Raw genomic sequence first — 57,671 nt, 5'->3', positions numbered from 1 at the left:
TGCTGGCAGATTGCAGTTTATGCTTTACGCCGCCGCTGCTTAATACATAACAGCCAGGTGATGTACCGCTGGCAGTGGTGTCGAAATTTAAAACAAAACTAATACTGCTGTAAGTTTTTCCGGTAAGATTAAAAGTACCCAGGTTGCTGGTATTACCGTTTTGTAAAGTAGCAAGGTTTACAGTGGTTTTGGTAAAACCTGCAACACTCTGGCTATCTAATTTAATATCTGTTATAGTTACAAATACCCCACTCACTGCAGTGTCGTCTATAGGAGCATCCGTAATTTTAATAGTGGTAGCGGCTGCAGTGTCAGCATCGTTGTTGTCTTTAGAACAAGATGATTGTATTGCCAGTAATAGTAACAATATACCCGTGTACATCATTGCGAGGGTATAGTTGATTTTTTTTGTTTTCATAATGTTTGATATTTAAGTGTGGAATATTACTTTGTAAGTTTTCAAAGCATGTGCCAACACTTAGTATTGTGGACAAAGCATGAGTACGGATGACATTATCTTAGGTAAAGGCCCCGTTAATAATTTACATAGTTGCGCTTTTAAAAATCATACAATTAAAATATTGCCTGCAGTAACTGAATGAAAAAATAGTACCGATTCATAGACATAAGGCTGTATACTAACTCTATATCCCGTTAGTAATATTATAGCGTTACGCCAACGGTTACCAGTGGTTGATTTTATTTACTCTCCTGGCGTATTAAAAAACGATGAAAATTATTGCGTACAAATTTTAACAGCAATACCAATCAAAGGAGTTCCCGTATCAAGGAAAAATTTCCCCGTTATGTGTATATACAGTTACGTGTTAATATTTTTTTGATGATATAAACGCTGCAATAAATAAAACAACTGTTTTACAGATCGCCTCAAATTACGTGTGTGCAGATAAAAACTAAACCGCAGCAATTGTTTTGTGCCGCAACACTATTAGTATTTATAAAATACGGCTAGTACAGGGCTTCCTTTGGTATGCCCGTGCAAATACATGATTGTACAAATTGCCATGCAAGTTGGTAAAATGCTGCCAGGTGCTTTAAAATTAATACCTGGAATATGAAATATAAAAATAATGAGGCACCTGGTGAGGAGAGGCCGCAACCGGCCACCTGGTAAAATTTTAAAGGCATGATATTGGCATACTTAGGTGAGGAACTGGCATTAAAAATATCGACCGATGAAAAGATTTGGAAAAAAAAAGGATACAGCTATTCTGGAATTGTTACCGCAGGCTGTGGCCACGCTTAAAAAAAACATGCTTGATTCCATCTTTGGGGAAAGCCGGAACGATAAATACAGTAACGAAAGGCCTCCACTGAGGTCGGAGTTATTTACCGAAGAACAACTGAAACAACACGCAGGTGTAATTTCTAAAAAGCATGTATTACTTGCCGGGCAACCTTCTGAACAATTATTGAAACGGCTTGCAGAGAATGAAAAAATATTACTGGAAGTACATACCGTATTAACCACTGCAGCTGGTAAAAATGAAAGGATAATGCCGGCTGCAGAATGGTTACTGGATAATTTTTACCTGATTGAAGAACAGATCTACCTCGGAAAAAAACATCTGCCTAGAGGATACAGCAAGGGACTGCCGCAATTGTTAAAAGGAGAATCGGCAGGTTTGCCCCGCATTTATGATATAGCTGTGGAAATTATTTCCCATAGCGACGGGCATATCGATATCAATAACCTCACCGGTTTTGTTACTGCCTACCAGGTAAATACTTTTTTAAAGATCGGGGAGTTATGGGCATTCCCTATCATGTTGCGCCTTGCATTAATTGAAAACATCCGCCGCCTGTCGATACAGATCTCTGTAGATATCAGTAATAAAAACCTTGCTGATGACTGGGCAGACCAATTGATCAATGCAGCAGAGCATGAACCTAAAAACCTGGTGCTTATCATTGCTGATATGGCAAGATCAGATCCGCCAATGGTAAGTTCATTTATTGCAGAACTCGCCAGGAGGTTAAGAGAAAAGGGCAGTAGTCTCTCACTGGCAATGAACTGGATTGAGCAACAATTATCTGATCATGGATTAACCAGTGAAGAGCTGATTCAGCAGGAAAACCAAAAGCAGGCTGCGGACCAGGTTTCTATCAGTAACAGCATCAGCAGCCTTCGTTTTTTGGGCAATACAGACTGGCGTGAATTTGTAGAAAATACCTGCATTGTAGAAAAGATACTCCGGCAGGATATTAACGGTACATACAGCCAAATGGATTTTTTTACACGGGACCAATACCGCCATGCAGTGGAAAGGATAGCGAAATTCAGCAGTTGTACAGAACAGCAGGTGGCAACAATGGCTATTGAGGCCGCAGCAAATGCAGCTGATACTTCAAATGACAGCAGGCTGTTGCATGTGGGATATTACCTGGCAGGTAAAGGATTGTTGCAGCTTGAACGGCTGGCAAAAATGAAAGGGTCCGCAATGGATACCTGCCGTAAAATCAGCCGCCGGTTTCCCTTATCTGCCTACCTGGGAGGGATTGCTTTACTAACAGCACTGGTGGCCTGGCCATTATTCAGACTGGCAAGCAACGAAAACGTAGTGTATTCGATACTGGTAGTTATTGTGCTTGCGATATTGTTCACTGCCAGTCAGCTGGCAGTAAACTGTATCAACTGGCTCATCACAATTTCAGCAAGGCCCCGGTTATTGCCTAAAATGGATTTTTCAAAAGGTATTCCGGAAAATTTTCGCACCATGGTAGTAGTCCCCTCATTGCTCACTTCTGTAAAGGGTATTGATGAGTTGATTGAAAAACTGGAGATACGTTTCCTTTCTAACCGCGATGTTAATCTTTGTTTTGCCCTGCTTACAGACTTTAAAGATGCCCCACACCAGTTTGCACCCGATGATAAAATGCTGTTGCAGGCAGCACAGCATAAGATTATTGAACTGAACAAAAAATATGAACGCCCCACCAACGACACTTTTTTTCTTTTTCACAGGGCACGCAAATGGAACGAAAAAGAAAAGGTATGGATGGGGCATGAACGTAAACGTGGAAAGCTTGCAGAGCTCAATAAATTAATACTGGATAAAGAAGGCCACGATTTTTTTTCTATTATCGGAGAAAAAAATATATATACCGATGTGAAATTTGTTATAACCCTTGACGCTGATACCTCACTGCCCAGAGAAACTGCATGGAAAATGACAGGCACGCTTGCGCACCCGTTGAACCAGGCTGTATTTTCAGAAAAGAAAAAAATTATAACAGGCGGTTACAGCATATTGCAGCCAAGGGTATCTAATAGTTTGCCGGGCGAAAGCAGCTCGTTATATGCAAAAATACATGGCAACGAACCGGGCACCGATCCTTATACACGTGCTGTTTCAGATGTTTACCAGGATCTTTTTGCTGAAGGGTCTTTTATCGGAAAAGGTATTTACGATGTGGCCATGTTTGAAAAAGTATTGAGTGATGCATTCCCCGAAAACCGGATACTGAGTCATGATCTTTTAGAAGGCTGTTATTCCAGGTCGGCACTTATAACAGATGTACAACTGTACGAAGATTATCCACAGCAATATATTGCAGACATGAAACGCCGCCACCGGTGGGTGAGGGGAGACTGGCAAATTGCAGGATGGATTTTACCGTTTGTAAAAGGTGCAGATAATAAATGGCACCGCAATCATCTTTCCATGCTGTCTCGCTGGAAAATAATGGATAACCTCAGGCGGAGCCTGGTACCAGGTTCGTTGTTGTTGCTTTTTATTTACGGATGGGTGGTATCTTCTGTGCCCTGGCTATGGACGATGTCCCTGCTTTTAATTTCGGGCTTTCCTGTACTGCTAGGTGTAATGTGGGAATTATTGGTAAGGCAACCCGACGTTAATTTTTCGCAGCACGTAATATTTACGGCAAGAACTGCCAAAGACCGCTTTTTAAGATTGTTTATTGATATTGCGGCCCTGCCTTATGAAGCCTGTGTGAATGCCCATGCTATTATGATCACGCTCTGGCGGATATTGATCTCAGGAAAAAGACTATTAAAATGGGATCCGTATAACCAGGGGCAAAAACAAAAAAGCATTGGTCAGGTTTACCTGCAAATGTGGATGGCGCCTTTTTTTGCTGCGGCCGTTTTCGTGTATCTCAGTGTTTATTTTCCGGTGGTACTTGTTTTCGCATACCCCTTACTGGCAGTTTGGGCACTGGCCCCGGCAATTGTGTGGGTCATAAGCAGGCCCGAAGGACACAAAGGGGCAGCTATAACCATCGGTCAGTCGTTTTACCTGCGTAAACTGGCAAGAAAAATATGGTCCTTTTTTGAAACCTTTGTTACAGGAGAAGACCATTGGCTGCCACCCGATAATTACCAGGAGCATCCCATTGAAAGGGTTGCACACCGTACATCACCCACCAACATCGGGATGGCTTTGTTGGCTAACCTTGCGGCTCATGATTTTGGTTATATCACCACAACACAGCTGATTGAACGTACCGGCAATACTATCAATACGCTGCAGCAGTTGGAAAAATACCGCGGTCATTTATATAATTGGTATGATACCATTACGTTACTGCCATTGCAGCCTAAATATATCTCTACTGTTGACAGCGGCAACTTTGCCGGGCACTTAATTACTTTAAAACAGGGCTTGCATGAGCTGGCAAATAAAAAGATTGCCGGCAGGTTCTTCTTTGATGGTTTTCTGGATTCCGTATATATCATCATTGAAAAAATAAACAACCCCACACATATCAAACACCTGAAAAAATACGTGCATGAGCTAAATGAAGAATATGACCACGTGGTAAAGGATATTGCAGGTACCAAAAAATTGGCTGATAAAATGCTGGCTGCTTTTGAGCAGGAGCTATCGGCAATACAGCTTACCGCAGGCAGCGAGGAAGAATGGTGGGCAACAAAGGCAAAAGCACAACTTACTGCAGTTAGTAACCAACTGGCAATGTTATGCCCCTGGATCGATATGCCTGCACCACCTGAAAAATTTAACGTACTTATCAGCGCACTGCCTGCCTGGCCCACCCTGAGGCAACTGGCAGCCATTGAAGCAACTGTATTGCACAAGATAATAGCATTTGATGCTGAAGATAATAATGCAGCAGAGGATGACTGGCTGAACCAGTTCCGGGAAATAATTACGGTATCGGGTACACGTGCAAAAGAAATGCTGATCATAGCGGAGCAATTGGTTGTAAAATGCCATACACTCAGCATTTTCGACTATGATTTTTTATACAACCGGCCACAGCATTTACTTACCATCGGGTATAATGTGGATGATCACCGCAGGGATAACGGGTATTACGACCTGCTTGCATCCGAAGCAAGGCTTACCACATTTATTGCAATAGCCCAGGGTAAGTTACCGCAGGAAAGCTGGTTTGCCTTAGGCAGGCAGCTCACCAGTATGAACAATAGCCCGTTGCTGTTATCCTGGAGCGGATCAATGTTCGAATACCTGATGCCGTTACTGGTAATGCCAACATACGAAAACACATTACTGCATCAAACTTATAAAACTATAGTTAACAAGCAGGTTGAATATGGTAAAAAAAGAGGCGTTCCGTGGGGCGTTTCCGAATCGGGATATAATATGGTAGATGCCAGCCTTAATTATCAATACAAGGCATTTGGCGTTCCGGGTACGGGGTTTAAACGTGGGCTTGGTGATGAATTGGTGATATCTCCTTATTCCACAATCATGGCTTTAATGGTAAGTCCTGATGAAGCCTATAATAATCTGCAGCTGATGAAACAATCGGGCTTTGAAGGCAGGTATGGATTTTATGAAGCCATCGACTATACCGGTTCACGTGTGCAACGAAAACAACCTTTTACAGTGATACGTTCCTTTATGGCGCATCACCAGGGTATGGGATTATTATCGCTGGCATACCTGCTTTTAAATAAACCTATGCAGGAAAGATTTGCAGCTGATATTCAGATGAAATCTGCGTTGCTTTTATTGCAGGAAAGGGTACCAAGGCTTACAGGTTCTTACACGCCCGATTTATTTAGTGCAGGCATACCGGCAGGAACAGGTACTGATTTATCGATGAGGGTGATCAACACTCCGCATACAGCTATTCCCGAAGTACACCTGTTATCAAACGGGCATTATCATGTAATGGTTACAAATTCCGGCGGCGGCTACAGCAGGTGGAAGAATATTGCGGTTACCCGTTGGCGTGAAGATGCTACCTGCGATAACCGGGGCAATTTCTGTTATATAAGAGATGAGGAAAATGACACTTTCTGGTCGGTAGCCTACCAGCCTTCATTACAACAGGGCGATAATTACGAAGCTGTTTTCTCCCAGGGAAAAGCAGAATTCCGGCGTACCGATCTGATGATGGAAACACATACAGAAATTGCAGTTTCGCCGGAGGATGATATTGAGCTGAGGAGGGTTCGTATCACCAACCGGTCCAGGAGAAGGAGATCTATAGAGATCACGAGTTATTTGGAAGTGGTAATAGCACCACCGGTTGCTGAAGAAATGCACCCTGCTTTTAATAATCTTTTTGTAGAAACGCAGGTAATACCCGAAAGCCACGCTATCACCTGCACACGCCGGCCAAGGTCGGCAGATGAACCGGTACCCTGGATGTTTCACCTTATGAAAGTAAATGATGCTACGGTAAAAACATGGTCTTACGAAACAGACAGAAACAGTTTTATCGGCAGGGGCAATACTGTACATAAACCCAATGCAATGGATAGTGTAAACCAACTGGCGGGTGGCATTGGTGCCGTACTGGATCCTATTGCGTCTATACGGTACAGTATTGTAATAGAACCGCATGCCTCCGCCACTGTCGATATTATTACCGGTATTGCAGAAACTAAGGAACAGTGTAATATGCTGATCAAGAAATACCAGGATCAGCACCTTACCAGCCGTGTGCTGGAACTGGCGTGGACACACAGCCAGGTAATTCTGCGGCAGATCAATGCATCAGAATCAGAAGCACAGTTATATACCCGTCTTGCAGCTTCTGTGGTATTTGCCAATGATTCTTTGCGTGCAGACCCTGCAGTGATAATCAGGAATCAACGTGGGCAGTCGGGTTTATGGGGATATTCTATTTCAGGGGATCTTCCCATTGTATTACTGCAGATTGAAGATGCCAATAATATAGAGCTGGTAAAACAAATGATCCAGGCACATACTTACTGGCGTATGAAAGGTATTATTGCAGACCTGGTGATCTGGAATGAGGATCATGGTGGTTACCGGCAGGTACTGCAAAACCAGATATTAAGCTTGCTTACCCCCGGCGTGGCTGCAGATATGAAAGACAAACCGGGAGGTATCTTTATACGTTCATCCGACCAGATATCGAATGAAGACAGGATACTCTTTCAAACCGTAGCCAGGGTGGTAATTGCAGACAAGTGGGGAAGCCTTGAAGAACAGGTACAGCGGCGAGTTAAGTTAAAGCCTGTAATGCCCTATTTCAGGCCCGTAAAATTTCATGCCTCAGTACTCACCAGCATACCCCAGCCTGGGGAGCTGCAGTTTTTTAATGGCACCGGAGGGTTTGCTGCAGATGGTAAAGAATATGTGATCAGCACATCGGCATCACAAATCACACCGGCACCCTGGAGCAATATATTGGCCAATCCTGATTTTGGCAGCATTATAACCGAAAGCGGACAGTCATACACCTGGGTGGACAATGCCCACGAGTGCCGTCTTACACCATGGAATAATGACCCTGTTACCGATCTTAAGGGTGAGGCATTTTATATTAAAGATGAGGAAAGCGGAAAATTCTGGTCTCCGGCACCGTTACCTTGCAGGGGTATATCCAGGTATGTTACCCGCCATGGTTTTGGATATTCTGTTTTTAGTCATAGTGAAGATGGGATAGAAACTACCATGACAGTATATACAGATATCAAGGCACCGGTTAAATTCATCTGCATACGGCTGCTTAATAATTCCGGCAGGCCAAGGCGGCTGTCTGTTACCGGTTATGCCGAATGGGTTTTAGGAGACCTGAAGGGCCGGACACAAATGCACATAGTAACTGAAACAGATATACGAAGTGGCGCTATCCTTGCAAAAAATGCCTACAGTGCAGAATTTAATAACAGGGTAGCTTTTTTTGATGCGGATGATGTAAAAAGAACGATCACCGGCGACCGTACAGAATTCATTGGCCGAAACGGAACAATAAGTAACCCGGATGCCATGTACAGAACCAGGCTGTCGGGCAGAACAGGGGCCGGGCTTGACCCCTGCGCTGCAATACAGGTACCGGTGGATATTGGAGAAGAAGATGTTAAGCAGGTGGTTTTCCGGTTAGGGGTTGCAAAAAATACGCAGGAGGTGCTTTCTGTTATAAAAGAATTTGAAGGTACAGCCGCAGCAGAAAATGCCTTGCAAAAAGTAAAGGACTACTGGCAACAAACTTTAAGTGCTGTACAGGTAACAACACCGGATGCTGCCGTAAATATTTTAACCAACGGATGGCTTAATTATCAAACCCTGGCCTCACGTATATGGGGAAGAAGCGGTTTTTACCAGTCAGGCGGTGCTTTTGGTTTCAGGGACCAGTTGCAGGATGTATTATCATTGATCCATACCAGGCCGGCAATTACAAGAGAACAGATACTGCTATGCGCTTCCCGGCAATTTAAAGAAGGGGATGTGCAGCATTGGTGGCACCCTCCATCAGGAAGGGGTGTACGAACCACCTGCTCAGATGATTTTCTATGGCTGCCCTTTGTAACAGAAAAGTATATTACAGCAACAGGTGATAAAGGGTTGCTGGATGAAACAGTTACGTTCCTGGAAGGAAGGTTACTGAATGCCGGAGAAGAATCGTATTACGATCTTCCTGTTATTGGTGAACAGCAGGCAACACTGTATGAGCATTGCAACAGGGCTATTGAACATGGCTTGGCTTTCGGGGCTCATGGCCTCCCATTGATAGGGTCAGGAGACTGGAATGATGGCATGGATAAAGTGGGGCACCATGGTAAAGGCGAAAGTGTGTGGCTGGGCTTTTTTTTGTATGATATACTCATAAAATTTATTGCCATTGCAACGTTTAAGAATGATAAGGAGCTTGCCGCTAAATGGCAGACCGCTGCACTGCAGCTGCAGGATAACATTCACCGGCATGCCTGGGACGGACAATGGTTCATCCGTGCTTTTTTTGATAATGGAAGTCCACTGGGCGCATCACAAAATGCTGAATGTAAAATTGATTCATTGGCCCAAAGCTGGTCGGTACTGTCCGGTGCAGCCGATCCTGAAAGAGCAAAAATGGCAATGAATGCAGCCGGTAACTATCTTGTAAAAAGAGACGACGGCATTATAAAATTATTTGATCCGCCGTTTGATACATCTGCCATGAACCCGGGTTATATAAAAGGATATGTGCCGGGCGTAAGAGAGAACGGCGGACAGTATACCCATGCAGCAATATGGCTGATAATGGCATTTGCTGCCATGGGCAACAGGGAAAGCACCTGGGAACTGTTACAATTGGTAAACCCGTTGATACGGGCCAAGGATGCCGATGCCATGGAAAAGTATGCAACAGAACCTTACATAATGGCTGCTGACGTTTATGCCGAACCGTTACATAAGGGCAGGGGCGGCTGGACCTGGTATACCGGTGCAGCAGGCTGGATGTACCAGCTTTTAACAGAATCGTTTGCAGGGCTTAAGAGAAGAGGGGACAGGCTTTATATACAGCCCTGTTTACCGTCACATTGGGAAAACATACACATACAATACCGCTTTATTTCCACTATTTATAATATAGAAGTGAAGTGGGGTGCAACTGCAACTGACACAAAAATTATAGTGAACGGCCAGGAAGAAAGTAATGATTTTGTTACATTGATAGATGACGGCTTTGTACATGAAGTTGTAATAACTACAGGCTACAAAGATAAACAGCCATTTGAAAAAAATAATCTGCCAGCCGCTTTAAAGGTATGAATTGCAAAAAAAGAGAACAGGTTTGAAACATCAGCCTGTTCTCTTCGGGGATCAGGACAAAGTATTAATAGAAGAATTATTCCAGTAAGCTCTGATTTTATTGAACAATGTTTTTCTGTCAATATGTAATAACTCAGCCGCTTTCGATTTATTAAAATTTACAGTTTCCAATACCGCTAAAATGGCATCGTACTCCGCCTTGGCAGTGATATGCCTGAGCCTCGTTTCTTTTATAGTGACCGCCGGATTTTCATTTTCTATTATTTTCAGGCGGTCGTCATCAGCATCATATAAGGTATTATCCATTAAACCGGTAATTTCAAACGGAAGTTCTTTTATACCAACAGTGCCTTTACCGGTTAATAATACAGCCCTGCGTATTACATTGCGCATTTCACGTAAATTACCAGGCCATGCATAAGCTGTAAATAGTTCCATTACTTTATTATCAAACCCGGTAATTGGTTTGTTCAATTCAGTTTTTGTTTTTTGAAGAAAAAATTCGGCAAACAATGGAATGTCTTCTTTACGTGAGCTGAGTGCAGGGATAGTTATGGCAAATTCATTGAAGCGGTAATAAAGATCTTCCCTGAATTTTCCGTTTTTATAGGCTTCCTGTAAATTTTCGTTGGATGCAACAATGATCCTGATATCCAAAACCATTTCCTTGTTATCGCCTACTCTTTTAAACCTTCTTTCCTGTATCACACGTAACAGAGAGGCCTGTATATTGTATGAAAGGTTTGCCACTTCATCCAAAAATAAAGTGCCGCCATTGGCCATTTCAAAATGGCCTGCTTTATCACTTACCGCACCTGTAAAGGAACCTTTAACATGGCCAAATAATTCGCTGCCCGCCAGTTCCCTGGATAATGTACCACAGTCTATGGCAATAAACGGCATGTGCTTCCTGTTACTTAAAGCGTGAATTGATTTTGCTATTACTTCTTTGCCGGTTCCGCTTTGTCCATACAGTATCACACTATAGTCAGTATTAGCAATCATCTCCACCTGGTGGTGCAATTTTACTGCAGCAGCAGATTGGCCTTTCAAAAACTGATCCGCTGCAAATTGACCGGCAGATGATGTAGGGGCTGCAACATTATTTTTTCCTGCTGCCAATTCTTTGCTGATATTGTTTAATACATTCAACAGCTCATCAGGCACCAGGGGTTTTGTAATATAATCAATTGCACCCGACCTGATAACATCTACTGCAGTTTTGATATCAGAATATCCGGTTATTATGATCACTATTGCATCAGGGTCAATCTTTTTTATTTTCTCCAATACTTCTTTACCTTCCATATCGCCAAGCCTGTAATCACAGATCACCATATCAAACTTTGCATGCCTGAATTTTTCTACACCCGCTTTGCCGCTATTGGCTTCTTCAGTTTCATAACCGTTCCTGGTAAGGTAACGGCTTAGCAGCAGGCTCATATCCAGGTCGTCATCAATAACTAAAATTTTTTTCTTCATACTCTTTTTTTGTAGGTACATAATGCATTATAAAAAGGGCAGCAGGTAACAAAGCAGTTTAAAACAACGGGATATACATAATACAAAAAACATGCCTTTTTGCAATAGAAAAAGATAGCGTAACAATAACATAACTGCCAGCCCGCAGATTTTTGAATTGCAATTGCTGCCATTATGCAGTAGTGGAAAAACATCCCCGTTTGCACGGCTTTCAGCTGTTGCAATAGTGGCATAATTAATGTTTGATGAGTTTATACAAGACCTGATTTTTTAATTAAAAATCATTACCATGAAAAAGAAAGTAAAAGGAAATCCGGAAATCAAAATAGCCCCTGGTAACGGGGATTTTCACGAACCTCCTTCAAAACTTTTAACCTTCTTTACAGATGAACTAAAAGATATTTATTGGGGAGAGATACAGCATGTAAAAGTGCTTACCCAAATGCTGGGTGCTGCAACTAATGAAGAACTTGAAAATGTTTTTTCATATCACCTGGAACAAACCGGGGAACAGGTTACAAGGCTGGAACAAATATTTAAAATTATGGGAGAAGAAATACAGGCAGGTAAGTGCGAGGCTATAGAAGGCCTTACCAGGGAGGTGGACACCATAATTGACGATACAGAAAACGGCACTGCAACAAGGGATGTTGGATTGATAGTGGCTGCACAAAAAATTGAGCATTATGAAATAGCCACATACGGAAGCCTGTTGCAACTTGCAGGAATATTGCAGATGGATGACGAATTAATAGAGCTACTTAAAATAACACTTGATGAAGAGAAAGAGGCAGATAAAGCATTGACACGGCTTGCAGAAAATAAAGTAAATCAGATGTCGCTGGAAGAAACGGAAGTTTAAAATATGTTGCATCAGGCAATGATACCAACAACCGGGTGATGATACCCGGTTGTTTTGTTAATTGATTGCCCCTGGTTTACGGAGTTTATTTTTTCTTATCCATTCTATCTTTATACATCATCACCATATCAAGATGATGCCGGAGTGCCGGCAACGCATTTTGAAACAGCGATTTTATTTCGGGGTCTTCGCATTCCTGTGAGCACCTTTCAAATTTACTTATAGCTTCTTTGTGGTCATTGATCAATCCGTCAACATAATCTTTGGTAAGGTCGGCCTGTTTTTTTTCTTTTAATCCTGCAAGCTTTTCCTCCTGAGTGGAATTAAGTTTGGCAGGCAGGGAGATTACTTTTTTACCAGCAAGGTCCTGTATCTGGGCATTCAATGCCTTGTGCCCGGCTATCATTGAATCGGCAATTGCTTTTATTTCTTTATTGGAAGATAGTTTTTCCACACTGTCCGATAAAGTTTTCTCGAATAAGCTATTGCTGAAAGCATCAGCCAAAGCTGTTGCATCTCTTACCGATGGACCGGTAAATTTTGCATCATTTTTTTCTTCAGCAACCTTATCAGGTTCTTTGTTGCTATTACTATTGCACGATAAAATACCTGCAGCAACAATGGCGAAAAAGCCATAGCGTGTTCTGCTAAAAAAATGAATTTTCATATTGTTGTTTTTAAATGATCAATCAGGTTACAGATTGCAAATGGAAAGAATCATGCCAGCCGGCGAATAGTATGCTTTAATTTAATCCGGGGTTCGTTGCAACTGTTTGCGGGCTTATTATTCCACAAGCGTGGAAATGTATACACAAGTATGTTAAGTGCAAAAAAAATTCAGTACGCAATTAGCTGAATAAAAAAGATGATTACCAGCTTTTAAATATTGGCAGCATTTTAGTTATCCTAACTAACAGAACAACTATTTTATCACCATAAAAAAATATCACATGACAACAGGAAAGTTAATGACAGGAATATTGGCGGCCGCTGCAGCCGGCGCAATTTTAGGTGTTTTGTTTGCACCAGATAAGGGATCAGAAACCAGGAAGAAGATCGGAAAGAAAGGTACTGATTTAAAAGACGTCGTAAAAAATGGCTTTGGCAAAATGTCTGACGCTATTGCTAATAAGTATGAAAGCATTAAAGAAGATACCGCAGACATGTTGCAAAAGGGAAGCGAAAGATTGAAAAATGCCTGAATAAAATAAATATAATTTGATACAGGACTATGGGGGCTATTAAAAACGGTTTGCAAAAGTGAAGGGAGAATTTCTCTCCCTTCACTAATAAGTTATCTTGTATTATACCAGGTGTTTTTTGCAGGCAAAGCTTTATCGGGTAGCCACTATAAGCGTTCCCTTCATACCGGGATGTATAGCGCAATGATAAGGATAAAGTCCTGGCTGACCGGCAGTAAAAGTAAAAGACCCCTGTGAGCTTATATTGCCGCTGTTAAAGCTGGTATTGTCATCTGACATTACAGAGTGCATATCCGCATCCATATTGGTCCAGGTGATCTTGCTTCCCGGCAAAACAGTTACAGACGCCGGTTGAAACTGCATTGATTGTATCGTTACCCTCGTAATATTGGAAGAATCTTCAGCTTCCGGTATACTGCTATTATTTTTTTTGCATGATGCTGTAGTGAGGATAAGTAGCCCTGCACAACAAATGGTACCAAGGGGTTTAAACGCTTTCATAAATTTTCTAATTACAGGTATAGAATTGAGTGTATGAATGCAATACCCATTAGCGTACCAAAATCCATACAAACACAATTATTAACAGTTTTTTCTTACTGCAGGTAATTAGTACTTCATGTGGCAATAAGTAAAAATGAGGCTTAGGAAAATGGTTGTAGTGCTAAATATTCATCGGTACAAGATAAAAAATTATAAGCCCTTCAGAAATGAAGGGCTTATTGTATCACTTTTTGTTAGTGATGGTTTTGTGCTTGCTTGTCCTGTCTCCCAATAATATTTTTATTTCATGGCTATTCCCTGGTACATTGTACAGGTTCAAACCACATGCCATTATTTTTTATACTGGCTGTTGACCAGGATGTGCTGTTACCGGGGTATCTTTTCCACAGTCCGGGGTGTGCCGGGATTTTAATTTCCCTTCTTCTGGTAACCTTCCAGGATTTTTATCATGCACTGTTCTTCCTTACTCAGTTGGGGGCCAACAGTTTTTTCTGCATCACAGGCGGGTAGTTTAAAATACTTCTCCAGTAACCCGCTTTGGTACATGTCAATAATTGCCGGATGCACATAATATTTCTTACACACGTTCCTGGTATTACCTAGCTGTTCAGCCACGGTATCCAGCACCGCAATAATATTTTTTTTACGGGCAGCAGCAGTTTCAGGAATTCCCAATTCTTTAAAACAAATGAAAGTATCAATAGTGCCTGCCCATGTTCTGAAATCCTTTGCCGTAAAATCAGCTTCTGTTAACTGTTTAATATACTCATTTACCATACCTGAATCAACAGGCTTTTTAATGCCGTTATCATCAAAATATTGAAACAGTTCCTTACCGGGAATTTCCCTGCATTGTTTAACCAGTGAGGCAAGTCTTTTGCTGCGAAGCCGGATACTGTGTTCAATGCCTTTTTTCCCTTTAAAAAAGAACCGTAGTTCGTTACCTGTTATGGACACATGCCTGGTTTTGAGTGTGGTTAAGCCAAATGAGCCATATACCTGCTCATAAAAATTATTGCCGATTCGGATATGTGTTTTCTCCATCAGCTTTACAATAAGTGCCATTACCTTTTCATGAGGTAATCCGGGTAATGCCAGGTCCTGTTCTACTTTCGATCGTATAGCAGGCAGGACTTTAGCAAATTGTATCATGTGGTGAAATTTTGTTTGGTTGCGTAAGACGTTCCAGGCAGGGTGGTATCTGTATTGCTTCCGCTTTTTGGCATCCAGGCCGGTTACTTGTAAATGGCCGTCGGGTGAAGCACATATCCATACTCCCTGCCAGGCCGGAGGTATTACCAGTGAAAGAATTCTGTTCAGGGTACTCTTATCCGTTATTTTTTTGCCTCTATGAAAATAGCTAAATCCTTTACCGGTTTTGCAGCGTGTAATGCCTGGTTGCGAATCATGCACGTAAAGCAGTTTAGCCGCAGCGGCTGTTTTTTCTCCATTCCCGATGATGGCGCTCAGCTTCTTTTCCGAAATAGCAATATGGGGTATTGCAGCTATTGACATTGGCCTAAATTGTATTGATAATGCAGCATTGCTGATTTTTTTTCCGGGCAGGTATTCAGGGAACTTTTTACTCAGCTCTTCTTTAATACTGATAACTGAATACTACCCACCCAAAAATATACTGCCCATAAATCATTCCGTTTTTAATAGGTATATTTTTATTTTAGAAAAGAAAAGTTGAGGGCAATAATGGGTACAAAATTCCGCAACACCTTACTGCAGGGCAATACAAAGGTTTTTTATATGCGTTTTATGCCTGCACATCATTTAAAAATGGCTGCATATTTTTTGGCATGATTCTTATTTTATACAAAGCAATGGATAGTCACTATTTTAAAAAAAGCAAAACGGCTGTATGATCATCAATATAAAAAATATGGTTTGTAAACGTTGTGAAATGATAGTCAATGACATTTTACGCCAGTTAAATATCGAAGGAAAATTTATATCAATGGGGCAGCTAATGTTAAAAAAGAATATTACGCATTATCAGATACGACAGTTGAACCTGGCGCTGAAAGAAACCGGGCTTGAAATTATTTTTGATAAGAAAAGCCTGCTGGTACAAAAAGTAAAGGATATTATCTATGAGATCATTTACTGCTGCGAAGAGCCGCTTCCTGTAAAGTTTTCCTATTACCTCAGCAGTCGCCTTCATTACAATTACACTTACCTTGCCAGTATCTTTTCGCAGGAAACCGGCTTAAGCATTGAACATTATATCATATTGCAAAAGATTGAAAAGGTTAAATCAATGCTGGTGATAGAAGATTTTATACTGAGTGAAATTGCTGCAAAAATGAACTATAGCAGTGTGGGCCATCTTTCTGCACAATTTAAAAAAGTAACCGGTTTAACTGCCAGCGATTATAAATCGCTGCAACTGCAAACGGCAATGTTGCAAACAGCTTAAAAGTAAATTGGCTTATTTATAAACCTGCCTTGTTAAACGGCGGATTTTTCTTCCTGCTTTTTTTATTGGTCTTATAATCCAGATGGTATCATTTCTGGCTTGTATCCGGAATTTAATTAAATAGGAGTGTTAACCTGAAAATTAGATTATGATGACAACGTTAACAGGGGTATTGGAAAAATTACGCCTTAGAAAGCAAGACAATGAATTTGAGGTTTCGGAAGAAGGTTTTAAAAGCCCGGCCGGAAAAATGTATCAACCTGATGATCTTACGATTATTGAAACATATCATTTTGAAGGTGAGTCTGATCCTTCAGACAATGCTATCTTATACCTTATAGAAACTAATGATGGATTGATCGGGTACAGCATTGATGCATACGGAGCGTATGCCAACGGTATGGAAAACTGGTATAGCGAATTTATTAAAAAGATACCGGCGGGAGAACGGGCGAAAGAAGAATAATTTTAATAAAAGAAAAATGCGGAAGATATTTTTACAGACAGTATTGTGACCATAATGGCAGTGTGATACAATAAAGCCTGGGATATAAATTAGTACTAAAGCTGTTTCAGATACAGGCAGAAAGGCCTGATAAAAATAATGGCTTGCCAATATTAATTCAACTGAAATACTATGAAGACGAATAAAACCATCCGGATCTTTTACGGATGGTTTTTTACTTAGGATAGCTGTATCAATACATTAAACGTTCCGGTAAAATAGAATTATCGCCGCAATTAATGGTGCTTGAAATATTGAACTTCCCTTTCGTGTTTTCTTGCAGCCTCAAGAGAATCGAAGGTGCCCAGGTTTCTCCTTTTACCTTCTTTACCCGTTTTCTTTTTTGAATATAACCGGTATTTACCGGATCTTAATTTACGTATCATCGGCAATTACATTTTAATATTTTCTGATCAGCCTGGCATTGCACATTAATAAATCTGCCAAGGCTCACTTTACATAAAAGCTACACTAAACCGGCTGATAAGCTTTCTCTAAAATATACTTGAGTTTATCCAGTACCGTTTTCCAGTTATCTTCAGCATGTGCTTTCATTTCATCATCGGGGATATTTTCCTGTGTAACCGTCAGCAAGGCTTTATTATCATTTTCAAATAAGCTGTAAGTAATAACTACATAATTTTCTGTTTTGTCGGGTATTCCTGACATCGAACTCCAGTAATTATACCTGAATAACCTTAATGGAATGATGTTTAAAATAGCCCCTTTATCCTGGTATTGTTGTCCATTCCATTCTCCGCTAAAAGTTATCGCATCGCCTACCTTCCATCCCGAAACGACATCAGTGCCAAAAAAATATTGTTTTATTAGTTGTGGCGTTGTTAACGCTTCCCAAACTTTTGCTATAGATGCATCGATCTCAATCACTGCCCTGGCTGTTCTGATATTTTTCATGGTACAATAGAGTTATAATGTAAGTAAATATGGTGTTTATTATTTTAAAATGAAGGCCTCGGGTTCCATGAAACACTTTCTATCCAGGCTTTTACCTGTTCCGTATCTCGTCCCATTTTTTTTGCAAGCCGTTCCAGCATCAGGTATTCTTTGCCTTCTTCATAAAAAAGGTCTTCATCAGTAATATCGCCATTCACTTCTTTCAGTAATTCTTTTACCTGCGGCCATGGAACTGCTAAATGTAATGTTGTATTGCCCATATTTAACCAAAACAATTTTTAAGCCAAGGTGGGACTGTAGTTACTGCATACGCTGTGATTGGCCGTGGCCAGGCGGCATTGTTTTTTTAGTTTGGGCATAAAATTGCAATAACATTGAAATGATAACACCGGTCTGGACAATACAAATTCAATGGTTGGTAACGCTGGCAATACCGGTGGCATGTATTTCATGGACAATAACGCATGAAGAAGTATTAAGGGAACCCAGGGAATATTGTATCAGGTTAAGTAAGGAAGGGAAGACGATGCTGACAAGAAAGTTTTTTTACCTTTTTACCTGCGAATATTGCTTTAGTCATTATGTAACCATTGCCCTGCTTTGGCTAAGTAATTTTAAACTATTGTTCAACGACTGGCGTGGATATATACTTGCAGGATTTTCTTTGGTATGGGTGGCAAATATTTATATGGCTATCTTCTCACTAATGAGGTTTGGAATTAAGAGAGAAAAAATTGACATTACCACAAAGGAAGAGCAGTTAAAAAACAGCCAGCAGTAAAATGAAATAAAGGTGTTGCATTTAATTCGTGCTGCGGTATATCATTTGCTCACTTTGTGGAATAAGCTCCGCATCGTGGTTTGAAAACGGATAAGAAATAAGCAAAATGCTATTGGCATACCCTTTGGATTTTTATTACTAAACCACTAACCATGCAACATCACCACGACTACAATTTCAATTTTCTGAAGCAAAAAATTAATGAAATTAAAATTGCACTTTTCAAAACAGAGGACATTACTAATGAACTTAACCTGCCCAATAACATCATTAATACGCTTAAAACAGATGACGATGGGGCAGTTTGGTTTTTTACTGCCTTTAAAGGGTATTATGAAATTACTAAGATGATGGACAAGCCGTTTTTTGCATATCTTGATTATTATAAGAAAGGATGTGATGGCCATTTACACCTTAGTGGAAAAGCTACTATAGTAAGTAAAGACTTTGGTTTTTTCAATATCAGTTATCCCGGCAGTAATTATGGTGTTGCCTTAATTAAAATGAAAATAGTGCATGCAGAATTTTATGAGAACAAAATACCAGCAAACGTTTCATGGTCACAAAAAGTAAAGTATGCCATCAATAACCTGTTTATTTCCCACCCAAGGGTATACAATTTTTCATAAAAATAAAACCAGTTATAAAGCGGTAACAGTAAATTAATAGCTATAAAAAACCCTTCGGTAACGAAGGGTTTTTACAGTGATCACCATTTTGTTTTTATCAAACCATTATGCTTCCATTTCTTCCAGCGACATTTGATTTACTTTATTCTCGGCAAGATCAGTCAGGTTCCTGTCGGCCTGTTTTTCTTCATCCAATGTTGTTCGCAGTAAATCAACAACGTCGGCCATGTCAAGCGTATTGGCAAGCTGCACAAGGCTACCATAAGTAGCTATTTCATAATGCTCAATTTTTTGTGCTGCCATTATCAGCCCTACATCCCTGGTAGAAGTGCCGTCCTCTGTATCGGCAATAATGGTTTCTCCTTCTTTAGTTAATCCTTCTATTGCTTCGCACTTTTGAGATACGGGCTTTTTTCCAATAAGATCAAACACCTGTTCCAGCCTGGTAACATGCTCTTTAGTTTGTTCGCAGTGATCGGCAAAAGCATTCTGAAGTTCTTCATTGGTAGCTGCTTTTTGCATTTTAGGTAAACTTTTTACCAGGTGCTTTTCTGCCCAGTAGATGTCCTTTAATTCTTCAATAAAAAAAGACTGTAGCCTTGATTGTGTTTCATCCGGCATTCCTGCTTTTTTAACGGTTGTTTTTTTCTGATTTTTGTCCATGATGATAGTTTTTAAAAATGTATTGTAATTGTTTGCTTAAAATAAAATGTGTTCATTTATTATGCCAGCATTACCGTACTTGAAATAGAATACAAAACGGGGATTTTATTTTTAATTGTAGAAAATTTACCGCTCAATAAGGCTAATTGTTTTCACGTATCATAATTAGGAGAATATAATTTGTGTTGGCACAATGTTTGTTTTTTATAATTCAGTTTCTAAATTACAGGGAGCCGTAATAAATAATAACAGGCATACCCTGCCCGGAACGGCCTGTGCTATCCGGGCAAAATTTAAAGAAACATGGAGGGGTTGGTAAACACTAACCTCTCTTTTATTTTTAATGAACAACCAGTTTGTAATATGCTGCCATTACAGATCAAATCAGCACGGTAGTAGCGACATCATAGTGTGAGCAAATAAAACTTTAGCCAAACGGGTAATTATAAAATGGGGAACAGATAAATTTTTTCATCACATTGGGAAAGTTAATACACGCCTTTCCTAATATAATCGCATTTTAAAAGCAATAAACCTGTTGGCGCAATATTTGAAATTAGTTTATTGGTTTTAAATAGGATATTGGATTTACGGGGCTGGATTTTTATCCGTGGCCCTTTTTTTATGACTTTTTAGATAGTTAACGGCAGAAACACAGGCATACTGAAAAATTTGATTGCCGCAAAGATCATGTAGCCTTTGCTCAGCAATGATCAATTACAAGCCTCATTTTTAGTGATTAAACATTAATTGGCAGCATAATTGTTATTGTAATAGTATCTTAAATAAAAAATAATCAAAGTGAATAACTTAACAACTGCCTCACCACATGATGCATTCATTATTGATGACGAGATGGATATTTGTTTTTTATTGAGCAGCGTACTCAGGCAAATGGAAATATCAGCAGAATGCGCCACAACATTACACGATGCTGCAATTGCACTTAAAGGAAAAGAACCCGGGATCATTTTCCTGGACAATTATTTACCCGATGGACTGGGCATTAATTTCATAAAACAAATTAAAACAGAACATCCCTTAAGTAAAATTGTAATGGTTACAGCACACGATACCCAGGCAGATAAAGAAAAAGCTATTAATGAAGGTGCTGATTATTTTATGGGCAAACCGTTTTCCCGTGATATGGTTAATAAAGTAATTGAAGCATGCTCTTAACGTATTTACGTAACCCGTGTGGAAATTTTTCCCCGTTTTTTTAGATCTGTCCCCGATTTTATTATCAGCGAGGCTACATTTCCCCTTACTATCTGCCACAAACACAAGCTTGTAGGAGCAATAGGGCTATAAAACAGCATTTCGGGTTGTTTTTTTATATAGGAATAATTATTGTGGTAAAAATACCGCACCCGGCTATAGGCAATAATGGCAGTCCGGGCTTAATCATCCTGTAGTTTGTAGTATTGTTTTACTTGAAGCACAGGATATGCCGTTTGTTTAATAGCCGTTTATCGCTGTAATAAAACCATTCTTAATTATGAGAAATCCTAAATTAAAGACCAGTAATGCTGCCAATGGAATTAAAGTAAGTAAAGCAGCAGGCTTCAGCATTCCAACGCTTAATGAAGTGCCCAAACCCAAAAGTAATGGCACTCACAAAAAAAAATCCATAACAAACAACGATTCCGGTACAACGGAAAATTTCAACAGCAGGCAATTACTGAAAGTATTGATGGAAGTGAAGAATGGCAACTTCTCCGTTCGCATGCCCATTGATGAAGTGGGGTTAAATGGCAAGATCTGCGATACCATGAATGAGATCATTACATTGAATGAACGGATGATGGTGGAATTTACCAAAGCCGGTAACATTATTGGTAAGCAGGGAAAACTTACCCAGCGTATTGAAGTGCCCAATGCCAAAGGATCATGGGGTACCGGTGTGGATTCCTTGAATACATTGATATCCGACCTGGTGCATCCCACTATTGAAATTGCACACGTGATCAGTTCTGTGGCCAAAGGAAATTTGTCGCAGGAAATGCCATTGGAAATTGGTGGCCATGCTCTTAAAGGCGAATTCTCACGCATTGCCAAAGAAGTAAATGACATGGTGAAACAGCTCAACCTTTTTTCCATGGAAGTAACCCGTGTGGCCCGTGAAGTAGGTAGCGAAGGAAAACTGGGCGGACAGGCGAAAGTAAAAGGTGTGGGTGGTGTATGGAAAGACCTTACCGATTCGGTAAATGGTATGGCCAGTAATTTAACTGACCAGGTAAGAAATATTGCAGAGGTTACCACGGCCGTTGCAAAAGGTGACCTTTCCAAAAAAATTACCGTGGATGTAAAAGGAGAGATCCTTGAATTAAAGAATACGATCAACACTATGGTGGACCAGTTGAACTCTTTCTCCTCAGAGGTAACCCGTGTGGCATTGGAAGTAGGTACCGAAGGTAAACTGGGTGGACAGGCACAGGTAAAAGGTGTTGCCGGAACATGGAAAGATCTAACGGACTCGGTTAACCAAATGGCGAGTAACCTTACGGGTCAGGTACGTAATATTGCAGAAGTAACCACTGCGGTGGCAAAAGGTGATTTATCAAGACAAATTACGGTGGACGTAAAAGGAGAGATATTGGAATTGAAAGATACGATCAATACCATGGTGGACCAGTTGAACTCCTTTTCTGCTGAAGTAACCCGTGTGGCCCGTGAAGTAGGTAGTGAAGGAAAACTGGGGGGGCAGGCAAAAGTAAAAGGTGTGGGTGGTGTATGGAAAGATCTGACAGACTCTGTAAACCAAATGGCGAGTAACCTTACGGGTCAGGTTCGTAATATTGCGGAGGTAACAACAGCAGTGGCAAAAGGTGATTTATCAAGAAAAATTACGGTGGATGTAAGAGGAGAAATTCTCGAATTAAAAAATACGATCAACACCATGGTGGATCAGTTAAACTCGTTTTCATCAGAGGTAACCCGTGTGGCACTGGAAGTAGGTACCGAAGGAAAACTGGGCGGGCAGGCGCAGGTAAAAGGTGTTGCCGGAACATGGAAAGATCTGACCGACTCTGTAAATGGTATGGCGAGTAACCTTACGGGCCAGGTAAGAAATATTGCGGAAGTAACCACAGCGGTGGCAAAAGGTGACTTATCAAGAAAAATTACGGTGGACGTAAAAGGAGAGATCCTCGAATTAAAAAATACGATCAACACCATGGTGGATCAGTTGAATTCATTCGGCTCGGAAGTAACCCGTGTGGCACGTGAAGTAGGTAGCGAAGGAAAACTGGGCGGACAAGCGCAGGTGCCCGGTGTTGCCGGTACATGGAAAGACCTGACAGACTCGGTAAATATTATGGCGGGTAACCTTACCAGTCAGGTACGTAATATTGCCGAGGTAACAACGGCGGTGGCAACTGGCGACTTGTCAAGAAAAATTGATGTGGATGTAAAAGGAGAGATCCTGGAATTAAAAAATACCATTAATACCATGGTGGAACAGTTGAGAAGTTTTGCATCGGAAGTAACCCGTGTGGCACGTGAGGTAGGTAGCGAAGGAAAACTGGGTGGACAGGCTGCGGTAAAAGATGTGGGTGGTGTATGGAAAGATCTTACCGATTCTGTAAACGGTATGGCGAGTAACTTAACTGACCAGGTGCGTAATATTGCTGAGGTAACAACTGCCGTGGCAAAAGGCGATCTGTCAAGAAAAATTACCGTGGATGTAAAGGGAGAGATACTGGAGTTGAAAGATACCATCAATACGATGGTGGATCAGTTGAACTCATTTGGATCTGAAGTAACCCGTGTGGCACGTGAAGTAGGTAGTGAAGGAAAACTGGGCGGGCAGGCCGAAGTAACAGGTGTTGCGGGCACATGGAAAGACCTTACCGACTCTGTAAATAAAATGGCGAGTAACCTTACCAGTCAGGTACGTAATATTGCCGAGGTAACAACGGCTGTTGCTAATGGTGATTTATCAAGAAAAATTGGCGTGGATGTAAAAGGTGAGATATTGGAATTGAAAAACACCATCAACACCATGGTGGACCAGTTACGTGGTTTTGCATCGGAAGTAACCCGTGTGGCGAGAGAGGTAGGTACAGAAGGTAAATTAGGCGGACAGGCAAACGTACCCGGTGTAGCGGGCACATGGAAAGATCTTACCGACTCTGTAAACCAGATGGCCGGTAACCTAACCGCACAGGTAAGAAATATTGCCGAGGTGGCCATTGCGGTGGCAAATGGTGATATGAGTAAAAAAATTACCGTGGATGTACGTGGAGAAATTTTGCAGTTGAAAGAAACACTCAACACCATGGTGGACCAGCTACGTGCCTTTGCATCTGAAGTAACCCGTGTGGCACGTGAAGTAGGTACCGATGGTAAACTCGGGGGACAGGCGTTTGTACCCGGTGTTGCAGGCACATGGAAAGATCTTACCGACTCAGTAAACCAGATGACGGGTAACCTTACCGCACAGGTGCGTAACATTGCCGAAGTAACAAAAGCGGTAGCATCAGGCGACCTTTCTAAAACAGTGGCCATTGATGTTAAAGGAGAAATTCTTGATCTGAAAAATACCATCAATACCATGGTGGAACAGTTAAACTCATTTGCGTTTGAGGTAACCCGTGTGGCACGGGAAGTAGGTACCGAAGGTAAACTGGGCGGACAGGCAGAAGTAAAAGGTGTTGCAGGCACTTGGAAAGATCTGACAGACTCTGTGAACATGATGGCATCCAACCTTACCAACCAGGTACGTGGTATTGCAAAAGTGGTAACGGCAGTGGCTACCGGAAATTTAAAACAAAAATTAGCCATTGTTTCCCGGGGCGAAGTGGCGCAATTGATTGATACCATTAATGAAATGATAGATACGCTGGCCTTATTTGCCGACCAGGTAACTACTGTTGCCCGGGAAGTGGGTGTGGACGGGCAGTTGGGCGGACAGGCAAGTGTACCCGGTGCATCAGGTATATGGAAGAACCTTACAGAAAACGTAAACCAGCTGGCACAAAACCTTACCACACAGGTGCGTTCAATTTCTGAAGTGGCATCGGCGGTAACAAAGGGCGACCTTACGAGAACGATAAGGGTAGAAGCAAAAGGTGAGGTAGAGGCATTGAAAGATACTATCAACCAGATGATCGCTAACCTTAAAGAAACCACTTTGCTCAACCAGGAACAGGACTGGTTAAAATCTAACCTTGCAAAATTTACACAGATGTTGCAGGGGCAAAGGGATCTTAAAACAGTTACGCAACGTATTCTTTCGGAGCTGGCGCAAGTGGTTACGGCACACTGGGGCGCATTCTATGTATTAAAACAAGGCGAAGAAACACAGGATGTAAAGCTTAGCCTGTTCTCAGCATACGGGTATAAATCAGAAAAGAATATTCCTACAGAATTCGCTATAGGCGAAGGTTTGGTAGGGCAGGTGGCTTTTGAAAAAGAAAGGATCATACTTTCCAAAGTGCCTGCCAATTATATCAAGATCAATTCAGGATTAGGAAAAGCACATCCATCCAATCTTATCATCCTGCCCGTATTGTTTGAAAATAAAGTGAAAGCAGTTATTGAATTAGCCTCATTAGATATTTTCAGCCAGACGCATCTAGACTTTTTAAGCCAGTTAACAGAAAGTATCGGTATTGTGCTTAACACGATAGAAGCCAACTCACGTACAGAAGAATTACTGGAACAATCACAATCACTGGCCGGCGAATTGAAATTGCAACAGGAAGAATTGAGCCGTACCAATGATGAATTGCAGGATAAAGCATTGCTGCTGGTAAAGCAAAAAAATGAAGTGGAAGAAAAGAACCGTGAAGTGGAAGAGGCCAGGCGTTCACTGGAAGAAAAAGCAGAACAGCTTACACTTACTTCCAAATACAAATCAGAATTTCTTGCCAATATGTCGCACGAGTTAAGAACGCCGCTGAACAGCTTACTTATTCTTGCACAGCAGTTGTACGAAAATGCAGAAGGTAACCTTAATGAAAAACAGATACGGTATGCAAAAACCATTCACTCCTGCGGGGATGATCTTATACAACTGATCAACGACATTCTTGATCTTTCAAAGATCGAATCCGGTTTCATATCTGCAAACATATCACCGGTTCGTTTTACAGAAATCGCCTCATTTGTGGAAACTACATTCAAACCACTATCAGAAGCCAAACACTTGCGCTTTACCATTGAAACAGATACCCAGCTGCCGCTTACAATGGAAACTGACCTGCAGCGTTTAAACCAGATTTTGAAAAACCTGTTGTCAAACTCATTTAAGTTTACCGAAAAGGGAGAAGTGAAATTAAAAATATACGAAGCAAAAAAGAACTGGAAACAGGGTAATATTAACCTGGACGAGGCAAAAAGAGTGGTAGCATTTGCTATAAGTGATACCGGTATTGGTATCCCACAGGAAAAGCAAAACATCATTTTTGAAGCCTTTCAACAGGCAGAAGGGTCTACCAGCCGTAAGTACGGCGGTACCGGCTTAGGATTATCCATCAGCCGTGGTCTGGCAGAGTTGTTAGGCGGTAGTATCGAACTGGAAAGTAACTTATCGCAGGGCAGCACCTTTACCTTATTCCTGCCCGTGGAAAGCATATCAGGTATTGTGTCAAAAGAAGCATCAGATAGTTTAAATGCATTGCACCAATTCAGCCTGGGCGAAAATAAAGGAGAAATAGATTCGTTGTTACATTCTATTCGTGCAACCAGTGGCGTTAGTGATTCTAAAAATCTTAACATCGTTAACGAAATGATCAATGATACAGGCGATGACAGAACCAATATTGTGCCCGGCGATGATGTGTTGCTTATTGTGGAAGATGACCTGCGTTTTGCAAAGATCATGATAGAAAAGGCTCACCTGAATAATATGAAGGCCATTGTGGCTATCAGTTATATTGAAGTGTTCGATTTTATCAACCGGTTTATGCCACAGGCGATAACGCTTGATGTAAAACTGCCTGATACCAGTGGCTGGAAAGTGTTGGATATGCTTAAGAACGATCTTAATTACAGGCATATCCCGATTTACCTGGTATCGGGAGAAGAGAACAGGGCATTGGCCATGAAACGGGGGGCAAGAGATTTTTTATTAAAGCCACTGGATAATGAATCGTTAAATGAACTTTTTGAGGATATCTCTTATGTAAGTAAAAAAGGGGCGAAAAATATACTGCTGGTAGAAGATAATGAAATTGATTCTTCGCAAATGGCAAAGATGATCAGTTTCAGCAATGTAAATATCGTAATTGCCCCCACCGGTAAAAAAGCCATTGAACAATTAAGTAATAAGGATTTTGACAGTGTGATACTGGATTACACATTACCCGATATTTCGGGAGCCGACCTCATCAATAAGGTGGAAGAATTAAAGAAAAGGTTAACGCCGGTCATTATCTACTCTGCAAAGGATTTTAATAAGGCGGAACTGAGCCATATCAACCGAACTTCCAACACCATTTTGCTTAAAGGCGTAAACTCATTGGAAAATCTTCTTGAAGAAATAATTGTGCACCTGCACATGAACCATAAGGAATTACCGCCGGAAAAGCAACGGGTAATTGAAGGCATACGCATAAAAAATGATATACTAACGGGAAGGAATATACTGGTGGTAGATGATGATGTGCGGAATTTATTTGCTTTAACAACCGTGTTTGAACGCTATAATATTAATACCATTACAGCAGAAAGCGGTAAAGAAGCTATTGAAATGATCAGCAACGAAGAGCTGAAAGTAGAGATGGTATTAATGGATATAATGATGCCTGAAATGGACGGGTACGAAACGATACAAAAAATAAGAAGAGAACATAAGAACAGCACGTTGCCGATTATAGCTGTTACGGCTAAAGCTATGAAGGGCGACCGTCAGAAATGTATTGAGGCGGGAGCATCCGATTATATTACTAAGCCTTTAAAAATTGACCAGCTGCTTTCTTTAATGCGCATTTGGTTCTATAAATAATATTCATGAAAAAGAAGATATTGTTAGTCGACGACAGGGAAGATAACCTGCTCTCTATGGAGACGATACTGGAGCCCGACGGATACGAACTGGTAAAGGCAGGCTCGGGAAGGCAGGCATTAAAGATATTGCTGGCCGAATTTGATTTTGCATTGATACTGATGGATGTAAAAATGCCCAACCTGAGTGGTTTTGAAACAGCAGAACTGATCTATGAAAGGGAAAAACTGAAACATATCCCAATTGTTTTTATTACCGCCAATACCTATGGCGAAGAGAATATGTTTAAAGGGTATCGTATGGGGGCGGTAGACTATATCTATAAGCCCATTAATCCTGAAATGCTGAGGACCAAGGTATCGGTGTTTATTGAACTATATACCAAAAATCATCAGCTGATAGCCCATGAACAAAAATTACTGGCCATTAATAAAAGCCTTGAAAATGAGATCAACGAAAGAAAAATGTCGGAGGCAAAAGCTATTGAGCTTAACCAGAAGCTGCTTGAAAATATAGATCATCTTGAAGCAGCCAATAAAGACCTGGACCGCTTTGCCTTTATGTCATCACACGATCTGCAGGAGCCATTGCGCAAGATCAGGACCTTCAGCGACCTGCTATACTCCAAATACAAAGATGTGCTTGATGATGAGGCCGTGCGGTATATCAGCCGGATGCAAAAATCGGCCGAGCGGATGCAGGCATTAATAAAAGATATACTCGAATTTTCAAAAGTTTCCAATGATAAAAATGGTTTTATCAATACCGATCTGAATATTCTTGTAGAAGAGGTGCTTTCCGAAATGGAACCAACGGTACAGGAAAAGAAAGCCACCTTCAATATTAAACAACTACCTTCTTTAGATGTAAACCCGGGGCTGATGAGGCCGCTTTTTTCTAATTTGATCAGCAACGCTTTAAAGTACCGTAAAAAAGATATTGACCCTGTGATTGATATTTATGCCGAACAGGAAAATGGCACTGGGGCAAACGCCTCACGCAACCGGCAATTCTGGCGTATATACGTTACCGATAATGGTATTGGTTTTGACCAGAAATATGCCGAACAGATATTTGATATGTTTGTACGGCTGCATGGCAACAGCGAATACGAAGGCACCGGTATTGGCCTGGCTTTATGCAAGCAGATAGTGGAAAAGCACCAGGGCTTTATATCGGCCCTTAGTAAAGAAAATGAAGGGGCCACTTTTATTATTTCATTTCCGGCTAATTAAAACGGCCAATTAAAGAGATAAATTATGAATTCATTGCCAGTTCGAATATTGATAGTGGATGATGATGAGGATGATTATTTTATCATCAGGGAATTTATATCTAAAATTGAAGGCCAGCAGTTTGTTATAGACTGGTGCCATGTGTACAATGATGCTGCCCGGTTAATTTGCCAGGGTAAATACGACCTGTATTTTATCGATTACCGGTTAGGGGCTCAAACCGGGCTGGAGCTGATACAGGAATCGATAAAAAACAATTGCGAAGAGCCTCTTATTTTACTTACGGGTAACGGTAACCGAAAAATAGATATGGAAGCTATGGAATCAGGCGCATGGGATTACCTGGTAAAAGGAGAATTAAATACGGAGAAACTGGAGCGTTGTATAAGATATTCGCTGGAAAGAAATTCTTCGTTAAAAGCCCTTAAAAGCAGCGAAAGGAAATTCCGGAATATTTTTGAAAAATCAAAAGATATTGTGTTTATAGCCGATGAAGAATTGCTGTTTACTGAAGTAAATAATACATCGTTTACATTACTGGATTACGACAGGGAAGAATTGCTTTCGAAAAGCCTGTACAGCCTTCTTGCCAACGAAAATGATGCCTTGTTCATAAAGGAAAAACTGGCTGCAACGGGGGGCATACTTGATAAAGAAGTGGAATTAACCGGCAAAAATGCCGAAAAGAAGCAATGTATACTTACACTTTCACGTGAGACGGATATTACAGGCAATACCTATATACAAGGCATCATACACGACATTACAACTTTAAAGAAAGCGGAAAAAGCCAATTTAATGGTAGAGAAACTAAATATGGCCAGCAGAATGGTAAGGGTAATTGCACATGAAGTGCGGAACCCTTTGAATATAATTATGTTGTCTGCCGAGCAGCTGGAGCTTCCTTTAGATAACGGAGAATCTAAAATATGCCTCGAGATAATTCAGCGGAATAGCAAAAGGATAGAAGGGCTTATCTCTGAATTACTCAATTCATCAAGACCCCGCCAGGTATTTGTTGAAAAAAAATCTCTGCAATCCGTTATTGACGAAAGTCTTGAATCTGCCATAGACAGGATAAAACTCAGGAATATAACACTACACCGGCACTATCCTGATACCCCCGCATGGATAATGGCAGATAAAGAAAAATTAAAGATCGCTTTTCTTAACATTATTATTAACGCAATAGAAGCCATGGAGGAAAACGAAGGGGAATTAATTATCACTGTAAAAAATAATGGCCAGCAGTACATGGTAACTATAGAAGATAATGGCTGTGGTATAAGTGAAGAAAATATACCCCGCCTTTTTGAGCCCTATTTTACATCCAAACAAAATGGTATGGGGTTGGGGTTGTCTTCAACACTTAATATTCTTCAATCGCACAGTGTTTCTCTCGATGTGCAATCGCAGCTTAACAAAGGCACGGTTTTTACCTTGTTTTTTAGTGTGGCCGATTAATAAGGGGCACAGTATTTTTACTATCATACAAAACAGGTAGTAATTACCGACGGGAAAATATTTTTTTTTTGGAGTTTCTTATTACCTTTAATTAAAACATAAGAACCCTTAAAACTATCTGTGGAAGCAAGTAAAATTTTTTTCATTGCGGACGATGATCCGGATGACCGGGAATTATTTATTGAAGCATTGCATGGGATAGATGAATTTTGTAAGTGCATAATTGCTTTTGATGGCGAAGAAGCACTCTCAAAACTTATTAATGAAATGGTTCACCTGCCGGATTTTATTTTCTTAGATCTTAATATGCCCAGGATAAATGGTAAGGAATGCCTTTCCAGGATAAAAAATAACCATAAGCTAAAACATATTCCTGTAATAATTTATTCCACCTCGGCCGAAAAAAAAGATATAGAGGAAACTCTTCAATTGGGCGCCGCCTTTTTTTTACAAAAGCCTAACCGGTTTGATGAACTGTTACGGGCATTGCATAACATTATTGCAAAAGACTGGAACTAATGTTCCCTTTTATTTTTCTCAACCCTTAAAATAATGGTCGTTCAGCAATGCATAAGAATGCAATTGGAAATGTGGCGTTCATCATTCATTACCGGTAGCCGGTCGAATGCCCGGGCAAAAAAAAATGATTACTACTACCAGTTCAGTCCCGGTAGTAGTAATCATTTAAGTTATGGTATTATATTGCTGCTGCAACAGCTTTCGGGATCATTTTTGAAATGACCGTTTGCCATTCCCTGGCTTTGGTGTCCATCTCTGCCATAGCATAAATACTATCACTCTGGTTGCTGTAGAATAAAACAGTAACAGGGTCGCTGTTATTCCGTAAATGGAATACCAGCCTGATCTCTTTTACTATTTTTTCTTTATCTGCAGCAGTATCACCGTGGGTATAATATTCTTTATCAACTTTACATTGCGCTAATTCTTTTACAGTAATACAGGTGATATCATAATCATTGTCCAGTTCGGCAATCATCAGCACCTGCTGTAAACCATCAAAGCCAATGAATTTATTTTGAATGATCTCCTGGCGTGAAAAAGACAGGTTACGGTCAGCACCTGCAGTACTGAATTTGCGGAAGTTTGCATGTGCCTGTTTTTTTAAAGCTTTTTTGTGGCGTGCGATAAATATCCACGGCAGTATAATAGTAAAGGCAAGTATGAGCATTGCCATAAGTATGGTTGACATAATTAATTTTTTAGAAATAAATAAATAGCCGGCTATTGAATAAGCCGGGACGAAGGAGATAGTAATAGTATGTCAACTATCACCAGTGATAATGCTGTGGAAAGATCAGTTTGATCCTGAAAATTTTGGCATAGTTGCCGGAGGAATCTACCTGGCTGTTTTGAAAGCAGCCGGATATAATATAAGCTGTTGTATTTTTAGCCGCACTGCCGGTGAAAAAACCGGAAACTTCTTTAGCAATAGCATGATTGGCTGCAACGGGTGCAGTAACAGCAACCTGGTAATAATTATTTAAAGCGTCATCAGCAATGGCCTGCTCCGCAGCCCTGCATTCGGTGGATACAGGCGCTTGTTTTACAGGTACGTCAGATGCATGGCTTTGCAAACTGGCTGCAAGGCTGCATAGTGACAACAATAAAACAGATAAAAAACGCATCCTGCAAAAATAATCAGGAAGCTTGTTAAATAAAGCATATAATTAGTATACCTGCTTTCATTATGCAATGGTTGCTGTGCTGCAAAAATGATGTCTTTATTTTTGTGATATCTTCTACACAAACAGGATACAAAATACTTTTGGTGGAAAACCTCCTGGTCAATCAATTGCAAAATTTGTACTTTTACTTCAGCGAAAGCTACCTGCTATGTATTACCAACTGCAAAAAGATGAGGCCTTACTGGAAATGCTGGGCCGGTCAGACACCGGGGCATTTGATGAAATTTACCGCCGCTATTGGGTTGTAGTATTTCGTTATGCAGTGGGCAAGGTACACACCCCGCAAATTGCGGAGGACCTTTGCCAGGATGTTTTTGTATCATTATGGCAGCGAAGAAATGCTGTTTCCATTCAGCATTTGGAAGCCTACCTGGTGCAGGCCACAAAGTTTGGGGTATTAAATTATATCCGTGCTAAAATAAAAGATAAAAAATACCAGGACCTTACCGTGGCTTATCCCAATACCGATAATGAAACAGAGAATAACCTGTTTGTGCGTAATTTAATGGATGCATGGGAAAAAGCTGTAGCCGAACTGCCCGAAAAAACACAGGAGGTCTTTCGCCTGAGCAAAGTGGGTAATTACAGCAACAAAGAAATTGCACTGCAACTGCATTTAACCGAAAAGGCAGTGGAATATCACATTACCAAATCCTTCAAATTTCTCCGCATACAACTCAAAGATTTTTTGTTGTTCCTGCTCCTTTTTTTAGCCAGCTAAAAAATATATGTACCAGCCTTTAGGGGTGCAGGCACTTTGTGTTACTGCCTGTATATACCTATTGCTATATGAGTAAAACAGCGTTGTACAACCTGATGGGCAGGTACCTCAACAATACCTGCACCATCGAGGAAAGGCAGATGATCGATAACCTGCTCGAATTATCTGAGGATAATAATATTTTTGCATCCTACACCGAAAGCGACCTGAATGCTATCCACAGCAGGATATGGGAAAAAATACAGGCAAAAACTTTACTTACCGAACAATCATCAATACCGCCTGCAAGGCCTTTTTATAAAATGGCCATTGTTAAATGGGCGGTGGCGGCTTCTGTAATAGGGGCAATGTTGTTTTTTGCGCTCCGGTTCAATAGCAATAATAGTTTATCCGATCATGAAGATCTTACTGCTGCTATGCCTCAATCGGGCATGATCAACAAAACCAATACTACAGGTAAAGCCCTCAGTATATTATTGGAAGACAGCACAACCGTGGTAATTGAACCAGGTACAGTATTAAATTATCCCGAACATTTTGCTGCCGGTAAACGTGAAGTATACCTGGAAGGCAAAGCATTTTTTGAAGTATCCAAAAACGCAAAACGCCCGTTTTACATTTATCACAATAACCTGATCACCCATGTAATTGGTACCAGTTTTACCATCAATACCAAAAAGACCAATAAAGAAGTAGAAGTAGCGGTACTTACGGGAAGGGTAGAAGTATCGGAAAACCAGGCATTGCTGAAAAATCAAAAAAATAAAACGGAGAATGGTGTTGTATTAACCCCCAATCAAAAAGTTATTTATTCGGTTAATACCCGAATGTTTGTGGCTTCGCTGGTAGAAAAGCCCATGCCGCTGATCAACAAAAAACCGGAAAATTTCAATTTTGAAAATGAAGAAATGTCGAATGTATTAACTGCTATTTCAAAAGAATATGCCATTGATATTATTGCCGAAAATGAAAATATCAATAAGTGCACTTTTACCGGCAATATTGCCCGGCAGGACCTGTATTCAAAATTAGATTTTATCTGCAAAGCCATCAATGCATCTTACGAAATAAAAGGCACTACCATTTTAATAAAAGGTGCCGGCTGCGAATAGAAAATATTAAAACCGATTGTAAAACCAAATACTGCTGTATGATAAGATAAAAAACAACAACTCTTTTTCTTACAAAAAAAGCCGTCAATGTTCGAGCATTGACAGCTTTCAAATCCTTAAAAAAGGATTTATTGTAAGGTCCGCCACTATTAATTAACGAACTCAAACTTTGCTAAAGTATGAAAAAAAAACAAGCTGCTGCTTTAATTCTTAAGCTGATGAAATTAACGTTTGCCCAGATTGTACTTACTGCCATTTTTGCCTTTTCTTTATATGCTAAAGATGTAAAAGGCCAGGACTATTTAAACAAACCCGTTTCCATTAATGCCAGACAGGTGGAAATCAAAAAGATCATTGCCGAACTGGAAAGCCAGGCCAATGTAAAATTTGTATATAGCCCAAAGGCCATACAGGCCGGCAGAAAAATTTCCTGCTCCATCAACGCCAGAAAATTAGGTGAATTTTTAGAGGATATTTTTAAATCGCTTGACATTGGCTACAAAGCTGCCGACGACCAGATCATTTTATTTAAGGTATCCCGTGAAAAAGGATTGGTGGTTACTGCCGGTTTGGATAATACGGCTGCAGGTAATCTGAATGCATCAGATATTATTGTTTCCGGAACGGTAAGAGATGATAAAGGTGCTCCCATAGTTGGCGTTACGGTTACTGAAAAAGGAACCGGGAACCGTACTGTTACCAACGTAAAAGGCGATTTTAGAATTGTATTAAAAAATGAAAAACCGGTTTTGGTATTTAGTTCAGTAGGTTATGAAACTAACGAAGTAGCTGTTAATGCAAATAACAACGCTGTAGATGTAGTACTTAAATTAGCCAACAAAGGTTTGGATGAAGTGGTGGTGGTTGGTTACGGCAGCCAGAAAAAGGTAAACCTTAGTGGTGCAGTAGCACAGGTGGGTGGAAAAGACCTGGTGAATCGTCCGGTACCCAATGTAACCGGCGCGTTACAGGGTGTGCTGCCGGGTGTAACCGTATTGAGGGGCAGTGGCAAACCCGGTGCAGAAGGTTATGGCATCCGTGTTCGTGGTTTTACTTCTTCCAACTCTGCCAGTGCCTTGGTGTTGGTAGATGGAATTGAACAGGATATTAATTTACTGGACCCCAATGATGTGGAATCTATAACGGTATTAAAAGATGCTTCTGCTTCAGCTATCTATGGCGCAAGGGCAGCAGCTGGTGTTATACTGGTTACCACCAAACAGGGTGCCCCGGGAAAAACAAGAGTGAATTTTAATACCTATTACGGAATAAATATTACTGCAAGGCAACCGCAACGCCTTGATTCATGGGATGAACAAACATTAATTGACGAAGCCCGCTTTAATGCTACCGGTGCCAGGGAATTTAGTGCAGAACAGATTGAGTGGCTGCAGAATCCCAATTTTTCTTATCGTCCTAATCCTACATCCGACCGTTGGGAATATTACGGCAATAATAACTGGATAAAAGAAGGGATGGATAAAATTAACCACCAGCAAAATCATTCACTTTCAATTGGAGGCGGAGATCAGAAAGTGAATTACCTGGTATCAGGAAGTTTTTACCAGAGAGATGGTATATTACGGTTTGGGCCAGACGATAATAAAAGATACAATTTTAAACTGAACCTGAATGCAGAACTGAATAAATATGTAAGCCTGAAAGTTACGGCTGGCTATATCGGCTCATTCACCAGGGAAAATTCCTATGGTACCGACCAGATCATTAACAGGTTGTACCGCAGCCGCACCAGGCAATCATTGTACGTGCCTGCAGAAGATGTAACAGGCAATAAATACAATGGCGACCTGCAGGTAAATGCAGTAGATATTGAAAAGAATGCCGGCCTGGAAACAAGAGACTATGAAACCTTTACCAGCAAACTGAATTTCCAGGTGAAGAATGTAATAAAAGGACTTACGCTGGATGTAATAGGCTGGAGAAACCAGAATGCCTACAACATGGAGAACAATAGTAAAACATTGTACTGGTATGGCCGCAGCACTAACACGGTTCGCTTTAGTATCAATACACCTAATACCATGTCGCTGGTAAAAAATAAAGCCTACCAGAATAACCTGCAGGGATTTTTAACGTACAACTATAAAATAAAAGATCATGCCTTTACCATATTACAAGGCGGGTCGTATGAAGAATACCGGAAAGATGAAGTAACAGCTACGGGGCAGAGTATGATCAGCAATGATTTCTTTAGTTTGAATTTTGCAGATCCGCTTACTAAAACCAGTAAAGACCTGGTGCAGACCTGGGCATTGGCTTCAGCATTCGGCCGTTTGAATTATAGTTTTAAAGGAAGGTATTTATTGGAAGCTTCTTACAGGTATGATGGCAGCTCAAGACTGGCACCATCTAACCGCTGGCAGTTATTCCCTTCTTTTTCTGCTGCATGGAGAGTAAGCGAAGAAAATTTTATGAAGGACCTGTCTTTTATCAACAATTTAAAACTACGTCTTTCATGGGGACAATTGGGTAACAGTGCCGCAATTGGATTGTATGATTATATTCCTTTACTCACCAGTGGTTTAACTACCAATAATAATTTAGTGTTTAACGGAACACGTACACAATACTTTTACCAGAATGTACTTTCATCGCCGGATATTACCTGGGAAACCGTACAGCAATCCAATATAGGTATCGATTTAGGTGTGTTGAGAAACAGGCTGACCATAACAGCTGACTATTATGTAAAACGTAACAAGGATATGCTGGCTACTTTAAATGTGCCTAATATTATTGGTGTTGCCACCGGCTTTACCAATGTTGGTGAATTAAAGAGCTGGGGCAGTGAGTTGGATATTAAATGGAGAGACAGGATAAGAAAATTTGATTACCATATTGGTTTCAATATTTCTGATAACCAGAATAAACTGGTGCATTACGACGGAAAGAATTCTATCGGGGCAGGCGGTGTAATATCATTGATGGAAGGTTATGCAATGAATACTGTGTGGGGATATAAAACTGATGGCTTCTTTCAAACACAGGCCGAAGCAGATGCTTACAAAGCAAAAGTTTCTTATCCGTTTTTTGCTAATCCAAAAGCAGGTGATATGAAATACCTTGACCTTAATGGTGATGGTGTGATTAATTCAGGTGATGGTACGCCGCAGAATCCCGGTGACCTGGTTTACCTGGGCACCACTAATGCCAGGTATACTTACGGTTTCGACCTGGGTTTATCATGGAAAGGTTTTGATTTTTCTGTTTTCTTACAAGGGGCCATGCAAAGAAAATTCCTGATCAGCGAAGAAACATTGTCGCCAATGCTGGGTACTGCAGATATGCCGTGGACCATTCATATGGACAGGTGGACACCCGATAATCCCAATGCATTTTTTCCAAGGATGTATCAAACCAGTGCACACAATTACAAACCATCAGACCGCTGGGCACAAAATGGCAATTACCTGCGCCTGAAAAATATACAGATCGGTTACACGCTTCCTGTAAAAAAGAAATATGCAAGAGAAATTAAGTTGTATGTATCCGGGCAGGACCTGTGGGAAACAACAAAAGTGCTGAGTGTGTTTGATCCTGAGGTAGGTAATAATGTAAGCGCAACGGCTTATCCATTTTACCGCAGTGTTGCATTTGGTCTTAATATTTCACTTTAATCAACTTAGCAAAATGAAAAAGCTACAACAATTACCACTATATATACTTGCCATTGGTTTATTGATCAGTGGATGTAAAAAAATTGAACGTTTACCCGAAACAGAATTTACGGACGCTAATTTCTGGAATACGGAAACAGATCTGATGAATGCTGCTAACCGCCTGTACCAGCAATTACCCGGCGACTGGATCGACAACAGGGCAGATGATGCATTGAATACAACACCCAATGCTGTAAGTACGGGTAACAGGTCGGTACCCAACCAGAGCGGAGATTGGAATGACCGTTATGCTGAAATTTTTACTGCCAATAATATTTTAGAGAAGGGTGTAAAGGCACAGGTTACTGATGTTATCAAAAACCGCTATTTTGCCGAAGCCCGTTTTTTCAGGGCCTACTCTTATTTTAAATTATTGAAAATTTATGGTGATGTGCCCTTGTTGTTAAAAACATTGCAGATCACTTCTCCCGAACTAACGATGCCCCGTACACCAAGGGCCGACGTAGTAAAGGCGATTTATGATGACCTGGATTTTGCTGCATTATGGTTGCCCAAAAGAGCAGACCTTGCAGCTGCACAATGGGGAAGGGTTACTAAAAGCACCGCATGGGCTTTAAAAGCAAGGGTGGGATTGTACGAAGGAACAAGAGGCAAATTTCATGGCAACCTTGCCGACTGGCAAAGCCATTTGAATATTGCTGTTACTGCAGCCACCAATGTAATGGGAGAAGGGCATACTTTATTTCCCAATTACGGAGGTTTATTTATACAGGCAGGTGAAGGCCAGGCTAACACCGAGAACATTTTTGTTAAAATTTACGGCGTAAGCAATGCCAATCTTTTACTGGGGCATAATCAATCGAGGAATATGGAGAACGGGCAGTTAGCCCCAACCCGTAACCTGGTTCGTGAATATTTATACAGCGACGGACTTCCGGCATTTAATGTGGATGGTACCACAGCATCGGCTACACGCTCTCCTTTATTTGTTCCCGAAAATACCGAAACCAGTTACAACACAATTTTAGATAATAGAGATCCACGTGTTGGTTTCACTTATTTCAGGGCAGGTGAAGTAGCTTACCAGGGTCCATGGATACCTAAAACTTCATTGGGTATTAGAACAGCCATTGCGCCTAAAAAAATGTTCAACACCATTGACCAGACGATTACCAATGCCGCAACAGTAGACAGGATACTCATTCGTTATGCAGAAGTACTGCTTATTTATGCTGAGGCAAAATTTGAATTGAACGGTACTATCAGCGATGCAGACCTTAATCTTACTGTTAATGCATTAAGAACAAGAGTTGGTTTTGCACCGAAACTGACCAATGCATTTGTAACAGCCAATAACTTGAGCATGAGAGAAGAGATCAGGAGGGAAAGAACTGTGGAATTAGCTTTGGAAGGATTCCGCTATGATGACCTTATCAGGTGGAAAACTGCTGAAACGGTATTGCCACAAACCTTACTGGGCGCTAAGTTTATTGCGGCAGAATGGGTGGGTACTAATCAATCAAGTTTAAATCTTAACAGTGATAACGTATTGATAGTTGAACCTGCCAGCACAAGGTCATTTAAAGTGAACAGGGACTACCTGTATCCGATTCCCATCAATGAAATATCATTAAGTGGCGGTAACGTGGTACAGAATCCAAACTGGTAATAACTTTTAAAATATTAACAACATGAAATCATTACTATATATTTTTATTGTAACAGCAGGTATTATTACATTTACTGCCTGCGAAAAAAAAGATGTTCCTGCTGGTTTGCCCGAACTGGAACATCATTACTATGCGATATTTGTTCCTAATAACAATACCGGTGTTACTGTTACCAGGAACCAGGCCGCATTGCTGAAATTTCCGGTACAGTTTTATTCTACTTTTACCCGCAGTTATGATGCAGTGGCCAAATATGCAGTTACTACTGCAGGCATTACCACACCGGCTGTGCGTGGCACTGATTACAATATCGTTGATAAGAATGGGGCAGTGATACAATCGGCAGATACCACATACACTATTGTATTCCCTCAAGCCAGGCAGGCCATGGATACTATCTATATCAAGTTATTAAACAACACTGCTCCCGGTGTTAGAAAATTTGAAGTACAGATGCTGGATAATATCACCAGCCAGTTTGATGTGGATATATTTTCAACTGCTTTCAGAAGGCCCGTACAGATCAACTAAAATTATCACCTGATTAAAATTGCCTGAATATGTAAGCAACTACGTTGTAGTTTTTGTTGCCACGAATGATACTAATGCACAATAATATAAAATCTCATTCGTGTTAATTAGTGTCGTTCGTGGCAACTTTTATTCACGAAGTGAATGAAAAATACTCTGAATAGTCTTATAAATTATCAGCATGAAGAAAATAGGTATACAGGCAATCATTTTTTGCAGTTTGTTGCTGATTCAGGCAGCTGCGCCGGCACAAAAAACAATCCGGCTCATCAATAACTGGCAATACCTGCGGCAGGATGTGGGGAGTATCTATGAAGTGGTTCGTCCGGCAGAAAAAGGGGCACCGGAAACACTTCCTTTATGGGAATCTGTTAGTTTACCACATTGCGTAAATGCAACAGATGCTGTTGATCCGGATATCAATTATTACCAGGGCGCCGCCTGGTACCGTACGCAACTGGATATACAAAATCCTTACACTAATGGCAGAACATTATTACATTTTGAAGGTGCAGGACAAAAAACAAAAGTGTATGTATACGATCAGTTGGTAGGAGAGCATGTTGGTGGCTACGATGAATGGAGGGTGGATATAACTGATGCGATCTTGGCTTTTAAAAAAACAGCAATCTTTCAAAAACAATTCGGCAATAAAATTCCCGTTGCCATCCGTACAGATAATTCAAGGGATGTAGAAATGATTCCCTCCAATCTTTCTGATTTTAATTTGTATGGAGGAATTTACCGGTACCTTAACCTGGTGTATACACCTGCAGTATCGGTAGAAAAATTATTTGCATTGGCAGAAGTGGATAAAGAAGGGAAATATGCAACACTGCATGTCACAGCAGGATTGTACCATCCAGCTGTAGCAGATAACGCCATAATCAAAGTGGATTTAATTGATCCGGCAGGAAAAATAATACAACAGGCAGAAAAAAAGATCAGCGATTTGCAGGGAACAATTGACGTTTGTAATTTCAAAATAAGATCACCACAGCTATGGTCGGTTGAAAAACCAACACTGTATACGGTAACGCTTACTCTATCTTCTGCAGGAGGAACCTGTACGCAAACAGAACATATTGGCTTCAGGAATTTTGAATTTTTAAAGCAGGGACCATTCCTGCTAAATGGTAAACGTGTATTGTTACAAGGCACACACCGCCACGAAGATCATGCAGGTGTTGGCGCTGCAATGACGGAAGAAATGATGCGTACCGAAATGTTGCTGATGAAGGACATGGGTGTAAATTTCATTCGCCTGGGGCATTACCAGCAATCACGGATCATATTACAGCTTTGCGATAGCCTGGGCATTCTGGTTTGGGAAGAAATTCCCTGGTGCAGGGGCGGACTGGGCGGTGACGTATATAAAGCACAGGCGAAAAGAATGCTTACCAATATGATCGAGCAGCATTATAATCATCCTGCAATAATTGTATGGGGATTAGGAAATGAAAATGACTGGCCCGGCGATTTTCCGGAGTTTGACAAAGAAAAGATCAGGGCATTCATGACCGTACTCAATCAGCAGGCACATCAATTGGATAGCACAAGAAAAACTGCCATACGCCGTTGCGATTTTTGTAAAGATATTGTGGATGTATATTCTCCATCCATCTGGGCAGGATGGTACCGCGGCATTTATACAGATTACAAGGAGGTTTCAAAAACAGAGTTTGATAAAGTTGATCGTTTTCTGCATGTGGAGTGGGGTGGTGACAGCCATGCCGGCCGTCATTCTGAAAACCCGGATAATGCATTACGAAATATAAAAGGAGGAAGATCTGCTGATGAACGTGCAGGCGATGCTTCGTTGATCGGTGGCGCAGCAAGGGTTTCCAAAGATGGGGACTGGAGTGAATCCTATATCTGTAACTTAATGGACTGGCATTTGAAAGAACAGGAAACAATGCCATGGTTATCGGGCACAGCCCAATGGGCTTTTAAAGATTTTTCTACACCGATACGTCCGGATAATCCTGTGCCTTATGTAAACCAGAAAGGAGTGGTAACAAGAGATGGTACACCAAAAGAAGCCTTCTATGTTTTTCAATCTTACTGGGCAGCAAAGCCAATGGCGCATATTTACGGACACACATGGCCGGTACGTTGGGGTAATGTAGGTGAAGAGAAAATGATAAAAGTATATTCCAATTGTGATGAAGCAGAATTATTTGTAAATGGAAAAAGTGTTGGTATAAAAAAACGTAACAGCCAGGATTTTCCTGCTGCCGGTTTGCGTTGGCCGGTAGTATTACTTAAAGGGATGAACCAGGTAAAAGTAATTGCTAAAAAAGGGAAGATGGTTGTGGAAGATGCAATCAGCTTTCAATACCAGACAGAAAAATGGGATAAGCCTGCAAAGCTGGTGTTGGAAAAATTAAGTGAAGCGAATGGCATCGCTGTATTGCAGGTAAAACTATTTGATAATAAAAATGTGCAATGCCTTGATGCAGCAAATTGGGTTCGTTTTAATTTAACAGGAGATGGTAAATTGATTGATAATATGGGCACACCGGATGCTGCAAGATATGTACAGCTGTATAATGGCAGGGCTTTGATTAAAATACAAACAGCCGGAGGGAAAAATGTAGTAAGCGTACAATCCGCCGGGTTACCAACAGCCTTTATTAATTGCAACGAATAAATAAAAAAGAATTGAGATTAAACATCACCATAAAATTTTTATTGCTTGTTATTTGTTGTGGATTTTGCAGCAGCTTAAATGCACAAAAAATAAATGGCCATACTGGTGTAAAGGCGCAAGTGATAAAAACGCTGCAACAGCAAATTGCAAAAGATGCAGAATGGGCATTAACACAAATACCTGTTACAGTAACCGCAAACATTGCAGCAAGAAGTAAAGGCGGCAAACACGATTTTTATTCTGAAGGTGATTACTGGTGGCCTGATCCTGCAAATGCTGACAGCCCTTATATACAAAGGGATGGTATGACCAATCCTGGCAATTTTACCGCACACCGGCAGGCAATGATACGCTTCAGCAAGATCGTGGGTGCATTGGCAGCGGCTTATACAATTACGGGTAATCAAAAATATGCCTGCCATGCCATTAAACATTGCAAAGCATGGTTTACTGATACCGCAACTTTTATGCATCCCTCGCTTCTATATGCACAGGCTATAAACGGCCGTGCCACGGGCCGTGGTATTGGCATTATTGATGCTATTCAATTGATAGAAGTGGCACAGGGTTTACAGGTAATGCAGCATTCAGGATGTATTGACAATACAACATGGAAGGGTATTCAAAACTGGTTTTCGCAATACCTGCAATGGGTTACCACACATCAATATGGTAAAGATGAAATGGCTGCATTAAATAATCATGGCACTTGCTGGGTAATGCAGGTGGCGGTATTTGCCAGGTTCACGGGCAACGATTCGTTGATGAATTTTTGCAAAGCAAGATTTAAAAATACATTACTTCCACAGCAATTGGCTGATGACGGAAGTTTTCCTTTGGAATTAAAAAGAACCAAGCCTTACGGTTATTCTGTTTTTAATTTAGATGCCATGGCTACTATTTGCCAGGTACTGTCAACAGCAAAGGATGATTTATGGACCTACAAAACATCTGCAGGCAAGTCAATTGAAAATGCAGTGGACTTTTTATATCCATTTATAAAAGACAAGAACAAATGGCCTTATAAAAAGGATGTGATGTATTGGGATAACTGGCCCGTGGCACAACCATTTTTAATTTTTGCAGCACAGCGGTTTTCAAACAATTACTGGTTACAAACCTGGAAGGCATTGGATCATGCACCAACTGAAAATGAAGTGATCAGGAATCTCCCGGTGAGAAACCCATTGATCTGGCTTAAATAAAACTGAAGTAAAATACTTATGATAGTACGATCGGTAACAACATTTTTATTGGTAATAACAACACTGGTTACCAATGCGCAAAAAATAAATGTTTCAAAAGTAATTGCGGCGGCGGAACAACAAACAACAGTAATGCTGCAGAATATTCCATTGGCTAAAGATGGAAAAACAGACCTGGTGTCACCACGTACTATTGAAAACGGAAAATTAAAATTGGTACCATCTAAAGATTGGACAAGCGGTTTTTTTGCAGGCCAGCTCTGGTACCTGTATGAACTTACCGGTAATAAAAAATGGAAAGACAAAGCAGATAGTTTTACATTGCTGCTGGAGAAAGAACAATTTAATGGCGGTACCCATGATATGGGTTTTAAAATGTACAATAGCTATGGTATTGGCTATCGCCTTACTAAAAATGCACACTATAAAGCAGTCATCATTCAGTCTGCTACAACATTAGCCACAAGGTTCAATAAAAAAACGGGCACTATACGTTCATGGGATCATCATGCAGAGGTATGGGATTATCCGGTTATTATTGATAACATGATGAACCTGGAATTATTATTTGCGGCTACACATTTAACCGGCGATTCACGCTTCTATAATATTGCAGTCAGTCATGCCAATGCTACTTTAAAAAATCATTTCAGAAAAGATTTTAGTTCTTATCACGTGGTTGATTACGATACCATAACCGGCAAAGCTAAAAAGAAAATGACCCACCAGGGTTTTGCAGATGAATCAGCCTGGGCAAGGGGACAAGGCTGGGCATTGTATGGCTTTACCATGTGTTACCGGGAAACAAAGGACAAAAAATATTTACAACAGGCTGATAGTATTGCCGCTTTTATTTTGCAGCATCCACATTTACCTGCCGATGCTGTGCCGTACTGGGATTTTAATGATACTGCAATTCCCGATGTGGCGAGGGATGCATCAGCAGCTGCTGTTATTGCATCGGCTTTGTACGAGTTAAGCAGGTATAGCAAACAAAGTAAAGTATATAGAATTGCAGCGGATAAAATTGTACGATCACTCACCAATAATTATCGTTCTGCTATGGGTGAAAATTTTGGTTTTATTTTATTGCACAGCACAGGCAATAAGCCGGCAAAAAGCGAAATTGATGTACCGATTAACTACGCCGATTACTATTATTTAGAAGCGTTATTACGATCAAAAAAAGTAAAATAATTTTTAAACAGAATTACATCATGCGTATCCGCAAGTACAGAATTTTATTGGTCATTGTCTTGTCCTTTTGCTTAACAACATTGTTTGCGCAGCAAAACTGGCAATCGGCATTAGTGAAATTGCAAGCTGATGGAAAGCTGCAATATATTGCCGATGCAAAGGGAAATGTCATCCCCGATTTCAGCAGGGTAGGTTATTACAGGGGAGATGTTGCCATACCGCATATTGCTGTGGTAAAAACAATTGCTCCTGCAGGCAATAATGACGCTGCAGTAATTCAGCATGCCATTGATGAACTGACTAATACAAAGCCTGGTAAAGATGGTTTCAGAGGGGCTATATTATTAACCAAAGGCATTTATAAAATACAGGGCACACTAAAAGTAAATGCATCGGGAATTATTTTACGGGGAGAAGGTGATGCCACAAAACTTATTGCAACAGGCAATGAAAAACATAGCCTTATTGCAGTATCCGGCACCGGTAGTATTAAAGAAGTAACGGGTACAAGAAAAAAGATTGTTGATGCATACGTGCCCGCAGGCACAAAATCATTTACTGTAACCAATACAGAAGGATTGCAGGAAGGGGATAATATTATTGTACTGAGGCCGGGAACTGATAAATGGATCACCGATCTTAAAATGGATAAGATAGAACCCAAATCTGATACCAGACAGTGGACGGCTGCAGAATATGACCTTAAGTTTGAAAGGATCATCACTAAGATCTCGGGCAATACGATTACTATCGACAATCCTGTTGTAATGTCAATGGAAACACAATATGGAGGCGGTGAAATATTCAAATATAATTTTGATGGCAGGATATCCGGATGCGGAATAGAAAATCTGTACCTGGAATCTGAATTTGAAACTGATACTGCTGAAAACCACGGCTGGGATGCAATAAGTTTCAATAGTATTGAAAACGGATGGATCACCAATGTTACGTCAAAATATTTTGGTTACTCCTGTGTTAACCTGGGCAATCAAAGTAAATGGATCACTGTTGATCATTGCAAATGCCTGGATGCAAAATCACAAATAACCGGTGGCCGCCGCTATTCTTTTAACAATGACGGGCAAATGAATTTATTCATGAATTGTTTTGCCAGCGAAGGAAGGCATGACTATGTTACCGGTGCAAAAGTTGCAGGTCCCAATGTTTTTTATAATTGTACTGCACAACATACACATGCCGATATCGGGCCTCATCATCGCTGGGCAATGGGTACTTTGTATGATAATATTGTTACAGATGGCGAAATAAATGCACAGGACAGGGGCAACTGGGGCACGGGCCATGGATGGTCCGGCGTTACACAGGTTTTCTGGCATTGTACTGCGGCAAAAGCTGCCATACAGGACCCATGGGTATCAGGAAAAAATTATGTGATCGGTTTACAAGCCATACCCTACGAAGGAAGATTTAAAGGCAGGCCTATGACAGTGTGGGAAGGCCAGGGCAAAACAGGGTTGCAACCGGCTTCTTTATTTATGGCGCAATTGAATGAACGGTTACTGAAAAAATAAACGGGTCTTATACCACTAAAATTGTTTTTGCAACGGGCTTTTGAAGAAATTCAAAACCCGTTTTTTTTTTAGCTATTTTGTCAATTGCTGACCAGGTGCAGATGGATGGTCTTAACAAGTACTGTAATTTAATATGCTTACCTTACCAAAGTTTCCACATGCAGGATTTGCCTGTTAACAATGAAATAAATTTGTATTTTTTAATCAACAGTTACGCTAATGAAGAAAAGTCTCCGGTTTTTTTGCGGCTTTCTTTTTCTGATATTATTTGGGCAGAAAGTTATTGCCGAGCCTGATGATCCTTTTTTTGTACAGCACTACGATAACAGGAATGGCCTTTCCAACAGCTCTATCAATTACATTTTTAAAGATGCCAGTAATTTATTGTGGATAGCCACCTGGGATGGCCTGAATATGTATGATGGCAGCGTTTTTCATGTATTTAACTACAGTAAGGAAAATGATTTTAAAAGTATTGGCAGCAATGTTATTCAGCAGGTAACAGAAGATAAACAAGGCAATATCTGGATCACTACAATTGAAGGCATATCGAGATACGAAAAACAAACAGGTAAATTTTATAATTATTTTTATAATCAATATCAACGCAGCAAAGTAAGCGAACAGGAGTATGCATTGGCTGTAGATACAGCGGGCAGGGTGTATTGCCTCAATCAAAAAACCGGGCTTAGTTTATATGATAAAGCAGCGGATACATTCAGGGCCTGCAATCTGCCTAAACAAAATTATGCTATTACTAAATTTTCTTTTGATGAGGCCAACCGGTTATGGTTATTAACTTCAAAAGGAGAGCTGGAAGTTTATGCCGGGAATGCCGGGCATTTTACAAAACTGAAAACTTTTCATGATGAAAAATTTATTAATAATTATTTCATCGTAAACCGCCATTTTTTTTTCAGCAATGGTGCCGATCAGCTATTTTCTGTTAACAATACATTACAGCAGCAACAGGTGATGCAGATGAAGCATACACTTACGGCTATTACTTTTTATAAAGGGCATTATATGCTGGCCTGGTCTTCCAAAGGCTATGATGTGTATGATGCTGTTTTTCAACCTTCCGCTTTTCTCAGGGAAGAAACAGCGCAAATGCAGGATATCAGGATCACTTCCTGGGCATCGGGCAGCGAGGATATTTTATGGTATGGCACCGATGGAAACGGGATTATAAAAATTTATCCCAAAACAAAATCCTTTGGTACGGTTACTACTTCGGATAATGGGATGCCTTACAACAAGTCTGTAAGAACATTTTGCGAAGCTAATGGCGATCTGTGGGTAGGTACAAAGGGAAGTGGTATAAGTTGTTTTCAGCATTTTTGGTCTGATACAATTGTTTCCTATAATAAAAAATATTTTTCGGCTCCTGCCGAGCTGGATAACAATGCGGTATATGTTTTAAAAAAAGGTGCAGATGAACTGGTTTATATTGGTACCGACGGAAAAGGGATCGGTGTATACGATCTGCAAACCAGGCAGTTTAATAAATGGGCTGCCATCGCCGGGCATGATGCTTATCCAGAGTTTGGATCAGTGTATGCTATTAAACAGGATGCTGATAATTCATTATGGCTGGGTACCAGCGGTTATGGTTTGATACACTTGAAAATTAACAGGGATAAAGCAGGAAAATTGTCACTCGCTTTCCTGGAAAGGTTTACCTACAACAATAATAATTCCGGCCCGGCCAATGATATCATTTATTCTATTGTTGACGGGGATAAAAATCATTTATGGATCGGTTGCCGTTACGGAGGCTTAAGTCTTTTGGATAAAACCACTTTAGCATTTAAAACTTTTAAGGCCTTCACCTATGAAGGAAGCCTTTCCAACAACGATGTATTGTCATTATATAAAGACAGCCGTAACAGGATATGGATCGGCACCAGTTACGGACTCAACTGGATCAACAATGCAGCTGCATTACAGGAAGAACCACGCTTTCAAAAACTAACCACTGCCAACGGCTTGCCCAACAATACCATTCATGCCATTGAAGAAGATAGCACAGGGCAAATTTGGGTAAGTACTAATAAAGGACTGGCCAAAGTGAACCAGGCCGATCAGAAAGTTTCTTATTACCAGCAACTGGATGGTTTGCAAAGCAACGAGTTTTGCGACGGCGCCGTATGGAAAGATAATGCCGGAAATATTTTTTTTGGCGGCACCTATGGCTTCAATCATTTTTTACCCCAGCACATACGTAAATCCTTATGGCAGCCCAACCTGCTGGTATCAGGCATTTCAATGGGCGGAAAAACAGTAAGTGAAAATGGTTTTACAGTATTGGATTCCGCCATTGGTAAACCACTTGCTTTTGTTATCAACAGGCGGGATAATTTTTTTGAGCTGGATTTAAAGGCGGTTAGTTTTTTAAACGCAGAAAAATGTGAATATGCCTATTACCTGGAAGGATATGATAAAGTGTGGCACTACGCCGGCACCAACGGAAAGATTGTATACAGTAATGTACCGCCGGGCAATTATGCATTAAAGATAAAATGGAGTAACGGAGAAGGTTTGTGGGCCAGAGAATTAGCCCTGATGACCCTGGATGTGAAACAATATTTCTGGCTTACTCCCTATGCTTATTTAGGGTATGCTTTACTGGTATCTGTATTCATCTTTATATTTTACCGGTACCGTAAAAATAAACTGGAGATAAAACACCAGTTGGCAGTAGAGCATGTACTGCGTGAAAAAGAAGAAGAGATACACCAGAACCGGCTGGGTTTTTTTACCAATATCGCTCATGAACTGCAAACTCCTTTAACCCTTATCATGGGAAGTGCCGAACGGTTTTTACATACTTCTGCAACAGATAAAGACCAGAAGGATAAACCTTATTTTTTATCGCTGATACACCAGCAGGCATCAAGGCTTACATACCTGGTTCACCAGCTGCTCGAATTCAGAAAAGTGGAAGCAGGATTTTTTAAGAACCAGTTTAGTTATTTGAATATATCAGAATTGCTGCTTAACCTGGCCGAACCGTTTATTCCGTTAAGTGAACAAAATAAAATGGAGTATGAAATTAATATTGCACCGGCAATGATGGGATGGGTGGATAAAGATAAAATTGAAAAGATCATTTTTAATCTTTTATCCAATGCTTTTAAACATTCAGGAAAAAATGAGCAGGTGATTTTTTCTGCTGCTGAAAATACGCATAACCGTCAATTGGAAATAACGGTAATCAATTCCGGTGTGGATTTACCGGCAGGAGAACTGGATCAGTTATTCGAAAAATTTTATGTGGTTAGTGCCAATACAGCGGATAGTGGAAAATTCGGGACAGGTATTGGCCTGGCCTTTACACGGCAACTGGTTACGCTGCTGAATGGCAGTATCAGTGCCAGCAGCGAAAATGAACGGATCATATTTAAAGTATGCCTACCACTGATAAAAGAAACGGCTGAGGCAACAGAGCATAAGCATGTGATCAGCGATCAGCCTTCTTACTTATACCGTACCATTACTGCTTATGCACAACCGGTTCATCCTGTATCAACTGTTGAAATTAATAAACAGGCCATCATCGAAAACCTGCAGGATACCAGGCGAAAAAATATTCTTGTAGTAGAAGATGAACCAGGTATCCGTTTTTTACTGAATGATATTTTAAAGGACGATTACATTATATATGAAGCTGCGGATGGAAGAAATGCACTGGAGCTTTTAGAAAAAATAATTCCCGACCTGGTTATTTGTGATGTGATGATGCCCAACATGAGCGGACTGGAACTGTGTAATAAAATGAAAAATACACCGGCCACCTGCCATGTTCCTTTTATTATTTTATCATCAAGGGGTAGCGAAGAGCATCATATGGAAGGATACGAAGTAGGAGCAGACGCTTATATTGCAAAGCCTTTTCATACGGCGCATTTAAAATTACGTATCCGCAAATTGCTTGAAAACAGGCAGAAATTACTGGACCTGTTTAATAATGATAAAACCAATGAACTGCTAACAGAAACGGACCTGCCTGCAGGGGATAAAGAATTTTTGCTGAAACTGGTGCAGGTTATTGAAGAGCACCTGGGCGAACCCGAACTGAATGCGGTATTCCTGGAAAAAAACTTCAGCATGAGTAAAATGCAGCTGTACCGTAAATAAAAAACGCTGAGCGGTATGACGCCGGGAGAATTTATTAAACATATCCGGCTTAAACAGGCCGCCGGTCTTTTGGTAACTACCAGCTTAAATGTTACCGAAATTTTTTACCGTACCGGCTTTAATAACCAATCTTATTTTTTCAGGGAATTTAAAAAACGGTACAATTGTGCGCCTAATGAATACAGGGAACAGCAAACTGTATAATAAAATAAGCTCACGGATTGAAGGATGACGATGGATTTTTATTTTGCTCTGCAGAATGTGGTATGACATAAAGGCAACCTGCCTGAGCAGATCAGCCTTTACTTTAAATATGCAATTAATGCAGTACCTATTACGCCATCCGATTGTTGAATTCATGGCTGCATTATCGCAATTATTTTTCTTCAGGCTCAAAATAAAAAATCATTTTAAAAACCAAAAAGCATGCTTTTTAAGCAAAAATGTAATCATAGTACACTAAAATGCAAGCATAGTGTATAAGCCCGGCCTGCCTGTAATGGTAGCTTTGTTTCTCAATTGCTGCTAATGCTATCTGGTTTCCTTTTACTACCGTTAGTTTTCTTTTTTGTATGCTATACAAGAGTTTTCCTGGTATGGCAAGCCAAACAATTGTCAGCCATTATGGCGGTAACAAATACTGCAAAATATACCACGAATCATTTTTTCTTTTCCGGCAATTCCGGCATTTTCAGCTCCGCTCTTTTCAAACATCAATTTTTTCTACATATAAAAACACTGCAATTATGAAAAAAAGACGCACCACTATCTTTCATTTCTTTCCAAAGCAACTATACTTTGGTTTGAAACTAAGTTGTTGCATTATGGTATTTGCTTTATTGCAACTTTCCGTAACCGCACAATCAACAGTTAAGGATATCACCATATCCGGTAAAGTTAATTCTGCCACCGGCGAACCGGTAAGCGGTGTTACCATTCATGCAAAGAATACAGCCATATCTGTTACAACCGATGCAAATGGTATATTTAAAATAACCGTACCCGAAAACGCCATTTTAGAGATCAGTCATATTGGATTTACCAAACAGGAATTGGCAGTATCCGGCCGCACCGAGTTAGTGATCACATTACAAACAGTAGCCAATACCCTTAATGATGTAATTGTGGTTGGGTATAGCAGCCAGAGGAAAACTTCTATCACTGGTGCCGTTGCTACTGTTGATATGAAAGACCTTACTAAAACAAGAATAGCCGATGTAGCGCAGGCATTACAGGGCCAGGTGGCCGGTGTATTTGTTGCCGCCAATACCGGGGCACCCGGCGATGGTATTAAAGTGAGGATCAGGGGCGAAGGTACGCTTGGCGTAAACGATGCATTATATGTAGTGGATGGCGTTGCTACCCGTGATATTTCTTTTCTTAATCAATCTGACGTAAAATCAATTACAGTTTTAAAAGATGCATCAGCTACTGCAATTTACGGTTCAAGGGCTGCAGGTGGTGTGGTTGTAATTACTACCCATAGCGGGCAAAAAGGAAAATCAGTTATTAATGTAGAGTATAACGCAGGTTTTTACAATGCAACCAATCTGCCTGAAATGTTGAATGCCGATCAGTACTTAACTGTAAAAGATATGGCATGGCATAATACTGCAGGTAATGCAGCAAATGCTGTTAGTCCTTATGCTGCAGACAGGATCAACAATAAAAATCTTGCTAATACCAATTGGCAAAAAGAACTATTCAATACCGGTAAATCACAAAACGTACAGGTATCTGCAAGCGGTGGTTCAGAAAATACACAATATTTAATTTCTGCAGGTTATTTTGGCCAGGATGGTATCATTGTGGAAGACCATGATAAATACCAGCGGTTTAATTTCAGGGCTAATATCAATTCCAATCTTTCCGATCGTTTTAGAGTAGGAACTAATTTACAGGTGAGTTATGCCAAACAGGATAAATTATCATCCAGTGGCGATGTGCCCGGTATCATTCGTCATGCATTGATTCGTCCGCCGGTTATAGGCGTATATAAAAATCCAACTGATGCAGGATATACACCAGGTAATCCATATACCGATCTTCCATTTTATACCGGCAATAATAACGGCTGGAGCCAGATATACGAATTCAGTTCCAACCCGATAGCGATTGTTCATTTTACCAATGATAAACGCAATACGTATCAAACCTTTGGTAATGTATACGGCGAATATTCTTTTTTGAGAGACAAAGCATTGAAATTTAAAAGCAGTATTGGTGTGGATATCAACTTCAGTCACAACAAAAATTTTGCTGCCAATTTTGGCGATGCCAATATCAGCGACAACACCAATCCTTATTATGGTATGGGCAGAAATAACAGGCCCAATAATTTAGATGAAAACAGGGGAGAAGGTATGACGTTCACTTTTACGAATACACTTAATTATTTAAAAACAATTCATCAGAAACATAGTATCAATGCCATGGTGGGTACCGAAAATATCACCAGCCAGTCCTCAGCAATTGGTGGCAGCAGGCAGAATTTTAATAATGCCACTTCCGCTTTTCAATATTTAGATTATGGCAGTACCACCAATGCATACAGTTCAGGTTCGGCAAACAGTTTTGCTTTATTGTCATTCTTTGCATCGGGTACTTATGGTTACAACAATAAATATTTTGCTACTGCAACAATGAGGGCAGATGCCTCTTCACGTTTTGGGCCCAATAATAAATGGGGGTATTTCCCTTCTGTTTCTGCAGGCTGGGTAATTTCCAACGAAGATTTTATGAAGGATATTAATTGGGTAAACAATTTAAAATTAAGAGGAAGCTGGGGTAAATCCGGCAACCAGGAAATTCCGAACAATGCTTATGAAACACTGGTATCAGAATCAGGTGGCGTGGTTAATATTGTACGCTATGGCAACCCGGACATCAAATGGGAATCAACTACACAAACGAATATCGGTATTGACATGGGCATCTTAAAAAATAAACTGTCTTTTTCTGCCGATTATTTTGTAAAAAATACCAACGACATTTTATTAACAGTAGGCTTACCCGCAGTTTCGGTAGGGGTTATCGACAGAACTTATGTTAATGCCGGTGAGGTAAGCAATAAAGGTTTTGAATTTGGTACGCATTACCAGAATAATGATCATGCCTTCCGGTTTGGTATCAATGCCAACATTGCCACATTAACCAATCGTGTAGATAAATTACATGAGTTTGTAAAAAGTATTATTGATGATGGTACACATACCAAAACTGAAGTGGGCCAGGCCATCAGTTCTTATTATGGCCTTGTGTTTGATGGTATTTATCAAAATGCAGCAGAGGTAACCAAAACTTTATTCTCTAATGCCAATGGCACACAGCCCGGCGATATTAAATTTAAAGACCTGAATGGTGATGGACAAATTAATGCAGATGACAGAACTTTTATCGGCAATCCCATTCCAAAACTCACCTACGGTTTTTCTTTTTCTGCCGATTATAAAAACTTTGATTTTTCTTTTTTATTCCAGGGTGTTCACGGCGTAGACAGGTATAATGACCTGAAACAAATTTTAAATTACGATAGCCGCCCGTTTAATTCCATGGTATCTGTACTGGATAGCTGGCATGGCGAAGGTACCAGCAATACCACTCCAAGAGTAACTTTTAATAACAATGGTGGTGGTAATGTATCCAGTGTATTTATTGAAGATGCTTCTTATTTAAGGTTAAAAAACATTGAATTGGGATACACATTCAATACAGCAATCTTTAAAGGGAAAAATCTGCGCCTCTATGCATCCGGCCAGAATTTGTTGACCAGTACAAAATATACCGGTTTAGATCCCGAATCTACTTCATTAATTGATAAAGGAACTTACCCGCAATCAAAAGCGTTTATCATTGGCGCAAAAATTAAATTGTAACTAATCATTTTTAAAACATTTATTATGAAAAAAATATTAATAACAGGTGTGGCAGTTTCCTTGCTTACGATGGTTAGTTGCAAAAAGGAACTTACTACCGAAGCAATTGGATTGACGACATTGGAGCAGGCCAATACAACGCCTACACTAAGTAGTGTGGAAAATTCTGTCACCTCATCTTACCAACTGCTTTCCAGCAGGCTCAACATACTGGCACAGTGGGACTGGGGTGGTGGACTGGTGTTTCAGAACGATTATGTAATGCAGGACATTGCTTCGGATGATATGGAAAAAAAATGGAACCCCGACGGCGATCAGCCCTGGATGGATGATATCAACAACTTTACATTTACCTCCACCAATGGCGGGCCAAATGGTTTGTGGAAATATGATTACGAAGGAATAAAAAGATTAAACATCGCTATTGAATTATTAACAAGAGCAGATATTGAAACTGTAACAGGAATTGCAACAGCCAGGAAAAACCAGTTGCTGGGCGAAGCTTACTTCCTGCGATCTTATTACTATTTTTCTTTGGTTACCAACTTTGGCGATGTGCCACTGATTGTTGCACCGGTAAAAACTTTCCAGGAAGCATTTGCCGTGGCTGTAAGAGCGGATAAAAAAACGGTATGGGCCAAAATTAAAGCTGACCTTGTTTTGGCAAAAGGATTATTGCCTAACAGCAAATATTCTTCTGCTACCGAAAAATGGAGAGTAAGTAAAGGTGCAGTAATTGCTTTGCAGGCTAAAGCCGCTTTATATACCGAAAAATGGAGTGAAGTGATCACATTTGTTACCGAACTGGAAACGCTTGGCTTTTATAGCTTAAATACAAATTACTTCAGCAGCTTTAATACCGAGTTCACCGATAATGAAGTGATCTTTGCTTACGATCATCAAACTAATACTACGCCCAGGAATGGCAATGGTATCTGTGCGCCGTTAGATTGGGGTTTCTTTGCACCAAGCACAGATTTTTTAAATGCCTTTGAACCTAATGACCCAAGAAAATTATTTACTGTGGATGTAGCCAACAAAAACGTAAACAAAATGCTGGGGTCTGTAAACGGTACAAACAAGGGTAATGATGATGCACCAAATAATAAGATATATATCCGTTTTGCCGATGCACTGCTTTGGAAAGCAGAAGCCTATTTGGAAACAGGGGATAATACCAATGCGATTTTATACATTAATAAGATCAGGGCAAGGGCAAGAACTACACCAACAGCAACAGGTGGTGTGGTACCTCCCGGCTCATTGCCGGATCGTCCGGCATCTACTGATAAGCCAACCATTAAATCATGGCTGGTATCAGAAAGAAGAGTAGAACTTGGTTTTGAAAACCAGAGAATGCTGGATTTAAAAAGATGGAAAATGGCAAAAGCCGTGATGATTGCCAATGGAAAAAATTTCCAGGATAAACATTACCTGTACCCGATTCCGCAAAGCGAAATTGATGCATCTGCAGGAACATTAACACAAAATCCTGGCTACTGATTATTTTAATAATGGTTAACCCGGTTTCAAAAAACATCCGGGTTAACTTTTTACTTACATACTTTAACAACGATTGTATGAAGGATATTGCAAAACGTTTTACTCAAAATCCATTGCTGTCGCCTGCAGATCTTACACCAAGTACCGATGGTCTTCAAATTACCTGTCTCTTAAATCCCGGTGTATTTCAATACCAAAACAAAACATGGCTTTTGGTAAGAGTGGCAGAAAGGCCTGCTCAAAAAGACAATGCTATTTCTTTTCCTGTACTAACGCCTGCAGGCAGCATAGAAATCATTGCTATTAAAAAAGATGATCCTGCATTAAATGCCACTGATGCCAGGGTGATCAATTATAAAGGTGTGGATTACTTAACCACACTGTCACATCTTCGTTTGCTGTGCAGCGATGACGGTATTAAATTTTATGAGCCGGAAGGCTATCCTTTGTTGACGGGAGAAGGCATGTTGCAGGCTTTTGGTATAGAAGATTGCAGGGTGAGTTTTCTGGACAATAAATATTACCTCACATTTACGGCAGTATCAGGCAACGGCGTAGGTGTTGGCCTGCGAACAACTACTGACTGGAAGAATTTTCAATCGCATGGTATGATGTTACCGCCCCACAATAAGGACTGTGCCATCTTTGATGAAAAGATCAACGGTGTATATTATGCATTGCACCGTCCGAGCAGTGTGGATATAGGCGGTAATTATATCTGGATCACTTCTTCGCCTGATGGTATACATTGGGGCAATCATAAATGCATCATTAAAGTAAGAGAAGGCGCCTGGGATAGTGCAAGGGTAGGTGCCGGTGCTGCACCAATAAAAACAAAAAAAGGTTGGCTGGCAATTTATCATGGCGCCAATCAAAAACATCAATATTGTCTGGGTGCATTTTTAATGGACTTAAATGATCCTTCAAAAATAATTGCAAGAACAGCGGAGCCTATCATGGTACCAACCGCCACCTATGAAACAAGCGGTTTTTTTGGAAACGTGGTTTTTACAAACGGGCATATTGTACACCCCGATGGCGATACCATTACAGTTTATTATGGTGCTGCAGATGAATTTGTTTGCGGCGCACATTTTTCTTTACAGGAAATTTTTTCATTATTAAAATTCAATCATGCTGAATAAACTGAAAGCAGAGATCGCCCATTTTAAAAGCCAGCCGCATAATTTCAGGATACTGATCTTTACCAATTTAGTATATGCATTTGTGTTACCTGTAATTGATACCTTTGTGGCCGCATATATTATGCGTAACACACATGGTGATATTACCAAAGTGGTGATCTACCAGCTCACCATTTATACAGGCATACCACTGACATTTTTACTGAATGGTTTTTTGCTCAAGCATTTTGATATCCGTAAATTATACGCCGCCGGTATGATGCTGAGTGGTGTATCAATGGTGGTGATGATGTCTTTACACGAGCTGAACACAATGGGTATTGCAAGCGCCGGAATGATAATGGGTTTAAGTTTTGGATTTTATTGGGCCAACAGGGATTGCCTGGCATTATCTATTACCAACGACAGCAACCGTAACTATTATTATGGCATGGAA

38 protein-coding genes (2 of these 38 running past the window's edge) are annotated in these 57,671 nt (G+C 40.5%); 27 read left to right on the top strand and 11 right to left on the bottom strand.

Features of this window, described 5'->3' with window-relative positions; translation table 11 throughout:
- A protein-coding gene (locus tag ACYVM0_RS05545; protein WP_460553714.1) for a DUF4382 domain-containing protein crosses the window boundary here: on the bottom strand, positions 1-418 show its beginning. The gene continues 551 nt to the left of window position 1, outside the view; 418 of the gene's 969 nt are visible here — the first part of the coding sequence; the start codon lies at positions 416-418; its stop codon lies off the left edge, out of view.
- A gap of 778 nt (positions 419-1,196) precedes the next feature.
- Here ACYVM0_RS05545 and ACYVM0_RS05540 point away from each other — a divergent pair.
- Positions 1,197-9,980 (top strand): GH36-type glycosyl hydrolase domain-containing protein, encoded by an 8,784-nt coding sequence (locus tag ACYVM0_RS05540; RefSeq protein ID WP_460553711.1) that lies wholly within the window; start codon positions 1,197-1,199, stop codon positions 9,978-9,980.
- A 51-nt stretch (positions 9,981-10,031) separates the two neighbouring features.
- Here the strand turns inward: ACYVM0_RS05540 and ACYVM0_RS05535 are convergent, their stop codons facing one another.
- The gene (locus ACYVM0_RS05535) at positions 10,032-11,462 is read right to left on the bottom strand and encodes a sigma-54-dependent transcriptional regulator (protein ID WP_460553708.1); all 1,431 of its coding nucleotides are present in this window, start codon (positions 11,460-11,462) and stop codon (positions 10,032-10,034) included.
- A 289-nt stretch (positions 11,463-11,751) separates the two neighbouring features.
- Between ACYVM0_RS05535 and ACYVM0_RS05530 the strand changes: the two genes are divergently transcribed.
- Complete coding sequence (locus tag ACYVM0_RS05530) at positions 11,752-12,324, top strand: ferritin-like domain-containing protein (protein WP_460553705.1); 573 nt, start codon at positions 11,752-11,754, stop codon at positions 12,322-12,324.
- A gap of 85 nt (positions 12,325-12,409) precedes the next feature.
- Here the strand turns inward: ACYVM0_RS05530 and ACYVM0_RS05525 are convergent, their stop codons facing one another.
- Positions 12,410-12,991, bottom strand: coding sequence for a DUF4142 domain-containing protein (locus ACYVM0_RS05525; RefSeq protein ID WP_460553702.1), 582 nt, complete (start codon positions 12,989-12,991; stop codon positions 12,410-12,412).
- Positions 12,992-13,274: 283 nt separating this feature from the next.
- Between ACYVM0_RS05525 and ACYVM0_RS05520 the strand changes: the two genes are divergently transcribed.
- On the top strand, positions 13,275-13,526 hold the full coding sequence (locus ACYVM0_RS05520; RefSeq protein WP_460553699.1) for a YtxH domain-containing protein: 252 nt from the start codon (positions 13,275-13,277) through the stop codon (positions 13,524-13,526).
- A gap of 132 nt (positions 13,527-13,658) precedes the next feature.
- Here the strand turns inward: ACYVM0_RS05520 and ACYVM0_RS05515 are convergent, their stop codons facing one another.
- Both ACYVM0_RS05515 and ACYVM0_RS05510 read right to left on the bottom strand, forming a co-directional pair.
- Positions 13,659-14,027 (bottom strand): cupredoxin domain-containing protein, encoded by a 369-nt coding sequence (locus ACYVM0_RS05515; protein ID WP_460553696.1) that lies wholly within the window; start codon positions 14,025-14,027, stop codon positions 13,659-13,661.
- A 411-nt stretch (positions 14,028-14,438) separates the two neighbouring features.
- Positions 14,439-15,545: a DNA topoisomerase IB gene (locus ACYVM0_RS05510; protein WP_460553692.1), complete on the bottom strand. Its 1,107-nt coding sequence runs from the start codon at positions 15,543-15,545 to the stop codon at positions 14,439-14,441.
- A gap of 355 nt (positions 15,546-15,900) precedes the next feature.
- Here ACYVM0_RS05510 and ACYVM0_RS05505 point away from each other — a divergent pair, with 355 nt between their 5' ends.
- Complete coding sequence (locus ACYVM0_RS05505; RefSeq protein ID WP_460553690.1) at positions 15,901-16,458, top strand: helix-turn-helix domain-containing protein; 558 nt, start codon at positions 15,901-15,903, stop codon at positions 16,456-16,458.
- 148 nt (positions 16,459-16,606) lie between these two features.
- On the top strand, positions 16,607-16,924 hold the full coding sequence (locus tag ACYVM0_RS05500) for a hypothetical protein (protein WP_460553687.1): 318 nt from the start codon (positions 16,607-16,609) through the stop codon (positions 16,922-16,924).
- Between the two features lie 275 nt (positions 16,925-17,199).
- Here ACYVM0_RS05500 and ACYVM0_RS05495 read toward each other — a convergent pair whose 3' ends face one another.
- The 3 genes from ACYVM0_RS05495 to ACYVM0_RS05485 form a co-directional block, all read right to left on the bottom strand.
- Positions 17,200-17,349 carry a hypothetical protein gene (locus ACYVM0_RS05495; RefSeq protein WP_460553684.1) on the bottom strand — a complete coding sequence of 50 codons (150 nt, stop codon included), beginning with the start codon at positions 17,347-17,349 and terminating at the stop codon, positions 17,200-17,202.
- Positions 17,350-17,434: 85 nt separating this feature from the next.
- Positions 17,435-17,878: an SRPBCC family protein gene (locus ACYVM0_RS05490; protein WP_460553681.1), complete on the bottom strand. Its 444-nt coding sequence runs from the start codon at positions 17,876-17,878 to the stop codon at positions 17,435-17,437.
- A 44-nt stretch (positions 17,879-17,922) separates the two neighbouring features.
- Positions 17,923-18,138 (bottom strand): hypothetical protein, encoded by a 216-nt coding sequence (locus ACYVM0_RS05485; protein WP_460553679.1) that lies wholly within the window; start codon positions 18,136-18,138, stop codon positions 17,923-17,925.
- Between the two features lie 119 nt (positions 18,139-18,257).
- On the opposite strand from ACYVM0_RS05485, the gene ACYVM0_RS05480 reads away from it, so the two are divergent.
- Positions 18,258-18,659, top strand: a complete 402-nt coding sequence (locus ACYVM0_RS05480) for a hypothetical protein (RefSeq protein WP_460553676.1) — start codon at positions 18,258-18,260, stop codon at positions 18,657-18,659.
- A 152-nt stretch (positions 18,660-18,811) separates the two neighbouring features.
- Positions 18,812-19,288, top strand: a complete 477-nt coding sequence (locus tag ACYVM0_RS05475) for a hypothetical protein (protein ID WP_460553673.1) — start codon at positions 18,812-18,814, stop codon at positions 19,286-19,288.
- Positions 19,289-19,393: 105 nt separating this feature from the next.
- On the opposite strand, the gene ACYVM0_RS05470 is transcribed toward ACYVM0_RS05475, so the two are convergent.
- The gene (locus tag ACYVM0_RS05470) at positions 19,394-19,951 is read right to left on the bottom strand and encodes a YciE/YciF ferroxidase family protein (protein ID WP_460553670.1); all 558 of its coding nucleotides are present in this window, start codon (positions 19,949-19,951) and stop codon (positions 19,394-19,396) included.
- 801 nt (positions 19,952-20,752) lie between these two features.
- Here ACYVM0_RS05470 and ACYVM0_RS05465 point away from each other — a divergent pair.
- From ACYVM0_RS05465 to ACYVM0_RS05445, 5 genes are all read left to right on the top strand, one after another.
- Positions 20,753-21,130, top strand: a complete 378-nt coding sequence (locus tag ACYVM0_RS05465) for a DNA-binding transcriptional response regulator (RefSeq protein WP_460553667.1) — start codon at positions 20,753-20,755, stop codon at positions 21,128-21,130.
- 319 nt (positions 21,131-21,449) lie between these two features.
- On the top strand, positions 21,450-27,902 hold the full coding sequence (locus ACYVM0_RS05460) for a HAMP domain-containing protein (RefSeq protein WP_460553664.1): 6,453 nt from the start codon (positions 21,450-21,452) through the stop codon (positions 27,900-27,902).
- A gap of 5 nt (positions 27,903-27,907) precedes the next feature.
- Complete coding sequence (locus ACYVM0_RS05455; protein ID WP_460553661.1) at positions 27,908-29,137, top strand: response regulator; 1,230 nt, start codon at positions 27,908-27,910, stop codon at positions 29,135-29,137.
- Positions 29,138-29,161: 24 nt separating this feature from the next.
- Complete coding sequence (locus tag ACYVM0_RS05450) at positions 29,162-30,601, top strand: ATP-binding response regulator (protein WP_460553658.1); 1,440 nt, start codon at positions 29,162-29,164, stop codon at positions 30,599-30,601.
- A 120-nt stretch (positions 30,602-30,721) separates the two neighbouring features.
- Complete coding sequence (locus ACYVM0_RS05445; protein ID WP_460553655.1) at positions 30,722-31,120, top strand: response regulator; 399 nt, start codon at positions 30,722-30,724, stop codon at positions 31,118-31,120.
- 178 nt (positions 31,121-31,298) lie between these two features.
- Here the strand turns inward: ACYVM0_RS05445 and ACYVM0_RS05440 are convergent, their stop codons facing one another.
- Both ACYVM0_RS05440 and ACYVM0_RS05435 read right to left on the bottom strand, forming a co-directional pair.
- A complete protein-coding gene (locus tag ACYVM0_RS05440; RefSeq protein ID WP_460553652.1) occupies positions 31,299-31,811 on the bottom strand; it encodes a hypothetical protein in 513 nt (170 codons plus the stop codon).
- Between the two features lie 79 nt (positions 31,812-31,890).
- Positions 31,891-32,247, bottom strand: a complete 357-nt coding sequence (locus ACYVM0_RS05435; RefSeq protein WP_460553649.1) for a hypothetical protein — start codon at positions 32,245-32,247, stop codon at positions 31,891-31,893.
- A 208-nt stretch (positions 32,248-32,455) separates the two neighbouring features.
- On the opposite strand from ACYVM0_RS05435, the gene ACYVM0_RS05430 reads away from it, so the two are divergent.
- The 15 genes from ACYVM0_RS05430 to ACYVM0_RS05360 form a co-directional block, all read left to right on the top strand.
- Positions 32,456-33,028 (top strand): sigma-70 family RNA polymerase sigma factor, encoded by a 573-nt coding sequence (locus ACYVM0_RS05430; protein WP_460553646.1) that lies wholly within the window; start codon positions 32,456-32,458, stop codon positions 33,026-33,028.
- Positions 33,029-33,096: 68 nt separating this feature from the next.
- A complete protein-coding gene (locus tag ACYVM0_RS05425; RefSeq protein WP_460553643.1) occupies positions 33,097-34,140 on the top strand; it encodes a FecR family protein in 1,044 nt (347 codons plus the stop codon).
- A 179-nt stretch (positions 34,141-34,319) separates the two neighbouring features.
- Positions 34,320-37,778 (top strand): SusC/RagA family TonB-linked outer membrane protein, encoded by a 3,459-nt coding sequence (locus tag ACYVM0_RS05420; RefSeq protein ID WP_460553640.1) that lies wholly within the window; start codon positions 34,320-34,322, stop codon positions 37,776-37,778.
- Between the two features lie 13 nt (positions 37,779-37,791).
- Positions 37,792-39,450, top strand: a complete 1,659-nt coding sequence (locus ACYVM0_RS05415; RefSeq protein WP_460553637.1) for a RagB/SusD family nutrient uptake outer membrane protein — start codon at positions 37,792-37,794, stop codon at positions 39,448-39,450.
- 22 nt (positions 39,451-39,472) lie between these two features.
- Positions 39,473-39,982 (top strand): hypothetical protein, encoded by a 510-nt coding sequence (locus ACYVM0_RS05410; protein WP_460553634.1) that lies wholly within the window; start codon positions 39,473-39,475, stop codon positions 39,980-39,982.
- 181 nt (positions 39,983-40,163) lie between these two features.
- Positions 40,164-42,635, top strand: coding sequence for a glycoside hydrolase family 2 TIM barrel-domain containing protein (locus ACYVM0_RS05405; RefSeq protein ID WP_460553631.1), 2,472 nt, complete (start codon positions 40,164-40,166; stop codon positions 42,633-42,635).
- An 11-nt stretch (positions 42,636-42,646) separates the two neighbouring features.
- Positions 42,647-43,840, top strand: a complete 1,194-nt coding sequence (locus ACYVM0_RS05400) for an alginate lyase family protein (RefSeq protein WP_460553628.1) — start codon at positions 42,647-42,649, stop codon at positions 43,838-43,840.
- Positions 43,841-43,858: 18 nt separating this feature from the next.
- Positions 43,859-45,037: a glycoside hydrolase family protein gene (locus tag ACYVM0_RS05395; protein ID WP_460553625.1), complete on the top strand. Its 1,179-nt coding sequence runs from the start codon at positions 43,859-43,861 to the stop codon at positions 45,035-45,037.
- A gap of 113 nt (positions 45,038-45,150) precedes the next feature.
- A complete protein-coding gene (locus ACYVM0_RS05390) occupies positions 45,151-46,572 on the top strand; it encodes a hypothetical protein (protein WP_460553622.1) in 1,422 nt (473 codons plus the stop codon).
- A 219-nt stretch (positions 46,573-46,791) separates the two neighbouring features.
- On the top strand, positions 46,792-50,712 hold the full coding sequence (locus ACYVM0_RS05385; RefSeq protein ID WP_460553619.1) for a hybrid sensor histidine kinase/response regulator: 3,921 nt from the start codon (positions 46,792-46,794) through the stop codon (positions 50,710-50,712).
- A 15-nt stretch (positions 50,713-50,727) separates the two neighbouring features.
- Complete coding sequence (locus ACYVM0_RS05380) at positions 50,728-50,916, top strand: helix-turn-helix domain-containing protein (protein WP_460553615.1); 189 nt, start codon at positions 50,728-50,730, stop codon at positions 50,914-50,916.
- Positions 50,917-51,458: 542 nt separating this feature from the next.
- Positions 51,459-54,587, top strand: a complete 3,129-nt coding sequence (locus ACYVM0_RS05375; protein WP_460553612.1) for a SusC/RagA family TonB-linked outer membrane protein — start codon at positions 51,459-51,461, stop codon at positions 54,585-54,587.
- 24 nt (positions 54,588-54,611) lie between these two features.
- Complete coding sequence (locus ACYVM0_RS05370; protein ID WP_460553609.1) at positions 54,612-56,090, top strand: RagB/SusD family nutrient uptake outer membrane protein; 1,479 nt, start codon at positions 54,612-54,614, stop codon at positions 56,088-56,090.
- A 77-nt stretch (positions 56,091-56,167) separates the two neighbouring features.
- Complete coding sequence (locus tag ACYVM0_RS05365) at positions 56,168-57,235, top strand: glycoside hydrolase family 130 protein (RefSeq protein WP_460553606.1); 1,068 nt, start codon at positions 56,168-56,170, stop codon at positions 57,233-57,235.
- On the top strand, positions 57,225-57,671 hold the start of the coding sequence (locus tag ACYVM0_RS05360) for an MFS transporter (protein WP_460553603.1). The gene runs 846 nt beyond the window's last position; 447 of the gene's 1,293 nt are visible here — the first part of the coding sequence; the start codon lies at positions 57,225-57,227; its stop codon lies beyond the right edge, outside the window. Before ACYVM0_RS05365 ends, ACYVM0_RS05360 begins: the two co-directional genes overlap by 11 nt.

This window comes from Ferruginibacter profundus (assembly GCF_054783275.1).
This window is presented reverse-complemented; position numbering and strand designations above follow the sequence as displayed.

Bases quoted from the DNA above. Each gene is read 5' to 3' on its own strand.
- ACYVM0_RS05530 (WP_460553705.1), top strand. From the start codon at position 11,752: ATGAAAAAGAAAGTAAAAGGAAATCCGGAAATCAAAATAGCCCCTGGT.
- ACYVM0_RS05490 (WP_460553681.1), bottom strand. From the start codon at position 17,878: ATGAAAAATATCAGAACAGCCAGGGCAGTGATTGAGATCGATGCATCT.
- ACYVM0_RS05365 (WP_460553606.1), top strand. From the start codon at position 56,168: ATGAAGGATATTGCAAAACGTTTTACTCAAAATCCATTGCTGTCGCCT.
- ACYVM0_RS05385 (WP_460553619.1), top strand. From the start codon at position 46,792: ATGAAGAAAAGTCTCCGGTTTTTTTGCGGCTTTCTTTTTCTGATATTA.
- ACYVM0_RS05410 (WP_460553634.1), top strand. From the start codon at position 39,473: ATGAAATCATTACTATATATTTTTATTGTAACAGCAGGTATTATTACA.
- ACYVM0_RS05485 (WP_460553679.1), bottom strand. From the start codon at position 18,138: ATGGGCAATACAACATTACATTTAGCAGTTCCATGGCCGCAGGTAAAA.
- ACYVM0_RS05500 (WP_460553687.1), top strand. From the start codon at position 16,607: ATGATGACAACGTTAACAGGGGTATTGGAAAAATTACGCCTTAGAAAG.
- ACYVM0_RS05480 (WP_460553676.1), top strand. From the start codon at position 18,258: ATGATAACACCGGTCTGGACAATACAAATTCAATGGTTGGTAACGCTG.
- ACYVM0_RS05395 (WP_460553625.1), top strand. From the start codon at position 43,859: ATGATAGTACGATCGGTAACAACATTTTTATTGGTAATAACAACACTG.
- ACYVM0_RS05525 (WP_460553702.1), bottom strand. From the start codon at position 12,991: ATGAAAATTCATTTTTTTAGCAGAACACGCTATGGCTTTTTCGCCATT.
- ACYVM0_RS05505 (WP_460553690.1), top strand. From the start codon at position 15,901: ATGATCATCAATATAAAAAATATGGTTTGTAAACGTTGTGAAATGATA.
- ACYVM0_RS05440 (WP_460553652.1), bottom strand. From the start codon at position 31,811: ATGTCAACCATACTTATGGCAATGCTCATACTTGCCTTTACTATTATA.
- ACYVM0_RS05430 (WP_460553646.1), top strand. From the start codon at position 32,456: ATGTATTACCAACTGCAAAAAGATGAGGCCTTACTGGAAATGCTGGGC.
- ACYVM0_RS05515 (WP_460553696.1), bottom strand. From the start codon at position 14,027: ATGAAAGCGTTTAAACCCCTTGGTACCATTTGTTGTGCAGGGCTACTT.
- ACYVM0_RS05475 (WP_460553673.1), top strand. From the start codon at position 18,812: ATGCAACATCACCACGACTACAATTTCAATTTTCTGAAGCAAAAAATT.
- ACYVM0_RS05405 (WP_460553631.1), top strand. From the start codon at position 40,164: ATGAAGAAAATAGGTATACAGGCAATCATTTTTTGCAGTTTGTTGCTG.
- ACYVM0_RS05540 (WP_460553711.1), top strand. From the start codon at position 1,197: ATGAAAAGATTTGGAAAAAAAAAGGATACAGCTATTCTGGAATTGTTA.
- ACYVM0_RS05455 (WP_460553661.1), top strand. From the start codon at position 27,908: ATGAAAAAGAAGATATTGTTAGTCGACGACAGGGAAGATAACCTGCTC.
- ACYVM0_RS05435 (WP_460553649.1), bottom strand. From the start codon at position 32,247: ATGCGTTTTTTATCTGTTTTATTGTTGTCACTATGCAGCCTTGCAGCC.
- ACYVM0_RS05420 (WP_460553640.1), top strand. From the start codon at position 34,320: ATGAAAAAAAAACAAGCTGCTGCTTTAATTCTTAAGCTGATGAAATTA.
- ACYVM0_RS05520 (WP_460553699.1), top strand. From the start codon at position 13,275: ATGACAACAGGAAAGTTAATGACAGGAATATTGGCGGCCGCTGCAGCC.
- ACYVM0_RS05510 (WP_460553692.1), bottom strand. From the start codon at position 15,545: ATGTCAATAGCTGCAATACCCCATATTGCTATTTCGGAAAAGAAGCTG.
- ACYVM0_RS05470 (WP_460553670.1), bottom strand. From the start codon at position 19,951: ATGGACAAAAATCAGAAAAAAACAACCGTTAAAAAAGCAGGAATGCCG.
- ACYVM0_RS05425 (WP_460553643.1), top strand. From the start codon at position 33,097: ATGAGTAAAACAGCGTTGTACAACCTGATGGGCAGGTACCTCAACAAT.
- ACYVM0_RS05380 (WP_460553615.1), top strand. From the start codon at position 50,728: ATGACGCCGGGAGAATTTATTAAACATATCCGGCTTAAACAGGCCGCC.
- ACYVM0_RS05370 (WP_460553609.1), top strand. From the start codon at position 54,612: ATGAAAAAAATATTAATAACAGGTGTGGCAGTTTCCTTGCTTACGATG.
- ACYVM0_RS05375 (WP_460553612.1), top strand. From the start codon at position 51,459: ATGAAAAAAAGACGCACCACTATCTTTCATTTCTTTCCAAAGCAACTA.
- ACYVM0_RS05495 (WP_460553684.1), bottom strand. From the start codon at position 17,349: ATGATACGTAAATTAAGATCCGGTAAATACCGGTTATATTCAAAAAAG.
- ACYVM0_RS05450 (WP_460553658.1), top strand. From the start codon at position 29,162: ATGAATTCATTGCCAGTTCGAATATTGATAGTGGATGATGATGAGGAT.
- ACYVM0_RS05535 (WP_460553708.1), bottom strand. From the start codon at position 11,462: ATGAAGAAAAAAATTTTAGTTATTGATGACGACCTGGATATGAGCCTG.
- ACYVM0_RS05460 (WP_460553664.1), top strand. From the start codon at position 21,450: ATGAGAAATCCTAAATTAAAGACCAGTAATGCTGCCAATGGAATTAAA.
- ACYVM0_RS05415 (WP_460553637.1), top strand. From the start codon at position 37,792: ATGAAAAAGCTACAACAATTACCACTATATATACTTGCCATTGGTTTA.